The sequence below is a fragment of the Streptomyces changanensis genome (assembly GCF_024600715.1).
GTDB classification, from domain to species: Bacteria; Actinomycetota; Actinomycetes; order Streptomycetales; family Streptomycetaceae; genus Streptomyces; species Streptomyces changanensis.
Genome location: NZ_CP102332.1, coordinates 4621241 through 4678197, shown reverse-complemented (window position 1 = coordinate 4678197; position 56957 = coordinate 4621241). Strand labels below are relative to the sequence as shown.

Sequence of the window (56957 nt, the reverse complement as noted above, 5' to 3'; positions counted from 1 at the left end):
CGCAGTGGCCGACCTCGCCGAGGGAGCGGGGGTCGTCGGAGTCGCGGCCCATGAGCGTCGGCATGTCGAAGGCGACGGAGAGGCCGCCGCCGCCCGCCGCGAGGATCATCTTGTACCGCTCGTTGGTCTGCTCGGCGTTGCCGAAGCCGGCGAACTGGCGGATGGTCCAGGTGCGGCCCCGGTAGCCGGTCGCGTACAGGCCGCGGGTGAAGGGGTACTCACCGGGCCAGCCGATCCGCTCGAAGCCGTCGTAGGTGTCGCCGGGCCGGGGCCCGTACGCGGGCTCCACGGGGTCGCCGGAGAGCGTGGTGAAGTCGGCGTCGCGCTTGCGGGCGGCGTCGTAGCGGGCCTGCCAGCGTCGGCGGCCTTCCTCGATGGCGTCAGCGTCCATACCTCGAATTTACTAGGACGTCCTAGTAAATGTCGATGGCCGACCGCCGGGCGCGCCCCGCGCCCGGCGGTCGGGAGGGTGCGGTTACGCCTTGGCCGTGACCGGCGTGGCGTCGACGACCAGCGGCCGGACCTCGCGCGCGACCTTGCGCTCGACGAAGAAGGCCGCGGTGGGGATCGTGCCGCTCAGCAGGATCCACAGCAGCTTGCCGAACGGCCAGCGGGCCTTGGAGCCCAGGTCGAAGGCGAAGACGAGGTAGATGATGTACAGCACGCCGTGGGTCTGCGAGACCACGAAGGTGACGTCCTCACCCACGCCGAAGCCGTACTTGGCGACCATGCACGTACAGAGCACGAGGAGCATGACGGCCGTGACGTAGGCCATCACCCGGTAACGGGTCAGCACGCTGGATTTCATGGCATCGAGCGTAACCACCCGATCCGGGCGATCTTCGCGCGCCCCCTCACCTCCGCCGACCGCCGCCGGCAGGGCCCCCGCCCCGGCCGCCGGCCCCGCCGGCCGTCCCGGTCGCCCGCCGCCCGGCGGCGCCCCCGGGACCCCGCTCACCCCTCGTCGAAGTCGCCCGCCGCCACCCGCAGCGGCCGCAGCATCGCGAAGATCTCGGCGCACTCCTCCGCGTCGTACGCGCCCAGGCCGAAGTCCATGGCCATCAGGTCGGCCGTGGCGGCCTCGACCACCTCGCGCCCCTTCTCCGTGATCGCGGCGAGGGTGCCGCGGCCGTCGTTCGGATTGGGGCGCTTGCCCACGAGACCGGAGCGGACCAGCCGGTCGACGGTGTTGGTCACGGACGTGGGGTGGACCATGAGCCGCTCGCCGATCTTCGACATGGGCAGCTCGCCCGCCTTGGAGAAGGTGAGCAGCACCAGTGCCTCGTACCGCGCGAAGGTCAGCCCGTACGGCTTGACCACGGCGTCGACCTCGGCCAGCAGGATCTGGTGGGCGCGCATGATCGAGGTGATCGCGCCCATCGAGGGCACCGGGCCCCAGCGCTGCCGCCAGAGCTCGTCGGCGCGGGCGATGGGGTCGAAGGGGAGACTGAGCGGCTTCGGCACGCGGTCGACCTTACCGAGTGGCCACATGGCGGTCAGCCCGGTCTCACGCTTCGGTCGACCCCCGCGCACCCGGGGCCCGCGGTGTCGCACCCCGCCGCCCCTTGCCCGTTATGCCACGATTGCCCGGACTGTTCGCAGCCAGCCAAGGGATCGTGATGTCCGGTCGCCGTTCGTCGTCCCGCGCGCCGCTCCTCCTGACGCTCACCGCCGCCCTCGCCGCCGCGCTCCCCGCCGCAGGCTGCTCGCCCGGCGGCGCGGGGGTCGGCGACAGGGCCGGGGAGCGGCCGTCCGCCGCCTCCGCCGGGCGGGGCGAGGCCGCGGCGCCCCACGCCGACTCCCCCTTCTGGGTCGACCCGCGGAGCGACGCCGCCCGCCAGGCCGCGGCGTACGAGGCGGCCGGCCGGACCGAGGACGCGCGCCTCATGCGGCGCATCGCCGACCGCCCGGCCGCCGTCTGGCCGGCCGGCGACGACCCCGTGCCGGACGTCACCGAGGCGGTGCGCGGCGCCGCCCGCGACGGGCGCACGGTCGTCCTCGTCGCGTACGACATCCCGCAGCGCGACTGCGGCCGGTACTCCGCCGGCGGAGCGCCGGACGCGGACGCCTACCGGGCGTGGATCGACGCCTTCGCCGGGGCCGTCGGCGACGCGCCCGCCGTCGTCGTGCTGGAGCCGGACGCCGTGCCGCACCTGGTGGACGGCTGCGCGGGCGGCTCCGCCGAGGAGCGGTACCGGCTGCTGTCGGAGGCGGTGGACCGGCTGAAGCGGCAACCGCGCACGAAGGTGTACCTGGACGCCGGCAACCCGGCGTGGATCAAGGACCCGGGCAAGCTCGTCGAACCGCTGCGGCGGGCCGGTGCCGAGCGGGCGGACGGCTTCGCGCTGAACGTCTCGAACTTCCAGACCGACGAGGTCGTGGTGGCCTTCGGAAAGCGGCTGTCCGGCCTCCTCGGCGGCCTCCACTTCACCGTCGACAGCAGCCGCAACGGCCTCGGCCCGCTCTCCGGCGCGGAGGGCGGCGAGGAGTCCTGGTGCAACCCGCCCGGCCGCGCCCTGGGCACGCCGCCCACCGTCCGCACCGGCGACCGGCTGGTGGACGCGTACCTGTGGATCAAGCGGCCCGGCGAGTCCGACGGCACCTGCCGGGGCGGCCCCGCGGCGGGCACCTGGTGGCCGGAGTACGCCCTCGGCCTGGCCCGTCGCGCCGCCGACCGACCCGCGCGCGGCGGGCCGGGCGCCGCCGACTGACCCGCGCGGCCGACCCCCGCGCGACGGGCCACCGCGGCCGGCCCGGCCCCGCGCGACCGGCCCGGCCCGCCGCCGGCCGGCCCCGGGAGGCCGGCCGGGGTCCGTCCGGTCGGTCCGCCGCCGGTCAGCCCCGGGCGGGGACCTGGATCCAGCGGGCCACCGACGGGCGGCCCTCGGCGTCCAGGGCGAACAGCATGTACCAGCCGGGCGGCACCAGGCTCGGGTCGAGGGGCGCCTCGACGGTCACCGAGTCCGCGGTGCGCGTCAGGCCCAGCTCGACCGACCGCTGCTCGACGTCCGTGGTGTGGGTGACGGCGCTGGGGCGCAGCAGCCGGGCCTTGGTGATGCGGGCGGCGTCCCGGGTGCGGAAGGTGGCCCGGCCGTCGCGGTCCAGCTCCCGCGGCCCCGCGCCGAGCACCGGGCGCCGGCGCGCGGCGTCGCCCTGGAGGTAGGGCGGGGTGTAGACCTCCACGCGCTGCTCGAAGGTGCCGAGCTTGGTGCCGTCCTTGTTCCCGAAGAGCGGGTCGGAGCCGAAGGTGGCGACGCGCCCGTCCGGCAGCAGCAGCGCCTCGGAGTGGTAGTTGCGGCCGACGGTGGGGTCGGCGGCCGGGCGGAAGGTGCCCGCCGCGGGGTCGTAGAACTGCGCCTTGAGGACGTCGCTGGCGCCGCGCCCGCGGTAGTCGGACGAGCCGCCGGTGGTGAAGACCGTGTCGTCCGGCAGCAGGACGCTGCTGAGGTAGCGGGTGCCCTGCGGGAGGGAGGGGCCGGGGCGGAAGACGGGGCTCTCCTCCTTGAGGTCGATGATCGCCGTGCGCGGGGTGGACAACGGGGACTCGCCGACCCCGCCCCCGCCGAGGACCATCAGCCTCTGGTCCTGGACCGGTGGCAGCAGGAGGGAGGCGGAGGTCTCCAGCTGGTCCGGGTCGTCGATGCCGCGGATCTCCTGGAAGACGTTCCTGCGCAGGTCCCACAGGCCGGGGACGCGACCCTCGTCGGCGGGGCCGTAGCCGGCGTTGGAGCCGGTGTAGAAGAGCTTGCCGCCCTTCGTGAGGAAGAGGGCCGGGTAGGTCGGGAAGTAGCGGGTGGGGCCCTTCGTCCACTTCCCGGTCCTCGGGTCGTAGACCTCGTTGTCGCCGGGGACGACGTCGCCGACGTCGTTGAGCCCTGACACGGCGAGGACCCGGCCGTCCTGGAGGGTGACGAGCGTGGGGTACCAGCGGGCGTCCTTCATGGGCGCGACGGGCACGTACCGCTCGGCGAGCGGGTCGAACTCGTACGCCGACCTGATGCCCTGGAAGTCCTGCTTCCCGGTGGTGAGCTTCTGCGCGAGGCCGTAGACGTTCCGGGCGTCCCGGCCGGTCAGCCCGACGACCCGGTACTGGGCCGCCTGCGTCGTCAGCCCCTCCGGACCCTCCTTCCTGGCCTCGACGAAGACCCGGGCCTCCGCGGCGGTGACCTTGGTCTCCCAGGGCTTCATCCGGCCGCCGCGGTCGTAGGAGACCGCGAACTCGCGCTTCGCCCTGGGCACGGTGACGTCGAAGCGGGAGACGTACTCGACGCCCGAGGGCGAGCGGAAGACGGTCCCCTTGGGGAGGGTGACCGCCTTGTCGGGGCTCTCGTTCTTGACACGCATGGCGCCGCCCGCCCGCTTCACCTCGCCGTCCAGGACCTCGTAGCGGGCCGTGCCGCCGGCCACCAGCAGGCGGCCGTCCGGGAGCTGGCTGTGGCCGGCGCAGAAGAAGTCCTCCGGGGTGTCGACGTCCTCGAAGGCGCCGGCGGCGGGATCCCACAGGACGGTCCTGAACGACCCGGCGTCGAAGTTCTTCTGGTTGTTGCCCGAGCCGGCGATCAGCAGGACCTTGCCGGTGCGCAGGAGCGCCGCGTGGATGGCGTTGAGGCGGTACTCGCCGGGGACCTCCACCGGCGCCCAGGAGCCGTACCGCGCCTTGTAGCCGGGCTGGGCGATCTTGTAGGCGTGGTACTTCTCCTCGGCGAAGGAGAGGGCCGCCGGCGCGTTGAGGCCGGCGAGGACGACGAGGGCGCCGCCGCCGAGCAGCGTCTTCCTGAACTTCCCGGACGGCCGGTGGGCCATGGGTCAGCTCCCTCCCGGTGTGGTGGCGAGGGCGACCCCGGGCTCGTCCCCGAGCTCGGCCGTCCGCCCGGTGACGCGGCGCTCCCGGGCGGTGGTCCACCCCCAGACCGCGACGGGGGCGAGGCAGACGGCGAGGGCCAGGACGGCCCAGGTGCGCATGGCCACGTGCGTGTGGTCGAGGTGCGCGGAGACGACGAGGCCGGCGGCCAGCACGGCCGCCCAGCCCAGATGGATCCGGAAGGTGCCCAGCCGGTCGGGGCTGGCCGCGCCGCCCTTGGGCGTGACGACGAACCGGCCGCCGGTGCGCCGGACCGCGGCGGTCAGCGACAGGAGGTAGACGGGCGCGCAGAGCGCCGACATCGCCATGCCGGCGAGGCCGCCGGAGCCCTCCGGCTCGTGGGGGGAGACGTTGTGGCGCCGGTTCCACAGGTACAGGCCGATCTGGAGGGCCGCGGCGTCGCTGTAGAGCATCAGCCACACGGAGGACGAGACCTGCGTGCCGGAGGCGCCGAGCCACAGGTAGAGGGTGCAGCTGAGGACGCCGAGGAACCAGTTGACGGCGGTCATCGGGTAGTAGACGAGCAGGAGGGTGTAGTTCAGGAGCCGCCCGGGCGGGAACCGGAAGGAAGCCTTCCAGTACTGCTTGACGAGCGTCTCGTACGTCCCCCGCGACCAGCGCATCTGCTGGGTGAAGAAGTCCGTCCAGGAGGCCGGGCCCTCACCGACGGCGAGGACGTCGGGCGTGTAGACGGACCGCCAGTGCCGGCCGGTCCGGGGGTTCCTGCGGCGGTGGATCTCGAAGCCGGTCGCCATGTCCTCGGTGACGGAGTCCTGGAACCCGCCGACCTGGAAGACGGCGCTCAGCCGGACGACGTTGTTGGTCCCGACGAACATCGGGGCGCGGTAGCGGTTGCCGGCGCGCTGGATCAGGGCGTGGAAGAGGAACTGCTGGGACTCGGCGGCCTTCGTGACGGGCGAGGCGTAGTTCCCGTACACCTGCGGGCCGACGACGAACGCGACGTCGGGGTCGCGGAAGTAGCCGAGCATGCGCTCCAGGAAGCCGGGGAGCGGGACGTGGTCGGTGTCGACGGACGCGAGGAACTCGTAGTCGTGGCCGTGCATGGCGATCCACGCGTTGTGGTTGCCGTGCTTGGAGCGCGTCTTGTGCACGCCGGCCGGCCGGTTCCACTCGGGTATGCCCTTGCGGGTGAAGTGGCGGACGCCGAGCTCCGCACACAGGGCCCGTGCCCGGTCGTCGTCGCCCTCGTCGAGCAGCCACACGTCCAGCACGCCCGCGTGGCGCACCCGCACGGCGCCCTCCAGGGTGGCGCGGACCATGGCGAGCGGTTCCTTGCCGGGCACGTACGTGGTGAGGAAGGCGACGCGGGTGCCCTCCACGGGGCGCACGGGCACGGGGTCGCGCGCCACGAGCGTGGCGTGCGCGATCGACACGACGTTGACCAGCATGAACAGGCAGATCAGTGCGATCGAGACGAGCATGACCGCGTCGAAGGCCACCAGCCACCGGTCGCCGCCCTCCCGGCGGGTCCAGTGGCCGGGCCAGACGAGGTAGGCGAGGAGGGCGGCGGAGAGCACGGGGGCGAGCGTCATGAGGAGGACGGCGCGTCCGCGGTGCGGCTGCCGGGCCAGCAGGGAGCGGTAGCGGACGGTGTACGCCGACGGGCCCGGCTCCGTCAGGGGCCCGGCGAGGCGGCTGTGGGCGTCGTAGTCGTAGCCGCCGGGGCCGCCCGCGGCCCCGGCCCGGTCCCCGCCGAGGCGCGGGCTCCTGCTGTCGCTGTCGCCGATGCTCTCCGACCGCAGCACGGGTGCCTCCAGCCTGTCGAGCGGGATCGCTTGTCCCCACAGAAGTGGACACACCAGTACATGTCGAACGGAGGGCATCCGAGTGGGCGTATCGACCGCGTACGGGTTTGACCCCCTGCCCTGACGTCATGTCAGCCCGTCGGGCACGGCGGAACGCGCCCGGGCACGACGGAGCCCGGCCGGCGGACCGCCGGCCGGGCTCACGGCCACTCGGGCGGGGCGGCGCCCCTCGGCGCGGCACCCCTCGGCGCCGCGCGCGGGTGCGGCCACCGCGCGCCCGCGGCGCTCAGGCCAGATGGCGCTCCACGGTGGCGACCTTCGAGGTGAGGCCGTCCGTCACCCCCGGCCGGATGTCGGCCTTGAGGACCAGGGAGACGCGCGGGGCGCGCGCCTCGACGGCCGCGACCGCGCGCCGGACGACGTCCATGACCTCGTCCCACTCGCCCTCGACGGAGGTGAACATGGCGTCCGTGCGGTTCGGCAGACCGGACTCGCGGACGACGCGGACGGCGTCGGCGACGTACTCCCCGACGTCCTCGCCGACCCCGAGCGGGGTGACGGAGAAGGCGACGATCACGCGCCCACCGTGCCCTCGGTGCGGGCGCGGGAGGCGATCACCGCGTCGTCGGCGGCGCGCTTGAGCTTCCGGTCGCCGTAGAAGCCGCCGAGGGGGACGACGGAGAGCACGAAGAACAGCACGCCCGTCTTCACGTCCCACTTCGCGTTCTTCCACGCGTCCAGCCAGAAGACCACGTACAGCAGGAAGAGGAAGCCGTGGACGGCGCCCATGAACGGGACGGCGTTGAACTCCGTCGTGCGCTTGAGGACCGAGCAGACGAGCAGCACGAGGAAGGAGGTGGCCTCGGGACCGGAGACGAGCCGGAGGCGGTGGAGGGCGGATGCGGTCTTGATGTCCACGGGACGAGCACCTTCTGCGCGGGGTCGATCTTGTGAATGGATGCACAAGCGTGCGCCCATTCTGTCAGGTGCGCCCCCCAAGACTCCATCAGGGGCGGCGACCCGCCCGGGGCGCTGTCCCCGGCCCGGCCGCGCCCGTTACGGTCGGTGCGTGGCAACCTTCCGACTCCAGGGCAGCAAAGCGCTCGCCGTCGACCTGGCCGGCGACGCCGTCAAGGCGAAGAACGGCGCGATGGTGGCGTACGAGGGCCAGATGGCCTTCAAGAAGATGAGCGGCGGCGGCGAGGGCCTCCGCGGCATGGTCACCCGGCGGCTGACCGGGGAGCAGATGGAGGTCATGGAGGTGAGGGGGCAGGGCACCTGCTACTTCGCCGACCGGGCCTCGGACGTGACCGTGCTGGGGCTCCAGGGCGACCGGCTGTGGGTCGAGGCGAGCAACCTGCTGTGCGTCGACGCCGGCCTGCGGACCGGTACGACCTTCACCGGGCTGTGCGGTGGCGCGAGCGGCAACGGCCTGTTCACGACGACCGTCGAGGGCTCGGGCCAGGTCGCGATCACCTCCGACGGCCCGGCCGTCGTGCTGCGCGTGACGCCGCAGCACCCGCTCGCCGTGGACCCGGGCGCGTACGTGGCGCACCAGGGCGACCTGCGGCAGACCTTCCAGTCCGGCGTCACCTTCCGCACCCTCGTGGGCGAGGGCGGCGGCGAGGCGTTCCAGATCCGGTTCGAGGGCGACGGGATCGTGTACGTGCAGCCGAGCGAGCGCAACACCGTGGGGGGCGACGTCTGATGCCGTTCCGGGAGGTCAACTCCAAGATGGTCGAGGCCACCGTCGCCCCGGGGCAGCGGCTGTTCAGCCAGCGGGGCGCGATGCTGGCGTACCGCGGGGAGGTCACTTTCACGCCGAACACCGCCGGCGGTCAGGGCGGCGTCATGGCGATGATCGGGCGGCGCGTCGCCGGGGAGGCCGCGCCGCTGATGACGGTGGAGGGCGACGGCACGGTCATGTTCGGGCACGGCGGCCACCACGTGCAGGTGATCCGGCTGACCGGGGACACCCTGTACGTCGAGGCGGACCGGCTGCTGGCCTTCGACGGGACCCTGGAGCAGGGCACGATGTTCATGGGCTCCCAGGGCGGCGTCATGGGCATGGTGCGCGGCCAGGTGACGGGGCAGGGCCTGTTCACCACGACCCTCAAGGGGCACGGCGCCGTCGCCGTCATGGCGCACGGCGGGGTGATCGAGCTGCCGATCACCCCCGGGCGGTCGGTCCACGTGGACCCCCAGGCGTACGTCGCCCACCACGGCGACGTGCGGAACAAGCTCTCCACGGCGCTCGGGTGGCGCGACATGGTGGGGCGCGGCTCGGGCGAGGCGTTCCAGCTGGAGCTGAGCGGCAGTGGCGCGGTGTACGTCCAGGCGTCGGAGGAGAAGCTGTGAGCCCGTCCGCGGTGTTCGACCCGTCGAACCTCCCGAGTGACGACAACGTCAACCCGTACACCTTCTGCGTGGAACTCAAGGGCTCCCGGTGGTTCCTGCAGAAGGGCAAGATGATCGCCTACTACGGCGACATCGCCTTCAACGGCGTCGGGCACGGCGCCCTGGAGCGGCTGGTGCGCACGAGCTTCCACTCGCCGATGCACGCGGGTGACTGGGTCGTGGCGGAGGGCAGTGGCCGGATGCTCCTGGCGGACCGGGCCTTCGACGTGAACTCCTTCGACCTGGAGGACGGCAACCTCACGATCCGGGCCGGCAGCCTCCTGGCCTTCGAGCCGTCGCTGTCGCTGAAGCAGTCGATCGTGCCGGGCTTCCTCACGCTGATCGGCACGGGCAAGTTCGTCGCCGCGTCCAACGGCGAGGTGGTCTTCATGGAGCCGCCGATCCGCGTCGACCCGCAGGCGCTCGTCGGGTGGGCGGACTGCCCCTCGCCGTGCCACCACTATGACCACGGCTACCTACGGGGCGTCCTCGGGGGGGTACGGGCGCTCACCGGGCTCGGTGGGGCGTCCGGCGAGGAGCACCAGTTCGAGTTCGTCGGGGCGGGAACGGTGCTGCTCCAGTCGACGGAGACGCTGGTGCCGGAGCAGGGCACCGGAACCGTCCCGCACGAGCCGGGCGTCCCGGGGGGCGGGGCGCCGCACACCGGACAGGGTTCCGGCCAGGGGTCGCACGGTGCGTCACCGCGCCTTCCCGGCCAGCTGGGGGACCTCCAGCGTCGCTTCGGGCTGTGAGCGGTAGTCTGCGGAGTGTGACGCGCTCGAACGCCTGCGCACGTGCGTGGTCGGTCGAGGACGGGGGACGGGGAGCGAAGCGGCGTCACTACTTCGTCCAATATTCAACATCTTAGGTAGAATCCACATATGGAGACCGAGACGGCCACCTCGTGGCTGAGCGATGGCGAGCAGTGCGCCTGGCGCACCTATCTCGACGTCAACCGACTACTCACCTACCAGCTGGAGAAGGACCTCCAGCCGTTCGGCCTGACCTACAACGACTACGAGATCCTCGTGAACCTCTCGGAGTCGCCCGAGCGGCGCATGCGGATGAGCGACCTCGCCGCGGCGACCCTCCAGTCCAAGAGCCGGCTCTCCCACCAGATCACCCGGATGGAGAACGCCGGCCTGGTCCGACGCGAGAACTGCGAGTCGGACCGGCGCGGACTGTACGCGGTCCTCACCGACCAGGGCATGGAGACCATGCACAAGGTGGCGCCGCACCACGTCGAGTCGGTGCGCAGGCACTTCATCGACCGGCTGGCCCCCGAGGCGCTGACCGACCTCCACGCCTCGCTGCGGCCGATCGCGGAACACCTCCGCGGCCTGCGCGGCAAGCCCTAGCGGCCCCGCGCACCTCCGCACGACCCCGCGCTGCCCCGCGGGGCGCCTCTCCTCCCGGTGGGGGCCACGCCGACCGACCCTCCACGGGACCGTGACACGCGAAGGGCCCCGCCCCCCGATCGGGGGCGGGGCCCTTCGCGTACGCCCGCTCAGCGGCCCGTCAGGCCCGCCACGAGCTCGTCGGCGGCCGCGTACGGGTCGAGCTCGCCCGACACGATCCGCTCCGCCAGCACGCCCAGGCGCCGGTCGCCCCGCAGGTCGCCGATGCGCTCGCGCAGCGCGGTGACCGCGACGGTCTCCACCTCGTGCGAGGCGCGGGCCCTGCGGCGCTCCGCCAGGACGCCGTGCTCCTCCATCCAGGCGCGGTGCTTCTCCAGCGCCTCCACGACCTCGTCGACGCCCTCGCCGCGCGCGGCGACCGTCTTCACGATCGGCGGCCGCCAGTCGCCCGGCGCCCGCGCCTCCCCGAGGCCCAGCATATGGTTGAGCTCGCGTGCCGTGGCGTCCGCGCCGTCCCGGTCGGCCTTGTTCACCACGTACACGTCGCCGATCTCCAGGATGCCGGCCTTCGCCGCCTGGATGCCGTCGCCCATGCCGGGCGCCAGCAGCACCACCGACGTGTCCGCCTGCGAGGCGATCTCCACCTCGGACTGACCCACGCCGACCGTCTCGACGAGCACCACGTCACAGCCGGCCGCGTCCAGGACGCGGATCGCCTGCGGGGCCGACCACGCAAGACCGCCCAGGTGCCCGCGGGTGGCCATGGAGCGGATGTAGACGCCCGGGTCCGAGGCGTGCTCGGACATCCGGACCCGGTCGCCCAGCAGCGCGCCGCCGGAGAACGGCGACGACGGGTCCACGGCGAGGACGCCGACCCGCTTGCCCGCCCTGCGGTACGCGGAGACCAGCGCCGACGTCGACGTGGACTTGCCGACCCCGGGCGAACCCGTCAGGCCGACCACGTACGCGCCGCCCGTGAGCGGGGCGAGGGCCGCCATCACCTCACGGAGCTGCGGGGACGCCCCCTCCACGAGCGAGATCAACCGGGCCACGGCCCGTGGCCTGCCCTCCCGTGCCTGGGCGACCAGTGCGGGGACGTCCACCATCTCGTACAGACTCCTTACTTCGCCGAAGCGCTCGGGACGCGGAGGATCAGCGCGTCGCCCTGGCCGCCGCCGCCGCACAGCGCCGCCGCGCCGGTCCCGCCGCCGCGCCGCCGGAGCTCCAGCGCCAGGTGGAGCACGATACGGGCACCGGACATGCCGATCGGGTGGCCCAGGGCGATCGCGCCACCGTTGACGTTCACCTTTTCAGGGGATACGCCCAGATCCTTCATCGACTGGACGGACACGGCGGCGAACGCCTCGTTGATCTCGATCAGGTCGAGGTCCGCCACATCCATGCCCTCCTTCTTCAGGGCGTGCTGGATCGCGTTGGACGGCTGGGACTGCAGCGCGTTGTCCGGGCCCGCGACGTTGCCGTGCGCGCCGATCTCCGCGATCCACTCCAGGCCCAGCTCCTCGGCCTTGGCCTTGCTCATCACGACGACCGCGGCGGCACCGTCGGAGATCTGCGACGAGGAGCCGGCCGTGATCGTGCCCTCCTTGGAGAACGCCGGGCGCAGCTTGGCCAGCGTCTCGGCCGTGGTCTCCGGCCGGATGCCCTCGTCCTTGGCGAAGAGGACGGGCTCGCCCTTGCGCTGCGGGATCTCCACGGGCGTGATCTCCGCCTCGAACAGCCCGTTCTTCTGGGCGGCCGCCGCGCGCTGGTGCGACAGGGCGGAGATCTCGTCCTGCTCGGGGCGGCGGATGCCGAGGCGGGTGTTGTGCCGCTCGGTGGACGCGCCCATGGCGATGTTGTCGAAGGGGTCGGTGAGGCCGTCGTACGCCATGGCGTCGAGCATCTCGATGGCGCCGTACTTGTAGCCCTCACGGGACTTCGGGAGCAGGTGCGGCGCGTTGGTCATGGACTCCTGGCCGCCGGCGACGATCACGTCGAACTCGCCCGCGCGGATCAGCTGGTCGGCGAGGGCGATGGCGTCGAGGCCGGAGAGGCAGACCTTGTTGATCGTGAGCGCCGGGACGTTCATCGGGATGCCGGCCTTGACGGCGGCCTGACGGGCGGGGATCTGCCCGGCGCCCGCCTGGAGCACCTGCCCCATGATCACGTACTGCACCTGGTCGCCGCCGATGCCCGCCCGGTCGAGGGCGGCCTTGATGGCGAAGCCGCCGAGGTCGACACCGGAGAAGGACTTCAACGAGCCGAGCAGTCGACCCATGGGCGTGCGTGCGCCCGCGACGATGACGGAGGTGGTACCGGTCGTTCCAGACATGAGGACGATCCCCTTCCAGCCTGGGGGGCTGCGGAGTGAACGAGGGTTTACCGCCAATGTACTGAGCGGTACTGCCCCCGGTCACCGGGCGGTCGGTGTGACGGCGCGCACGTTGCGTAACCACCCCGTGGAGCGCTGCACTGGTCGCATGCTCACCAGAATCGACCACATCGGGATCGCCTGTCACGACCTCGACACGACCGTGGAGTTCTACCGCTCCACCTACGGCTTCGAGGTCTTCCACACCGAGGTCAACGAGGAGCAGGGCGTCCGCGAGGCCATGCTGAGGATCAACGGCACCTCGGACGGCGGCGCCTCCTACCTCCAGCTCCTGGAACCCACCCGCGAGGACTCGACCGTCGCGAAGTGGCTCGCCAAGAACGGCGAGGGCGTCCACCACATCGCGTTCGGCACCGCGGACGTCGACGGCGACGCGGCGGACATCCGCGACAAGGGCGTGCGGGTCCTCTACGACGAGCCGCGCCGCGGCTCCATGGGGTCCCGGATCACGTTCCTGCACCCCAAGGACTGCCACGGCGTCCTCACCGAACTGGTCACGTCCGCTGAGCCCGCCTCAGCGGAGCACTGACCTGACGGATTCCCGGCCCGGTAGAGTGGGCGGCTCCGGGCCGGGGCCGGGTCGGTGCCGCGCCACGGCGTCGTCGTCGGAAGCGTCGATCTGAGACCATTCCCCGGGGGTCCGTTCGCCGGCGAACGGTGCCCGTACGAAGAGAGTTCGCGACCAGGGGACGGATGGGACCGCGCAGTGCGGGGCTACGAACGCCAGGAGAGCCACCGGGCTGACGACGACCACCTTTCGCGGTTCGAAGCCGAGATGGACCGGCTGAAGACCGAGCGGGAGAAGGCCGTCCAGCACGCCGAGGACCTCGGTTACCAGGTCGAGGTGTTGCGCGCCAAGCTCCACGAGGCCCGGCGTGCCATCGCCTCCCGGCCTGCCTACGACAGCGCGGACATCGGCTACCAGGCCGAACAGATGCTGCGCAACGCCCAGATGCAGGCCGAGCAGATGCGCACCGACGCGGAGCGCGAGCTGCGCGAGGCCCGCGCCCAGACCCAGCGCATCCTGCAGGAGCACGCCGAGCACCAGGCCCGCCTCCAGGCCGAGTTGCACCACGAGGCCGTGCAGCGGCGCCAGCAGCTCGACCAGGAGCTGGCCGAGCGCCGCCGGACCGTCGAGGCGCACGTCAACGAGAACGTGGCCTGGGCCGAGCAGCTGCGGGCCCGTACCGAGGCCCAGGCGCGGCGCCTGATGGAGGAGTCGCGCGCCGAGGCGGAGCAGGCGCTCGCCGCCGCCCGCGCCGAGGCCGCCCGGGTCGCCGAGGAGGCCCGCCAGCGGCTGGCCGCCGAGTCCGAGGCCGCGCGCGCCGAGGCGGAGGCGACGCTGCTGCGTGCCCGCCGGGACGCCGAGCGGCTGCTCAACGCCGCCTCCGCCCAGGCCCAGGAGGCCACCAGCCACGCCGAGCGGCTGCGTACCGCCACCGCCACCGAGGCCGAGCAGGCCCGGCAGCAGGCCACCGAGCTCAGCCGGGGCGCCGAGCAGCGCATGCAGGAGGCCGAGGAGCGGCTGCGGCTCGCCCGCGCCGAGGCCGACAAGGTCGTCGCCGCCGCCACCGAGGACGCCGCGAAGCGGCTCGCCGCCGCCGAGTCGGCCAACGAGCAGCGCAGCCGTACCGCGAAGACGGAGATCGCGCGCCTGGTCGGCGAGGCCACCAAGGAGGCCGAGGCCCTCAAGGCGGAGGCCGAGCAGGCGCTCGCCGACGCCCGCGCCGAGGCGGAGAAGCTCGTCGCCGAGGCCGCCGAGAAGTCCCGCACCAAGGCGGCCGAGGACTCCGCCGCGCAGCTGGCGAAGGCCGCCCGCGCCGCCGAGGAGATGCTCGGCAAGGCGTCCGAGGACGCCCAGGCCACCACCCGCAAGGCGAGCGAGGAGGCCGAGCGGATCCGTCGCGAGGCCGAGGCCGAGGCCGACCGCCTGGTGGGGGAGGCCGCGGACACCGCCGATCAGCTGCGCGGCGCCGCGAAGGACGACACCAAGGAGTACCGCGCCAAGACGGTCGAGCTCCAGGAGGAGGCCCGCCGACTGCGCGGGGAGGCCGAGCAGCTGCGGTCGGAGGCCGTCGCCGAGGGCGAGCGGATCCGCGCCGAGGCCCGGCGCGAGGCGCTCCAGCAGATCGAGGAGGCGGCCGGGACCGCCGAGGAGCTGCTGACCAAGGCGAAGTCCGACGCCGACGAGCTGCGCACCGCGGCCGCCGCCGACAGCGAGCGGGTCCGCGCCGAGGCCATCGAGCGCGCGACCACCCTGCGCGCCCAGGCCGAGGAGATCCTGGAGCGCACCCGCGCCGAGGCCGACCGGCTGCGCGCCGAAGCCGAGGAGCAGGCCGAGTCCGTACGGGCGGCCGCCGAGACCGCCGCGACCGCGCTGCGCGAGGAGGCCGAGCGCGGGGTCGCGGCGCGGAGCGCGGAGGCCGCCGAGGAGCTGGCCCGGCTCCACGAGGAGGCCGAGTCCCGCCTCACGTCGGCGGAGCAGACCCTCGCCGACGCCCGCGCGCAGGCCGAGGGCCTGCGCCGGGAGGCGGCCGAGGAGACCGAGCGACTGCGCACCGAGGCGGCCGAGCGCCGGCGCGCCCTCCAGGAGCAGGCCGAGCAGGAGGCCGAGCGCCTGCGCACCGAGGCGGCCGCGGACGCGTCGGGCGCCCGCGCCGAGGCGGAGAACGCCGCCGTACGGCTGCGCGCCGAGGCGGCCGCCGAGGCCGAGCGGCTGCGCACGGAGGCGCAGGAGACCGCCGACCGGGTACGCGCCGAGGCCCAGGCCGCGGCCGAGCGGCTCAAGACGGAGGCCGCCGAGGAGCTGGCGGCCGCGCAGGAGGAGGCCAACCGGCGCCGCCGCGAGGCCGAGGAGACCCTCGGCACCGCCCGCGCCGAGGCCGACCAGGAGCGCGACCGGGCCCGGCGGCAGAGCGAGGAGCTGCTGGCGTCGGCCCGCACCCGGGTCGAGGAGGCCCAGGCGGAGGCGCAGCGGCTCGTCGAGGAGGCGGACCAGCGCGCCACGGAGCTGGTCTCCGCGGCCGAGCAGACCGCGCAGCAGGTGCGCGAATCGGTGGCCGGGCTCCAGGAGGCCGCCGAGGAGGAGATCGCCGGGTTGCGGTCGGCCGCCGAGCACGCCGCCGAGCGGACCAGGACCGAGGCGCAGGAGGAGGCGGACCGCGTCCGCGCCGACGCCTACCAGGAGCGGGAGCGCGCGGCCGAGGACGCCGCGCGGGTCCGCGAGCGGGCGCAGGAGGAGACCGAGGCGGCGAAGGCGCTCGCCGACCGGACCGTCCGGGACGCCCTCGCGGAGGCCGAGCGCCTCAAGACCGACAGTTCCGAGTACGCGCAGCGGGTGCGCACCGAGGCGTCGGACTCGCTCGCCGCGGCCGAACAGGACGCGGCGAGGACGCGGGCCGAGGCCCGGGGCGACGCCAACCGCATCCGGTCCGAGGCGGCCACCCAGGCCGACCGGCTCGTCACGGAGGCGTCGAACGAGGCCGACAAGCTCGTCGGCGACGCCACGGCCCGTGCCGAGGTGATCGTCGGCGACGCGACGGGCGAGGCCGAGCGCGTCACCGCCCTGGCGTCCGAGGAGGCCGGCCGGTTGGCGGCCGAGGCGACCGCGGCGCTCGACGGGGCGCGCGCGGAGGCGGCCCGCCTGCGCGCGGAGGCCGAGCGGGTGAAGGCCGACGGCGAGGCGGAGGCCGAGCGGCTGCGCGCCGCGGCGCGCGCGGACGCCCAGCAGCTGCGGGACGAGGCCCGCAAGGCCGCCGACAAGCGGCGCGCCGACGCCGCCGAGCAGGCGGACCAGCTGGTGGCGGAGGCGAGCGGCGAGGCCGAGCGGCTGCGGACGGAGGCCGCCGAGACGGTCGGTTCCGCGCAGCGGGCCGCCGAGCGGCTCCGCGAGGAGGCCGAGCAGCACCTCCGGGAGGCCGAGGAGGTGGCCGAGCAGCTGCGCGCGGAGGCCCGTACGGAGGCGGACCGGCTGCTGGACGAGGCGCGGGAGGCCGCCGACAAGCGGCGCGCCGACGCCGCCGAGCAGGCGGACCAGCTGGTGGCGAAGGCGCAGGAGGAGGCGCTGCGCGCCACGACGGACGCCGAGTCGCAGGCCGACACCATGGTCGGGGCCGCCCGCAAGGAGGCCGAGCGCATCGTGTCCGAGGCGACCATCGAGGGCAACGCCCTGGTGGAGAAGGCCCGTACGGACGCCGACGAGCTGCTGGTCGGCGCGCGCAGCGACGCCAACGCCATAAGGGAGCGCATGGAGGAGCTCCGGACGCGGACCGAGTCGGAGATCGAGGAGCTGCACGAGCGCGCCCGCCGGGAGGGCGCCGAGCAGGTGCGCGTCGCGGGCGAGCGGGCGGACAAGCTGGTGAAGACCGCCGAGCAGCAGCTGGCCGAGGCGGAGGCGAAGGCCGAGGAGCTGCTCTCCGGCGCCAACTCGGAGGCGAGCAAGGTCCGTATCGCCGCGGTGAGGAAGGCCGAGGGCCTGCTGAAGGAGGCCAACCAGAAGAAGGCCGACATGGACCGCGAGGCGCAGCGCATCCGCGAGGAGGCGGAGGCGGAGGCCGCCCGTGTGGTGGCGGACGGACGGCAGGAGTTGGAGGTGCTCGTGCGTCGGCAGGGGGACATCCAGACGGAGATCTCCCGTGTCCAGGCGGTACTGGAGGCGTTGGAGTCCTTCGAGGCACCGACCGGTGGCGCCAAGGACAGCGGCGTGAAGGCCGGAGCGGCAGCCGGGAGTACCCGTTCGAGTGGCAAGTCAAACACCGACTAGGCCACTCAAAAGGCTGGACATTCTCCCAATCAAACGGTCATCCGCTCGATGACACGCCGCCTCGGCCCCTAGGATTCCCTCTAACACCTCACCGGTCTCATTCGACAGGAACCCCATGAGCGACACATCCTCCCCCTTCGGCTTCGAGCTCGTGCGGCGTGGTTACGACCGCGGTCAGGTGGACGACCGCATTACCAAGCTCGTCGCCGACCGTGACAGTGCTCTGGCCCGAATCACCGCTCTGGAAAAGCGCATCGAGGAGCTGCACCTCGAGACGCAGAACGCCCAGGCGCAGGTCAGCGACGCCGAGCCGTCGTACGCCGGCCTCGGCGCCCGCGTCGAGAAGATCCTCCGCCTCGCCGAGGAGGAGGCCAAGGACCTGCGCGAGGAGGCCCGTCGCGCCGCCGAGCAGCACCGCGAGCTCGCCGAGTCGGCGGCCCAGCAGGTGCGCAACGACGCCGAGTCGTTCGCCGCGGACCGCAAGGCGAAGGCGGAGGACGAGGGCGTCCGCATCGTCGAGAAGGCCCAGTCCGAGGCGAACTCGCTGCGCTCCGAGGCGCAGAAGGACGCCCAGTCCAAGCGCGAGGAGGCGGAGGCGCTCTTCGAGGAGACCCGCGCCAAGGCCGCGCAGGCCGCCGCCGACTTCGAGACGAACCTCGCCAAGCGGCGGGAGCAGTCCGAGCGGGACCTGGCCTCGCGTCAGGCGAAGGCGGAGAAGCGGCTCGCGGAGATCGAGCACCGCGCCGAGCAGCTGCGCCTGGAGGCGGAGAAGCTGCGGACGGACGCGGAGCGCCGCGCCCGCCAGACGGTGGAGACCGCGCAGCGCCAGGCCGAGGACATCGTGGCCGACGCGAACGCCAAGGCGGACCGCATCCGCAGCGAATCGGAGCGCGAGCTGGCGGCGCTGACGAACCGCCGCGACTCCATCAACGCCCAGCTGACCAACGTCCGCGAGATGCTGGCGACGCTGACCGGTGCGGCGGTCGCCGCGGCCAACGTGCCGAGCGACGACGAGTCGACGACCCGCGGCGTCCCGGCGCAGCAGTCCCGCTGACACCCCGGCGTACGAGCCGCCGCGCCCCGGCGCGGCCGCCGCGCGACCCGGTCCTGTTCCCCCGTGAGGACCGCCGTGCGCGTACTCCCGATGGCCCTCCGTCATTCAGGTGGCGGGGGGCCATCCGCTTCCGTAGCGTGGGCGCATGATCGAAGCAGAGGGCCTGACGAAGCGTTTCGGTACGAAGACGGCCGTCGATCGACTCTCCTTCACCATCCGTCCCGGAATGGTCACGGGTTTCCTCGGACCCAACGGCGCGGGCAAGTCGACGACGATGCGCATGATGCTCGGTCTGGACGCCCCGACGAGCGGGACGGTGCGGATCGACGGGATGCGGTACCAGCAGCTCCAGGAGCCGCTGAAGTACATCGGCGCCCTGCTGGACGCCAAGGCGATGCACGGCGGACGCAGCGCGTACCACAACCTGCTCTGCCTGGCGCAGGCGAACCGCATCCCCGAGCGGCGGGTCGGGGAGGTGCTCGACATCGTCGGGTTGACGGCGGTGGCGCGCAAGAAGTCCAAGAACTTCTCGATGGGTATGGGACAGCGGCTCGGAATCGCCGCCGCGCTGCTGGGTGATCCACGGATTCTCATGTTCGACGAACCGGTCAACGGGCTGGATCCCGAGGGAATTCACTGGATCCGCAATCTGATGAAACAGCTCGCGGCCGAAGGAAGAACGATCTTCGTGTCGAGCCATCTCATGAGCGAAATGGCGCTGACGGCGGATCACTTGATCGTCATCGGGCAGGGCAGGCTGATGGCCGACACGACGATGGCGGATTTCATCCAGCGGAATTCGCGCGCGTTCGTACGCCTGCGCACGCCGCAGCCGGAACGCGCCCGGGACGTCCTCCAGCGGGAGGGGATGACGCCGGTGGACGGCACCGACGGGGCGCTGGAGATCGACGGGGCGTCGACGGAGCGGGTCGGCGAGCTGGCCGCGCGGCACGGCCTCGTCCTCCACGAGCTGAGCGCCCAGCGGGCCTCGCTGGAGGAGGCCTTCATGCGCATGACCGCCGGAGCGGTCGAGTACCACGCACACACTGCCGCCCAGCCCCAGTGGGGCGCGGGCGTGAAGGGGGCCTGAACGATGGCATCGGTACCGGCGGTACTCCGGTCGGAGTGGACCAAGATCCGCACGGTCGCCTCGACGGTCTGGACGCTGGCGAGCGCCCTGGTCGTGACGGTCGCGGTCGGCGCGGGGCTGAGCGCGCTGACCCGGTCGCTCTTCGACGACCTGCCGGAGGCGGAGCGGCTGACCTTCGACCCCACGGTGGTCAGCTTCTCCGGGATGATGCTCGGCCAGCTGGCCATGGTCGTCTTCGGCGTCCTGGTCGTCGGCACGGAGTACAGCTCCGGCATGATCCGCACGTCGCTGGCGGCGGTGCCGCAGCGGGCGGCGTTCCTCTTCTGCAAGATCGCGGTGGCGGGGCTGCTGGCCCTGGCCGTGGGGCTGGTCACCAGCTTCCTGTCGTTCTTCGTCGGGCAGGCCCTCCTCGGTGAGCACAGCACGACGATCACCGAGGACAACGTGGCGCGCGCGGTGGTCGGCGGCGGCCTCTACATGGGGCTCATCGCGGTCTTCTCGATGGGTGTCGCGGCGATGCTGCGCTCCCCGCTGCTGTCGCTGGGCATCCTCGTGCCGTTCTTCTTCCTGGTGTCCCAGATCCTGGCGGCGGTGCCGAAGGCGAGGGAGGTCGCCCGGTACTTCCCCGACCAGGCGGGCTCCAAGATCATGCAGGTGGTCCCGGACGCCATGGGCCAGGACCCCGCCCCGTACGGGCCGTGGGGCGGGCTCGGGATCATGCTGCTGTGGGTGGTGGCGGCCCTGGTCGGCGGCTACGTGGTGCTGAAGCGGCGCGACGCGTGAGTTGTGGACGCGTAGGTTGTGGGTGGAGGCGGGAACCGCTACGGCCGGATCCCCCTCTTACCTCCTACGGGTGGCCCCCGCGTCCCGTCCGCGGCGGCGCCCCTTGACGAACCGACCTGTGCTGGGGCTGGAGAATGATCGAGGCTGTCCGCCTGACCAAGCGCTACGGCGCCAAGACCGCCGTCGACGACCTCTCGTTCCAGGTCCGGCCCGGCGTCGTCACCGGCTTCCTCGGGCCGAACGGCTCCGGCAAGTCGACGACGATGCGCATGATCCTCGGCCTGGACCGGCCCACCTCCGGGCGGGTCACCATCGGCGGCCACCCGTTCCGGGAGCTGCCGAACGCCCCGCGCCAGGTCGGCGCCCTGCTCGACGCCCGCGCCGTGCACGGCGGCCGCACCGCCCGCAACCACCTCCTCGCCCTCGCCCAGCTCGCCGGGATCCCCGCGGGCCGGGTGGACGAGGTCCTGGGCGTCGTCGGCCTGCAGGACGTGGCCCGCAAGCGGTCCAACGGCTTCTCGCTCGGCATGGGCCAGCGGCTGGGGATCGCCGCGGCGCTCCTGGGCGACCCGCAGGTGCTGCTCTTCGACGAGCCGGTCAACGGCCTGGACCCCGAGGGCATCCTGTGGGTGCGCAACCTCATGAAGGCGCTGGCCGCCGAGGGCCGCACGGTGTTCGTCTCCTCGCACCTGATGAGCGAGATGGCCCTCACCGCCGACCACCTCATCGTCATCGGCCGCGGCCGGCTGCTCGCCGACATGAGCGTCCGTGAGTTCATCGCCGCCAACTCCGCCGGCTTCGCCCGCGTCCGGGTCCCCTCGGACGAGCCGGAGCAGCGCGAGAAGCTGACGGCCGCCCTCACCGGCGCCGGCGGCTTCGTCCTGCCCGAGCGCGACGGGGCGCTGCGCGTGACCGGGCTGGCCCTCTCCCGCATCAGCGACCTGGCGCACGGCGCCGGGGTGCGGCTGTGGGAGCTCTCGCCGCACCAGGCGTCGCTGGAGGAGGCGTACATGCGGCTGACGCAGTCGGCCGTGGACTACCGCTCCACCGACGACCGGCTGGCCGAGCTCGGCCCGCTGCCGGAGCAGGGGCCGGTCGTCCCGGACGTCCCGCTGGAGGGCTGGTACGCGCCACCGCCGCCCGGCACGGCACCGTCCGGCCCCGCCGGCCCGTCCGGTACCCCCGGCCCGTCCGGTGCGCCCGGCCCGGGCGCCGGACGTGGGGGCGGCGCCCGAGAGAGCCGTACGCACGAGAACAGCACCGAGGACACCCGATGACCACCACCCCGTACACCTCCCCCATCCCCGTGCGCCGCGCCCACCTCGGGGACGCCATCGCCTCCGAGTGGACCAAGATCAGGTCACTGCGGTCGACGGTCTGGACGCTCGGCGTCATGGTCGCGGTCGTCGCCGGGATCGGGATCATGCTGGCCGTGGCGATCGGCCGGATCCCGGAGGGCGGCGAGGTCGGCGGCACGGCGCTGGACCTCGGCATGGTCGGGATGCTGCTCGGCACCGTCTGCGTGATCACCCTCGGCGTGCTGACGATCACCTCCGAGTTCGGCACCGGGATGATCCGCACCTCGCTGACGGCCTGCCCCAGCCGCGGCCGGGTCCTCACGGCCAAGTGCGTCGTCTTCTTCGGGCTGGTCTTCACCATCACCACGCTCGTCTCGGCGTTCACCGCCGCCGCGCAGTCCGCGGTCCTCGGCACGACCGGCGGCGCCACCGCCGCGCAGTGGGTGCGCGCGACCGTCGGCGTGGGCCTCTTCATGGCCACCCTCGGCCTGCTGTCGCTCGCCGTGGGCGCCCTGCTGCGCCACTCGGCCGGGGCGATCACGACCGTGATCGGCCTCGTGCTGATGCCGTTCGTCCTGGCGATCGGCCTCTACACCGAGTCCCTGCAGGGCCTGCGCAACGCGCTCGTCGAGTACTCCATCCCGAGCATGCTGGCGGTCATGTACAGCGGCGGCGCGATGGCCGGCGGCCCGGGGCCGACGGGTTGGCAGTCGCTGGGCATCATGCTCGTGGTGACCGCCGTGGCCCTCGGCGGGGCGTACGTCGCCCTCGACCGCCGGGACGTGTAGGCGCCGGAGACGTCCCCTAGTACCGGGGTGCGTTGCGGGACCGCTGCACCCGGGAGGTGCGGCGGTCCTTCGCGTTCCAGCACGCCTTGTGCCAGTGCCGGCGGTCCTCCACGCCCCCGTACTGCGGCCAGGCGACGACGTGGGCGACGGCCGAGGGGATCTCCTGGTCGCAGCCGGGGCAGCGGTAGCGCTTGCCCATCGCGCTCGCCCCGGCGACGTGCCGCACCGACCACTCCTCGCCCTGCCAGGTCTCGGTCCGCTGGAAGCCGCCGTACCGGTCGCCCTCACCCGCGCCCGGGAGGTCGGGGTACTTCGCTCCGCCCCGCTTCGGGGGCTGGTTGCGGCGCGGGGACACGGAACACCTCACGGGGGCGCGGGTACGGGCTGCGGTCTCCGGTCCAGCCTAAGGGCCGCACCGGGGGCGCCCGGCACGGCCCGGCGGGCGCCCCCGGTGCCGTACCGGGCGGAAGGCGCACGTCGCGGGCGGGGGCGCGGGGGCGCCGGCGGGGAGGGGCGGGCGGGGGCGCTCCCGGTGGACGAACGCCCCCCGCGAGGAGGCGGTTAGCGGAAAATCGCAAGAACTCTCCGCACGGCCGTTGCCTTTGGCACGTGTCAGGCGTTGTTGCCCGTGAGGGAAGCCGCGTCGGCCGGCAAGGAGGCATCAGGCGATGCGCGTGGGAACTTTCGTACTGGCGGCCCAGTTTCCCGGTCAGGGACACAGCGAGGCCCTGCACCGGGCCGTGCGGTCCGCCGAGGCCGCCGAGGAGGCCGGGCTGGACTCGGTGTGGCTGGCCGAGCACCACTTCGTGCCGTACGGCGTGTGCCCGTCGGCGATCACCCTGGCGGCGCTGCTGCTCGGCCGCACCCGCCGTATCCGGGTGGGCACGGCGGTCAGCGTGCTGCCGACGGCGCACCCGGTGGCGCTGGGCGAGCAGGCCGCGCTGCTGCACATCACCTCCGGCGGGCGCTTCACCCTCGGGGTGGGGCGCGGCGGCCCGTGGGTCGACCTGGAGGTGTTCGCCGCGGGCCTGGAGGCGTACGAGCGGCACTTCCCCGACTCCCTCGACGTGCTGCTGCGCTGGCTGCGCCGCGACCGCGTCGGGGCGGACGGGCCGCGCCACCGCTTCCGGGAGGTGGCGGTCGTACCGCGGCCCGACGAGCTGATCGACGGGGCCCCGGCCCCGGAGACGGTCCTCGCCTGCACGTCGCCGAGGAGCGTGCGGCTCGCCGCCGAGCGCGGGCTGCCGATGCTGCTCGGCATGCACTGCGGGGACGACGACAAGGCGGAGATGACCGCCCTGTGGCGCCGTGAGGCGCTGGCCGCCGGGCACACGCCGGACGAGGTGGCGCGGATCGCCGAGGGCCACGTCTCGGCGGGCGTCGCGCAGCTCGCCGACCACACGCCGGACGCGGCGGAGGCGCTGCTGAAGGCGATGCCGGGGTGGCTGAAGCAGGGGCTGGACGCCCACGTGACGGTGGACGGCCGACGCCGATCGATGCGCGACCCCGTCGCCTACACGGAGCTGCTCTGCCGACTGCACCCGGTGGGGACGCCCCGGCTGGCGGCGGACCGGCTGGCCGCCACGGCGGAGCGGACGGGCATCCGGCGGTTCGCGCTGCTGGTGGAGGGCTCGGGCGAGGTCGCGGCGACGGAGGAGAACGTACGCCGCCTCGGCGCCGAGGTCCTGCCGCTGCTGGTGTGAGCGGCCCGCCGGCCCCGGCGGTGGACCTGCCCGGTCGCCGACCTGCTGCCGCCCCTGCACCGATCACACCTCCCGGGTGATGCGGAGCGGCAACACGCGTGCGGCGTCAGCAGTCGCGCAGCTCGGCCGACTGGTTCAGCAGCTGGGCCCGGGCCGAGGTGAACCGGGCCAACCGCTCGTCGACCGACGGGTCGAGCGGGAACACCGCGACGCGGTGGCAGTTCTGGAAGGCCAGACGGACACCGAAGTGGCGCTCCAGCGCCCCCCGGATCGCGTCACTCGCGAGCGCACGCAGCAGCTGCCCACGCGCCTGCTCGTCCGGCGGGGGCGTCTGGTTGTCGGCGAACGCACCCCCGTCCACCTTCAGCCGCACCACCAGAGAGCTGATCATCTCCCATGCGAAGGGCAGGGAGGTCCGGACGCAGTCGACGAAGGCCGCTTCGTCGACCTCGCCTCGCTCGGCCTGCTCCAACAGCGCCGGTGAGACGTCGAGCGACATGGGTTCTCCTCTCGCGACCCCGCGGGAGCGGGGTCTTACGGGCAGGGAAGGAGGAGCCCCCGTAGACACGCAGAGTGCACGAGTGACGACCTCCCGCTTCCACGGTATGCGCGCCGCCTTGACCGCACCAGGAGATTGGGACACAACAGGCCAGGGAATCACGGGCGTTTGGCACCGAATCGCGCGGAAGCACATGCGTCGAGTAGCGTTGCCGACCATGCGTCTCGTCATCGCCCGCTGCTCCGTGGACTACGCGGGCCGGCTCACCGCCCACCTGCCCTCCGCTCCCCGTCTGATCCTGGTCAAGGCGGACGGCAGCGTCTCGATCCACGCCGACGACAGGGCCTACAAGCCCCTCAACTGGATGTCCCCGCCGTGCACCCTCAAGGAGGGTGACGGCGAGTCCGCGGGCGTCTGGACGGTCGTCAACAAGGCGGGCGAGAAACTGATCATCACGATGGAGGAGATCCTCCACGACTCGTCCCACGAACTCGGCGTGGACCCCGGTCTGATCAAGGACGGCGTGGAGGCGCACCTCCAGGAGCTGCTCGCCGACCGGATCGAGACACTGGGCGCGGGGTACACACTGATCCGCCGGGAGTACCCGACGGCGATCGGTCCGGTCGACATCCTGTGCCGGAACGCCGACGGCGCCACCGTCGCCGTGGAGATCAAGCGCCGCGGCGAGATCGACGGCGTCGAACAGCTCACCCGCTACCTGGAGCTGCTGAACCGGGACCCGCACCTGGCCCCGGTGCGCGGGGTGTTCGCGGCACAGGAGATCAAGCCGCAGGCCCGCGTCCTGGCGACGGACCGGGGCATCGACTGCGTGGTGCTGGACTACGACGCGCTGCGCGGCATCGAGGACGACAAGCTGCGGCTGTTCTGACGGCCCCGCCCGCGACGGGCGCGTGACGGCCCCCGGGCGGCTCCCGCCACCCGGGGGTCGTCGTGTCACGTCCCGAGCCCCTCCCCCGCCCCGGACGCCCCTACCGCACGAACGGGGGGCGCCGGGCTGCGGCGGAGCACGGCGCCGCGTGCGGCGGGGCGGCCGCCGCACGAACGGCGGGGGGAGATTCAGACCGCGGTGCCCGCTGTGCCCGTCGCCGTGCCGGTGTCCGCGGGCGTGCCGGTGGCGGTGGACGACGCTCCGCCGCCGCTGTCGCCGCCGGAGCTGTCGCCCCCGCCGTCCCCGCCCGTGGTGCCGCCCGCGGCGCCCCCGGTGGTGGCCGGGTCGGTGGCCGTCTCCGTCGGGCCCGGGTCCGTGGCGGTGTCCGTCGGCTCCGGCGTGGTCGTCGTGGACCCGGACGGGCCGGGGCTGGTCGTCGTCGGGCCGCCCGTGGTCGGGGAGCCCGACGTACCGGGCGAGGAGGAGGTGCCGCCGGTCGAGGGGCCGGTGCCGCCGCCGGTGGTGCCGCCGCCGGGCTTCGACGGGTCGGTGCCCGGGGTGGACGGGTCGCCGGTCGAGCCGGTGGCGCCGGTGGCGCCCGGGCGGGCGGAGGAGCTCGGCTCACCGCCGCCGGGGACGGCGGTGGAGCCGCCGCCCGTACCGCCGCCGGAGCCGCCCGTGGTGCCGTCGTCGGGCGTCTGCCCGTCCGAGTCGTCGACGCCGGTGTCGCCGGCGCCGCCGGTGTCGCCGTCGCCCGCCGACTGCTCGGTGGTGACCTTGCCGCCCGGGGAGCCGCCCCCGCCGGTGGCGTCGCCGGAGGTGGCGCCGAGGGTGACGACGGTACCGAGGACGGCCGCGAGGAGGGCGCCCGAGGCGGCCGCGACGAGGTTGCGCCGGGCGCCGCTGAGCAGGGTGCCCCGCAGCCCCTTGCGGACGGGGCGGGCCTGCCGGGGGTACGCGTACGTGCCGGCCGCCCCGGAGTCGGCGACGGCGCCGTGGGCCGACCCGGCGGCTGCCGTACGGCCGGTGCCGGTGCCCAAAGCGGTGCCGGAGCCGGGGCCTTCGCCGAACGCGGCGTCGAAGTCGGCCGCCGCGCTGGTCGCACCACCGCCCGTGCCCGTACCGGAGGCGCCCGAAGCCATACCCGCGGCGCCGAGGCTGCCGGCGCCCGTACCGAAGGGTCGTCCCGCCGCCCCGGCCGCACCGAGACCGGCAGCGCCCGCCGCACCCACCGCGCCCGTGCCGCCGTCGCCGGTGGAGCCGCCCGCCGCACCGGCCGCGGCTCCCGCGCCGGCGGCCGGGCCGGGCCGGCCGGAGCCGGTACCGCCGTCGGCCGCACCCGCACCCCCACCCGCGCCGGGGGCGGTGCGGCCGGGGCCGGGGCCGAAGGCGCCGGCGAACGGCGCGGGCGACTCGCCCTGGCGCGCCGCGGGCGGCTCACCGGCCGCCGTACGGCTTTCGCCGATGCCGCGCTCCCGGTCGGCGACCAGGGCGAGGGCCCGCCGCCCGGCGACCGTGCCGCGCTTGTCGGCGAGGGCGCCGCGCAGGCCGATGGAGGCCTCCAGCGCGGCGCGCGCCCGGTCGAGGTTGCCCTGGCACAGGGCGAGGACGCCCAGCTCGTGGTGGAAGTACGCCTCTTCGGCGACCTCGCCCGCGAGGCGGGCCGCGGCCTGGCCGGAGCGCAGCGCCCGTTCCCAGGCGCCCCAGTGGAGCGCGGCGGCGAGGGCCGGCGCCGCGCTGCGGGCGAGGAGCACGGCGGCGCTCGCGTGGCCGGCCTCCTGGCTGGAGGAGAGCACGTGCAGCACGGCCAGTACGGCGTCGGCCTCGGCGGCCACCCGCTCGGGGGCGACCGACGGGTGGCCCGCCCACCAGGCGTAGTGCTGCGCCGCGGTGTGGGCCCGGGTCAGGGCGCCCTCGCCGTAGCCGTGTTCCAGGAGCTGCTCGGTGATGCCGGCGGCCAGCCGGTGGCGCGGGCCCACCGGGGTGAGCAGCCCGCAGCGGACGAGCTCCCCCAGCGCGGCGTCGGCGTGGGTGTCGCCGACGAGGGCCGGCAAGTGCGCCTGGTGGGGCAGCTCGCCGCCCAGGGCGACGGCGAACCGCAGGGTGTCACGGGCGGCCTCGGAGAGCCGGGAGGCGAGCAGCGCGGCGGGAGCGGCCGCTTCGGCGAGGCTGGGCAGGGGGTGGTCGTGCAGGTCGGTGAAGACGCTGTCGCCGGCGTCGTCCGCGTCCCCGGACGGCGGGGTGCGCAGGGTGTCGCGCTGCCGCAGCAGGGCGGCGGCCTGGACGAAGCGCAGCGGCAGCCCCTCGGACTCGAACCAGAGGTCGCCGGCCCAGTTCGCCTCGTCGTCGGTGAGGGGCCGGTCCACGACGTGCTCGAGGAGTTCGAGGGTGGTGCTCCGGTCGAGGCCGGTGAGGAAGACCTCCTCGACGGCCGCGTCGGGGGACGGGGCGGGCGTGTCAGGCGTCGCGGCGAGGAGGAAGGCGCACTCGGGCGCGGCGTCGAGGAGGTCGTCGAGCGCGGCGCCGCCGAACTCCAGGTCGTCGACGAGGACGACGGCGCCGATCTCGCGGACGAGGGCCAGCAGCCCGGCGCGGTCGGGCCGGTGGCCGGGCGTGTGGTGGACGGCCGCGAAGAGGTCGTACAGCACGTCGGCGGAGGTACGGCGGTGGCCGGACAGGCGTATGACCCCGTCGGGGGCGAGGTCGGTGCAGTCGGCCGCGACCGCGTCGAGGAGGCGGCTGCGACCGGAGCCGGCCGGGCCGGTGAGGCGTACGGAACGGCCGCGGGAGAGCAGCCGGACGAGCCGCTCGCGCTGCTCGTCGCGTTCCAGCAGGGGCGGGAGGGGGTCGGCGGGGCCCGCCGGCACGGGCGGGGCGGCGGCGCGGTCGCGTTCGGCGCGCTCTTCGGGGGTGCGCCGGGCGGGCGGCTCCGGCCGGCGGCCGGGCGGGCAGCGCTCGATCTCGCTGCCGTCGACGGGGTTCACGGTGAGCAGCAGGTCGCCGGCGACGAGCTGGGCGGTGCGGGCGGGGGCGGGTCCCTTCCCGGCGGCGAGCGGGGCGGGGAGGTCGTCGCGGGAGGCGCGCGGGCGGGCGGTGTCGCCGCCCTTGCGGTCCCCGTCGTCGGCGGGATCGTGGTCGTCCGGCAGCGGGTTCATCGGGTCCATGGTGAAGCCCCCAAAAGCGTGGTGCGGCGAAGCCCCTCCCGGCCGGTGTGCACGCGCGGCGTCGCTTCTGGTCCGGTGCCCGCCGTGTGGGTCCGTCGATGGGCAGACGTCCGAAACCCTAGACGCTGGCCCGGCCGCCCGGAACAGCCGGGGTGCCGGCCGCCCAAGACGTCACGGTCTCATGAGGATTGGGCAGCTGGATCCGGCTGGGGTGGTTTGCTCCGGCATGTACCTGTACGTGTACGGGCCGGACGGCGGGTGGTGGACCCGTACGGCGGGCCCGGCGGGCGGTCCGCGCGGCGGTCCGGGCGGACGTCAGACGCGGGGCAACGATTCGGCGGCGAGCCCGCCCTCGATGGCGAGGATGCGGTGCAGCCGGGTCGCGACGAGGAGGCGCTGCATCTGGGGCGGTACGCCCCGCAGGACCAGGCGGCGGCCGCAGCGGCCCGCCCTGCGGTGCGCGCCCATGATGACCCCGAGTCCCGTGGCGTCCCAGGAGTCGAGGCCGGTCAGGTCGAGCACCAGGTCACCGGCCCCGTCGTCGACGGCCGAGTGCAGGATCGTACGGGCGTCCGCCGCGCTGCGGACATCGAGGCGGCCCCCGACGACCAGCTCGGTGTGGTCGCCCCTGATGTGCATATGCGCTCCCCGAGAGTGCTGTGCTTGTCCGTCACGTCTTTCTGTTGCAAGAACTGACTCCGACGTCAGCCGAGCAGTTGCGCCTTGTAAGCGAACCGAGACCGAATTCACCCCGACGGGTGAGGGCGGGTGGTGCGGCGCGGTCAGTACTTGTAGAAGCCCTGCCCGCTCTTGCGGCCGATGTCACCGGCGTCCACCATCCGGCGCATCAGCTCCGGCGGGGCGAACTTCTCGTCCTGGGACTCCGTGTAGATGTTGCCGGTGGCGTGCAGCAGGATGTCGACGCCGGTGAGGTCCGCGGTGGCGAGCGGTCCCATGGCGTGGCCGAAGCCCAGCTTGCACGCGATGTCGATGTCCTCGGCGGAGGCCACGCCGGACTCGTGCAGCTTGGCCGCCTCGACGACGAGCGCGGAGATGAGCCGCGTGGTGACGAAGCCGGCGACGTCGCGGTTGACGACGATGCAGGTCTTGCCGACGGACTCGGCGAACGCGCGGGCGGTGGCGAGGGTTTCGTCGCTCGTCTTGTAGCCGCGGACCAGCTCGCAGAGCTGCATCATCGGGACGGGCGAGAAGAAGTGGGCGCCGACGACCCGCTCGGGGCGCTCGGTGACCGCCGCGATCTTCGTGATCGGGATGGCGGAGGTGTTGGAGGCGAGGACCGCGTCGTCCCGGACGAGCTTGTCCAGGGCGCGGAAGATCTCGTGCTTGACCTCGAGCTTCTCGAAGACGGCCTCGACCACGATGTCGGCGTCGGCGACGGCGTCGAGGTCGGTGGTCGTGGTGATGCGCGCCAGGGCGGCCTCGGCGTCGGCGGCGTCCAGCCGGCCCTTGGCGACGAACTTGTCGTACGACGCCTTGATGCCGTCCGTGCCGCGGGTGAGGGCGGCGTCCGTGACGTCGCGCAGCACGACGTCCCAGCCCGCCTGGGCGGAGACCTGAGCGATGCCGGACCCCATGAGTCCGGCGCCGATGACGGCGAGCTTCCTGGCCACGATTCGTCCCCTTAACACGCGTTCACTTTTCGTTTCTCCGGCGGGAGATTACTGCCCGGGAGGGGTGCTGTGGGCGGTGAAGAGATGCGCGTCACGTCTCGGATGACGGACATCACACCGGAACGGGCCGTCGCGTGAGCGTACCGCGCGCGGACCCAACCTACCGGGCGGTAGCCCCCTGTCGTACACGGACCGGTACCGGTCGTGACGCACGGCACACACGTCTGCCGCGGTGGGCGCCGCGTCACTAGGCTGAACGCATGGTCAACCTGACGCGCATCTACACCCGCACCGGCGACAAGGGCACGACGGCGCTGGGCGACATGAGCCGCACCGCCAAGACGGACCTGCGGATCGCCGCGTACGCCGACGCCAACGAGGCCAACGCCGTCATCGGCACGGCCATCGCCCTCGGCGAGCTGCCCGAGGAGGTCGTCAAGGTCCTCGTCCGGGTGCAGAACGACCTGTTCGACGTGGGCGCGGACCTGGCGACCCCGGTGGTCGAGGACCCGGAGTACCCGCCGCTGCGGGTGGAGCAGTCGTACGTCGACAAGCTGGAGGCGGACTGCGACCGGTTCCTGGAGGACCTGGAGAAGCTGCGCTCCTTCATCCTCCCGGGCGGCACTCCGGGCGCGGCGCTCCTGCACCAGGCGTGCACGGTCGTCCGCCGCGCCGAGCGTTCGACGTGGGCGGCGCTGGAGGTGCACGGCGGGACGATGAACGCCCTCACGGCGACGTACCTCAACCGCCTGTCCGACCTGCTGTTCATCCTGGCCCGGACGGCCAACAAGGAGCTGGGCGACGTCCTGTGGGTCCCCGGCGGAGAACGCTGACCAACCGACCCCGCCCCCAACGCCCACCACCGGCACACGGTCACCCCGCCCCGGCCGGGGGTCCGGGGGTCGCCCCCCGGGAAGACACGGCATCCTGGCCCGGACGGCCGACAAGGAGCCGGGCGACGTCCTGTGGGTCCCCGGCGGAGAACGCCGACCGCCGCCCCCGCCCCCAACGCCCACCACCGGGACACGGTCACCCCGCCCCGGCCGCAGGGCCGGGGCGGGGGTCAGCGGCGTTCCGTCGGGACCGGGTCCTGCCTGTCGGGCTCGGGCTCGGGCGCCTTCCGCGGCCAGACCACGTACGACAGCGCGATCAGGCCGTGGATGCCGGCCGCCCGCCACGCCGCGCCCATCCAGCCCTGGAGGGGGCCGGTGCGGCTCGGGTCGCCGACGTACAGGATCGCCAGCCACAGCAGGAGGGTCGCGACCGCCGCGCCCAGGAGGGTGCCGAACCAGAGCCGGCCCTCGTAGCGGGCGCGGGCCGTGCCGTAGCGCGGGGGGCCGGCCGGGCGGGGGGCGCCGCCGAAGCGGTGGGCGGCGTGGCCGTCGAGCCACTTCACCGTGCGGTGGCCGTGGCCGACGGTGTACCCGATGTACAGCGCGGCCAGCCCGTGCCGCCAGCTCGGCTCCGCGCCGCTCCTGAGGTCCATCGCGGTCACGACCAGCAGGACGACCTCCAGCAGCGGCTCGCAGAGCAGCAGCGCGGCGCCCGCGCGCGGCATCCTCAGCAGGTAGCGGGTGGCGAGTCCGGCGGCCAGCAGCACCCAGAAGCCGACTTCGCAGACCACGATCAGTGTGACGACCATGCCCTCCAGCCTGCCGCCCCCGCGCGCGCCGGGCGTCGTCGCCGATGAGGAGTCCGGGCTGCATCCTTCGATGTAGTCACGGCTCACCCGGGGCGCCGACGCCCCGGGGCCGCGGGGGTGTGTTGGATGGGACCGTGACACCGCCCCGCCCCCACCGCGACGACGTCTTCCTGGCCTCGACGGGCCTGGGCGGCGGCCTGCTCCTCTGGTCGCTCGGCGTGTTCAACCAGGGGCCGGATCACGCCATCCTGGACGCGTCGTGGGTCGTCCTGCTGCCGCTGCTGGTGATGACGTCGCTGGAGTTCCTCCGGCGCAGCCGGCCGCGCACGGTCCTGCTGGTCGGGACGGTCGCGGTCGTCGCGGACCAGTTCACGCGCGGCAGCATCGCGACGATCCTGATGTTCACGGACCTCGTGTACGCGGCCGTCGTGTACGGCCCGCCCGCCTCCGCCCGGCGGCTGCCGGTGACGACGGGGCTGATCACCGTCGCGGTCTCGATCGCGTCGCTCGCCTGGTACCGGGAGCCGTGGGCGCTGCTGCTCGGCGTGCTCACCGGCATGGTGTCGTTCGTGCCCGCCACCACCGGCGCGGTGGTCCGCAACCACCGGCAGGCCGCCGACGCGGCCCGGCTGCGGGCCGAGCAGACGGCGCTGCTGGCCGAGATGGACCGCCGGGAGGCGGTCGTGGCGGAGCGGGCCCGGATGGCCCGGGAACTGCACGACATGGTGGCCGGGCACCTCTCCGCGATCGCCATCCACTCGACCGCCGCGCTCTCCCTGGACGACCCGGGGACGAGCCGTGAGGCGCTCGGCGTGATCCGGGAGAACAGCGTCGAGGGCCTGGCCGAAATGCGTCGCCTCATCTCACTGCTCCGGGACAGCGGCGGAGGGGACGAGCCCGCGCCCGCGCCGACCCTCGCCGGGCTCGCCGCGCTGGTACGGCAGACGGCGGCGCACGGCATGGCGAGCGGGCTGACGTTCACGCTGACCGCCCCGCCGCCGGACGGTCGTCTGCCGGCGCCGGTGGAGCTCGCCGCGTACCGCATCGTGCAGGAGTCGCTGACGAACGCGCTCAAGCACGCCGACGCGGGCGAGGTGACCGTCGTGGTGGAGCGGGCCGACCACGCGCTGACGGTCGCGGTGACCAGCCCGTTCGACCGCCCGGCGGCCGGACCGCGTGCGTCCGGGCCCCGGGCGCCCGGATCGGGGGCCGGCCTGGTGGGGATGCGGGAGCGGGTGGCGCTGCTGGGCGGTGAGTTCGAGGCGGGCCCGGTGGACGGGGCGGCCGGGGCCGGGGGCAGGACGTGGCGGGTACGGGCGGTGCTGCCCGTGGCGAAGGACGACGAGGAGCCGGCGGCATGAACACGGGTACGGGACCGGACGGTACGGACGCGGGCGGTACGGACGCCGGCGCGGGCGGTATGGGCGGGGGCGCGGGCGGTATGGGCGGGGGACCCGGCACGGCCCCAGGACCCGACACGGGGACGACAGGCCCTACCGCGGCCACGGGCCCTACCGCGGCCACGGGCCGTACCGGGGCCACGGGCCGTACCGGGACCGCGGGCCGTACCGGGACCGCGGGCCGTACCGGGACCGGGGGCGGCACCGGGACGACGGGCCGGGCTGGGGCGGTGGGTGGCACCGGGACGACGGGCCGGGCCGGGGCGGTGGGCGGCACCGGGACGACGGGCCGGGCCGGGGCGGTGGGCCGTCCTGTCCGGGTGCTGGTCGCGGAGGACCAGCGGGCCGTACGCGCCGGCCTCGTCCTCATCCTGCGCAGCGCCCCCGACATCGAGGTCGTGGGCGAGGCGGGCGACGGCGAGGAGGCGGTGCGGCTGGCGCGAGAGCTGCGGCCCGACCTCGTCCTGATGGACATTCAGATGCCGCTGCTCGACGGAGTCTCGGCGACGCGCCAGGTGGTCGCCGAGGGGATCGCGGACGTCCTGGTGCTGACCACCTTCGACCTGGACGAGTACGTCTTCGGCGCGCTGCGCGCCGGCGCGGCCGGGTTCCTGCTGAAGAACACCGAGGCGCGGGACCTGATCGAGGGCGTGCGGACGGTGGCGCGCGGCGAGGGGCTCATCGCGCCGGCGGTGACCCGGCGGCTGATCGCCGAGTTCGCGGCCCCCCAAAGGCCCGCCGCGCGCGGCGCGGCGCCGGACCCGGCGGTGCTGGAGCCACTGACCCGACGGGAGCGCGAAGTGCTGTCGTGCCTCGGCGAGGGGCTGTCGAACGCGGAGATCGCGGTGCGCCTGGACATGGCGGAGGCGACGGTGAAGACGCACGTCAGCCGCATGCTGGGGAAGCTGGGGCTGCGCAGCCGGGTGCAGGCGGCGGTGCTGGCGCAGGAGTTGGGCGTCTGACGGGGCGGCTCCCCGACCCACACTCAAGTGGTCTGGACCTATTGACGATTGGTCCAGACCTTCCTACGCTCACGGCGCGCACATTTCACGGACGCACGGACCCCCACGTTGTCCGTCCGCACCTTGAGGAGCACCGTTGAGTACGAGCACTCAAGCACTTCCGCGCAGAACGGGACTCCTGGCCAGAGCCACGGCCGGAGCCACCGCACTGCTGCTGCCCCTGGCCGCGATGGTCGGCCTCGCGACCCCCGCGCAGGCCGCCACCTCGGCGACCGCCACCTACGCCAAGGTCTCCGACTGGGGATCCGGCTTCGAGGGCAAGTGGACGGTGAAGAACACCGGTACCACCACTCTCGACTCCTGGACCGTCGAGTGGGACTTCCCCTCCGGCACGTCGGTCTCCTCCGCCTGGGACGCCTCCGTCACCAACAGCGGGACCCACTGGACCGCCAAGAACATCAGCTGGAACGGAACCCTCGCCCCCGGGGCCTCCGTCTCCTTCGGGTTCAACGGCTCCGGCACCGGCTCCCCGACCGGGTGCAAGCTGAACGGCGGCTCCTGCGACGGGACCCCGGACCAGCCCGGCGACGCGAAGCCGTCCGCGCCCGGCACCCCGACCGCCTCGGACGTCACCGACACCTCGGTGAAGCTCGCCTGGACCGCGGCGACCGACGACAAGGGCGTCAAGAACTACGACGTCCTGCGCGACGGCGCCAAGGTCGCCACGGTCACCGGCCTGTCGTTCTCCGACACCGGCCTGACCGCCGGCACCGACTACTCCTACAGCGTCCAGGCCCGTGACACCGCCGACCAGACCGGACCGGCCAGCGGCTCGGTCGCGGTCCGCACCACGGGCGGCGGCACCGACCCCGGCCCGGGCCCCGGCCCGACGGACAAGGTCAAGCTGGGCTACTTCACCAACTGGGGCGTCTACGGCCGCAACTACCACGTCAAGAACCTCGTGACGTCCGGCTCGGCCGCCAAGATCACCCACATCAACTACGCGTTCGGCAACGTCCAGGGTGGCAAGTGCACCATCGGTGACGCCTACGCCGACTACGACAAGGCGTACACCGCCGACCAGTCCGTCGACGGCAAGGCCGACACCTGGGACCAGCCGCTGCGCGGCAACTTCAACCAGCTGCGCAAGCTGAAGGCCCAGTACCCGCACATCAAGGTGCTGTGGTCGTTCGGCGGCTGGACCTGGTCCGGCGGCTTCGGCCAGGCCGTGCAGAACCCGGCCGCGTTCGCCCAGTCCTGCTACGACCTGGTGGAGGACCCGCGCTGGGCCGACGTCTTCGACGGCATCGACCTGGACTGGGAGTACCCCAACGCCTGCGGCCTGACCTGCGACACCAGCGGCCCGGCCGCCTTCACCAACATGATGAAGGCCATGCGGGCCAAGTTCGGCGCGAAGAACCTGGTCACCGCCGCCATCACCGCGGACGCCTCCCCCGGCGGCAAGATCGACGCCGCGGACTACGGTCCGGCCGCCGCGTACACCGACTGGTACAACGTGATGACGTACGACTTCTTCGGCGCCTGGGCGGCGAAGGGTCCGACGGCCCCGCACTCCCCGCTCACCTCGTACCCGGGCATCCCGCAGGCCGGCTTCAACTCCGCCGAGGCCATCGCCAAGCTGAAGGCGAAGGGCGTGCCGTCCGCGAAGCTGCTGCTCGGCATCGGCTTCTACGGCCGCGGCTGGACCGGCGTCACCCAGAAGGAGCCGGGCGGCACGGCGACGGGCCCGGCGGCCGGCACCTACGAGCAGGGCATCGAGGACTACAAGGTCCTGAAGAACACCTGCCCGGCGAACGGCACCGTGGCCGGCACGGCGTACGCCCACTGCGGCACCAACTGGTGGAGCTACGACACCCCGGCGACCGTCCAGTCCAAGATGAGCTGGGCCAAGGGCCAGGGGCTCGGTGGAGCGTTCTTCTGGGAGTTCAGCGGCGACACCGCCAACGGTGAGCTGGCGAACGCCATCCACACCGGCCTCCGGTAACACCACCGCACCACCGGCACCACCCCGCACGAAAACGGTCGAGCCGCACCCGAGGGTGCGGCTCGACCCGTGTGTACGGGGTGGGTGCCACGCGGCGGTACGGACGGTACGGGCGTCCCGCACGGCGGTACGGGCGGGCCGCTACGCCACGTTCACCCGTTGGCCCGGGGGCGCCGCCTCCAGCCAGGCGAGGAAGCCGGTGAGGGCGTCCTCGCTCATGGCGAGCTCCAGGCGCGTGTCCCGGTGCAGACAGCCGAGGACGACGGAGTCCGACAGGAGCGCCAGCTCCTCCTCGCCCTCCGGCAGGCGTCGGTGCAGGACCTCGATGGCGGCCCGCTCCAGGACGCGGCGGGGACGGGGGGCGTAGGAGAAGACGCGGAACCAGGCGATCCGGTCGCCGCTGTACCGGGCGACCCCGTACACCCACCCCTTGCCGGAGGTGTCGGTCTCCTCGGGGACGTTCCAGCGCAGGCTGCAGTCGAAGGTGCCGCCGGAGCGCTGGATGAGCCGCCGGCGCAGGCCGAAGACGAAGAGCCCGATCACCACCAGTGCGACGACCAGTGCGCTCACCAGCAGAGCGAGGAACATCTCCACCGACCTCCTCGCCTCGTCCTGTAACCGAATACGACCTGCATCCGCATCGCCTCAGCCGCGGCCCGGTCTGGATGGTCCAGCCGGGGCCGCGGCTGAGGGGCCGGGCCACCCCCTGGAGGGCGCCCGGCGAGGTACATCAGTGGCGGTGCGCTAGCGCGCCGCCACCGCGCGCAGCCGGATCTCGGCGCGCCGCTCGGCAGCGGCGTCCGACTCCGCCTTCGCACGCTCCAGCGCACGCTCGGCACGCTGGGTGTCGATCTCGTCCGCCAGCTCGGCGATCTCCGCGAGCAGCGACAGCTTGTTGTCCGCGAACGACAGGAAACCGCCGTGCACCGCGGCGACGACCGTTCCACCATCACTCGTACGGATGGTCACCGGGCCCGACTCCAGCACACCGAGCAGCGGCTGGTGGCCGGGCATGACGCCGATGTCGCCGGAGGTGGTGCGCGCGATGACCAGGGTGGCCCCGCCGGACCAGACATTCCGGTCAGCGGCGACCAGCTCGACGTGCAGCTCAGCAGCCAAGGGTGGCTCCTCGGGTCACCACCCGGCGGGTTCTGCCGGGTGTTGGGTCATAAGTCTAGTAGGGGTGCCGGCGCGAAACGCCGGGGACCCGCGCCCGGCCGGGGACGGCCGGGGATGTCCGGGGGTCTCCCCCCGGGGCTGTGCAGCGGGAGGGGGCGGGACGCGCCCACCCCCTCCCACGGCCACGAGGGTCAGGAGACGCCGAGTTCCTTGGCGTTCTTCTTGAGGTCCTCGAGGCCACCGCACATGAAGAAGGCCTGCTCGGGGAAGTGGTCGTACTCACCGTCGCAGATCGCGTTGAACGCGGCGATCGACTCGTCGAGCGGCACGTCCGAACCGTCCACGCCGGTGAACTGCTTCGCCGCGTGGGTGTTCTGGGACAGGAAGCGCTCGACGCGACGGGCACGGTGGACGACCAGCTTGTCCTCCTCGCCCAGCTCGTCGATACCGAGGATCGCGATGATGTCCTGGAGGTCCTTGTACTTCTGCAGGATGCCCTTGACGCGCATGGCGGCGTCGTAGTGCTCCTGCGCGATGTAGCGCGGGTCCAGGATCCGGGACGTGGAGTCCAGCGGGTCCACGGCCGGGTAGATGCCCTTCTCGGAGATCGGACGGGAGAGAACCGTCGTCGCGTCGAGGTGGGCGAAGGTGGTGGCCGGCGCCGGGTCGGTCAGGTCGTCCGCGGGGACGTAGATCGCCTGCATCGAGGTGATCGAGTGACCGCGGGTCGACGTGATGCGCTCCTGGAGGAGACCCATCTCGTCGGCCAGGTTCGGCTGGTAACCCACCGCGGACGGCATGCGGCCGAGCAGGGTGGACACCTCGGAACCGGCCTGGGTGAACCGGAAGATGTTGTCGATGAAGAAGAGCACGTCCTGCTTCTGGACGTCGCGGAAGTACTCCGCCATCGTCAGACCGGCCAGGGCGACGCGCAGACGGGTGCCCGGGGGCTCGTCCATCTGTCCGAAGACCAGGGCGGTCTTGTCCAGGACGCCGGACTCCTCCATCTCCGCGATGAGGTCGTTGCCCTCGCGGGTGCGCTCACCGACGCCCGCGAAGACGGAGACGCCCTCGTGGAGGTTGGCGACACGCATGATCATTTCCTGGATCAGCACGGTCTTGCCGACACCGGCACCACCGAACAGACCGATCTTTCCACCCTTGACGTACGGGGTGAGGAGGTCGACGACCTTCAGACCGGTCTCGAACATCTCCGTCTTCGACTCGAGCTGGTCGAAGGCGGGGGCCTTGCGGTGGATCGGCCAGCGCTCACCGACGTTGGCGTTCTCCTCGGGGTGGTTCAGCACCTCGCCGAGGGTGTTGAACACCTTGCCCTTGGTGAAGTCGCCGACCGGCACGGAGATGCCCGCGCCCGTGTCGGTGACCGCGGCCTGGCGGACCAGGCCGTCGGTCGGCTGCATCGAGATGGTGCGGACCAGGCCGTCACCCAGGTGCTGGGCGACCTCCAGGGTCAGCGTCTTCTTCGCGCCGTCCTGGGCCGGGTCGGCCACCTCGACGTGCAGCGCGTTGTAGATCTCCGGCATCGCGTCGACGGGGAACTCCACGTCGACGACCGGGCCGATGACCCGGGCGACGCGGCCCGTGGCGGCGGCCGTCTCAACAGTGGTCGTCATTACTTGTCACTCCCCGCGGTCGCGTCGGCCAGGGCGCTGGCGCCACCGACGATCTCGCTGATTTCCTGGGTGATTTCGGCCTGGCGGGCCGCGTTGGCAAGGCGCGAGAGCGAGTTGATCAGGTCTCCCGCGTTGTCGGTGGCCGACTTCATCGCCCGGCGGCGGGCCGCGTGCTCGGAAGCGGCGGCCTGCAGCAGGGCGTTGTAGACCCGGCTCTCGACGTAGCGCGGCAGCAGGGCGTCGAGGACGTCCTCCGCCGACGGCTCGAAGTCGAACAGGGGAAGGATCTCGCCCTTGCCCCCGGTCTCCTCCGCGGCCTTCTCGAGGCTGAGCGGCAGCATCCGGTTGTCCACCGGCGTCTGCGTCATCATCGACACGAACTCCGTGAAGACGATGTGCAGCTCGTCGACACCGCCCTGCGCGGTGTCCTGCTGGACCGCCGCGATGAGCGGGGCGGCCACCGACTTGGCGTCCGCGTAGGTGGGATTGTCGGTAAAGCCGGTCCAGGATTCCGCGACCTTGCGCTCACGGAAGCCGTAGTAGGCGACACCCTTGCGGCCGACGATGTAGGCGTCGACCTCCTTGCCCTCGCCGCGCAGCCGCTCGGTGAGCCGGTCGGCCTGCTTGATGGCGTTGGAGGAGTAGCCGCCGGCCAGACCGCGGTCGCTCGTGATGAGCAGGACCGCGGCACGGGTCGGGGTGTCCGCCTCCGTGGTGAGGGGGTGGTTGGTGTTCGACCCGGTCGCCACCGCCGTGACCGCGCGGGTGAGCTCGGTCGCGTACGGCGTGGAGGCCGCCACCTTGCGCTGCGCCTTGACGATGCGCGAGGCGGCGATCATCTCCATCGCCTTGGTGATCTTCTTCGTCGCGGTGACGGACCGGATGCGACGCTTGTAGACCCGGAGCTGCGCTCCCATGGATCAGGTCCCTTCCGTCGTCACTTGGAAACGTTGACGGCGGCCGGGGCGTCCTCGCCGAGCAGCTTGCCGTCGAAGGTCTCGAACTGCTTCTTGAAGTCGGTGATGCACTCCGCGACCTTGTCGAGCGTGTCGTCGGACATCTTCCCGCCCTCGCGGATCGACGTCATGAGCGACTTGTGCTCGCGGTGCAGGAAGTCCAGCAGCTCCGTCTCGAAGCGGCGGATGTCCTGGACCGGGACGTCGTCCATCTTGCCGGTGGTGCCGGCCCAGACGGAGACGACCTGGTTCTCGGTCGACATCGGCTGGTACTGCGGCTGCTTCAGCAGCTCGACCATGCGCTTGCCGCGCTCCAGGGCCGACTTCGACGCGGCGTCCAGGTCGGAACCGAAGGCGGCGAACGCCTCCAGCTCACGGAACTGGGCCAGGTCGACGCGGAGGCGCCCGGAGACCTGCTTCATGGCCTTGTGCTGGGCGGAGCCACCGACACGCGACACGGAGATACCGACGTTCAGGGCCGGGCGCTGACCGGCGTTGAACAGGTCGGACTCCAGGAAGCACTGGCCGTCGGTGATGGAGATGACGTTGGTCGGGATGAACGCCGAGACGTCGTTGGCCTTGGTCTCGACGATCGGCAGACCGGTCATCGAACCGGCACCCATCTCGTCGGAGAGCTTGGCGCAGCGCTCCAGGAGGCGGGAGTGCAGGTAGAAGACGTCACCCGGGTAGGCCTCGCGGCCCGGCGGGCGGCGCAGCAGCAGCGACACGGCGCGGTAGGCGTCGGCCTGCTTCGACAGGTCGTCGAAGATGATGAGGACGTGCTTGCCCTCGTACATCCACTGCTGACCGATGGCGGAGCCGGTGTAGGGCGCCAGGTACTTGAAGCCGGCCGGGTCGGACGCCGGGGCGGCGACGATGGTCGTGTACTCCAGGGCACCGGCCTCCTCCAGCGCGCCGCGGACGGACGCGATGGTGGAGCCCTTCTGGCCGATGGCGACGTAGATGCAGCGGACCTGCTTCTTCGGGTCGCCCGTGCGCCAGTTGTCACGCTGGTTGATGATCGTGTCGACGGCCAGGGCGGTCTTGCCCGTCTGGCGGTCGCCGATGATCAGCTGACGCTGACCACGGCCGATCGGGGTCATGGCGTCGACGGCCTTGTACCCGGTCTCCATCGGCTCGTGCACCGACTTGCGCTGCATGACCGTGGGGGCCTGCAGCTCGAGGGCGCGGCGGCCGGACGTCTCGATCTCGCCGAGGCCGTCGATCGGGTTGCCGAGCGGGTCGACGACGCGACCCAGGTAGCCCTCGCCGACGGCGACGGACAGGACCTCGCCCGTGCGCTGGACCGACTGGCCCTCCTCGATGCCGCTGAACTCGCCGAGGACAATGGCACCGATCTCGCGCTCCTCGAGGTTGAGGGCGAGGCCGAGGGTGCCGTCCTCGAACTTCAGCAGTTCGTTGGCCATGGTCGAGGGCAGGCCCTCCACCTTCGCGATGCCGTCGCCGGCAACGCTGACCGTACCGACCTCCTCGCGCGAGGCCGCGTCCGGCTTGTACGACTGGACAAAGTTCTCCAGCGCGTCCCGGATCTCCTCCGGCCGGATCGTGAGCTCCGCCATCTGGGTTCCCTGCTCTCCTTGTTGGGCCCGAAGTCTTTTGGGGGATCTGGGGGCTCCCCCCAGAACTTCTGCATCCTGTGCACGGCCCAACCGGGCCGTAGGTAACGCTTCTTCTCTGTGGTGACCTGGTCGGTCGGTCAGCCGGCCAGCCGCCGCGACGCCTCGTCGAGGCGGGTGGCGACCGTGCCGTTGATGAGCTCGTCACCGATCCGCACCGAGATCCCGCCGAGGACCGTGGGGTCCACGTCGAGGTTCAGGTGCATCTGCCGGCCGTACAGCTGCGCCAGCGCGGCGCCGAGGCGCAGCTTCTGCTGGTCGGTGAGCGGTACCGCCGAGGTGACGACAGCGACCATCCGGTCCCGCCGCGCCGCGGCGAGCTTGGACAGGGACTCCAGTCCCCCCTCCAGGCTACGTCCCCGCGGCAGCGTGACCAGGCGGACGACCAGCCGCTCGGTCGTCGCGCTGGCCCGGCCGCCGAGGAGGCGGGCCAGCAGCTCGCCCTTCGCGGTGGCCGTGGCGCTCCGGTCGGTGAGGGCCGAGCGCAGCGCCGGGCTGGCCGCGGTGATGCGGCCGAACCGGAACAGCTCGTCCTCGACGCCGTCGAGGGCACCGGCCTTCTGCGCGGCGATGAGGTCCGCCGTGTTCGCCAGCTCCTCGATCGCGTCGACCAGGTCGCGCGACCGGGACCAGCGGGAGCGGACCATGCCGGCCACCAGGTCCGTGACCTCGCCGCCCACCTGACCGCCGAGCAGTCGGGTCGCCAGGTCGGCCTTGGCCTCGCCGGACTGCGCCGGGTCGGTCAGGACCCGACGCAGCGACACCTCGCGGTCGAGCAGCGCGGTGACGGCGGCCAGCTCGTCGGCGAGCTTCGTCGCGTCGACCGACGTGCTGTCGGTCAGCGCGTCGAGACGCTCACGCGCGGCAGCCAGCGCCTCGCGGCTCGCTCCGTGCGGCGACGTCATCGGGCTGCCTCGGCCTTCTCCTCGAGCTCGTCGAGGAAGCGGTCGATGGTGCGGCTCTGGCGGGCGACGTCCTCGAGGGACTCGCCGACCAGCTTGCCGGCCAGGTCGGTCGCGAGCTTGCCGACGTCCTGGCGCAGGGCGGAAGCCGCCGCCTTGCGGTCGGCCTCGATCTGCGCGTGGCCGGTGGCGACGATCTCCTCGCGCTGGCGCTGGCCTTCCGCCTTCATCTCGGCGATGATCGCGGCGCCCTGCTCCTGTGCCTCCTGGCGCAGACGCGCGGCCTCGTGACGGGCCTCGGCGAGCTGAGCCTTGTACTGCTCAAGCACACTCTGGGCCTCGATCTGGGCCGACTCGGCCTTCTCGATCCCGCCCTCGATCGCCTCGCGGCGCTCTTCCAGAACCTTGTTGATGTTCGGGAGGAGCTTCTTGGCGAGGAAGCCGAAGACGACGGCGAAGGCGATCAGGCCGATGACGAGCTCGTCGAGATGCGGCAGAAGAGGATTCTGAGGCTCCTCCGCTGCTGCAAGGAACAGAGCGTTCACATCAGTGCCTTCCGTGAAAGGGGTCTGGGCGTTCGGTCCGGCTTACTTGTAGACGAAGCCCATGACGATGCCGATGAGGGCGAGCGCCTCACAGAAGGCGAAACCCATGATCTGGTTGGTACGGATCAGGCCGGCAGCCTCGGGCTGGCGGGCGAGGGCCTGGGTGCCGTTACCGAAGATGATGCCGACGCCGACGCCGGGGCCGATCGCGGCCAGGCCGTAGCCGATGGCGGAGACGTTTCCGGAGACAGCGTTCTCGGCGGCGAGCTGCTGGAGAGCGGACATGCCGGTTCTTCCTTCTCTTTCAATGACCCGGTGGGGGTTGGCCACCGGATGGCAGGGGGCGTGAGAGTGGACGGCTCAGTGGTGCTCGGAGAGCGCGCCCTGGATGTAGCTGGAGGCCAGGAGCACGAAGACGTACGCCTGGACGGCCTGGATGAAGAGCTCGAAGGCGGTCATCACGACGACCATGACGAACGAGGCGCCGGCGTAGACGAAGCCGAGGCCGTTCATCAGGTACCAGGTGGCCAGGGAGAACATGACGATCAGCAGGTGGCCGGCGAACATGTTCGCGAACAGTCGCACCGCGTGGGTGAAGGGCCGGATGATCAGGTTCGAGAAGAACTCGAGCAGCATGATCAGCGGCAGGATCGCGCCGAGGGACTTGTCGTAGCCGAGGATGTTCTTCCAGCCGCCGACGAAGCCGTGCTTCTTGAAGGTGAGGCCCACCCACAGCACGTACACCATCAGGGCGAGGCCGGCGGGGAACGCGATCAGCGAGGTGACCGGGAACTGCGCGAGCGGGATGATGGACCAGAGGTTCATGATCCACACGAAGAAGAACAGCGACACCATCAGCGGGACGTACTTCTCGCCGTCCTTCTTGCCGATGATCTCGTAGACGATGCCGCGGCGCACGAAGTCGTACCCGGCCTCACCGATCATCTGCATCTTGCCCGGCACGAGCTTCGGCTTGGCGAAGGCGGCCCAGAAGAACCCGATGACGACGATGGAGCTCAGGAAGGCGAGCAGCATCGGCTTGGTGAACTCGAAGCTGCCGACGGTGGCGATGGGCTCGTACAGGAAGGTGTGCAGGCCCGGCGCCGGGAAGCCACACGGTGTGAACAGGTGGCAATCGGGGTCGAAGGCAAGCGTCTGGTCAGCACTCACCGCGGGCTCCTTCAGCGTGGCGCATGGGTACGGCAACCTCGTTGTGTCGGCGCGGCACGCAGCCGCGGTTCGGCACTGGACTGGTCTTACGGATAAGGGGGCGGCGGCTGGGCGTCGAGCGTCGCGCTGGGACAGGCGTCAACTCGGATGGCCGCGCCCGCAGTGCCGCATGTGGCATCGGACGATAGCAGCATCCCGAACGGCCCTTTATCCCGGCCCTACCTCTCACGCCGCGGACCCGCTCTTCGCGGCTCCGGCGGTGTCGCCCGACGCGGGGTCGACGTAGAGGATCTTCGCCTTCATGTAGTGACGCGCCTGCGCGGTGACCCAGACGATCGTGGCTGCGAGCAGCGTGAAACCGAAGGCCTTGAAGTCGAACAGCGTGGTGTTCTTCAGCAGCGACATGACGAAGAAGAGGAGCAGCAGCTGCGCCGTGTAGAGCATCAGGCCCATGGCCTGGAACAGGTGCGGCAGGGACTTCGCGGTGCGCTGCAGGACGAGCATGCCGAGCCCCATGAAGAGCACGACCACGACCGCGCCGAGGACCGCGCCGATGACCCCCTTGCCGCCGGCCACCACACCGCTGACCACGGCGCCGACGGCACCGGTGGCGAGCGTGGGCACGGCGGCGTGCAGGAGGGTGCGTGCGTCGTTGGACGGCATGGCGGCATCTCCGCTTCACGGTGGGGGCAGTGGTGTCGTCATGGACGAGCGTAGGCCCGGTCCGAGTCGGATCTCGGCGCCACTGGGCCGTCGCACTACGGCCCTTCGGCTCTGTCGCCGGGTCTCGTGAACGGTATCACAAACTATTTGGCGAGGTCTTTACCCGATCGTGTGCTGACTCTCACACATGAGGGTGACACTGCGCGTGTGTGCACGACAAGGCGGCGGTCTGTCTGCTATTGCCCCCTCCTGGGTGTTTCGTCAACCCGGCGTTCCGGCCTTCCGCCGTTCGAGGAGGTGCGACCGGGCACCGATGGCGGTCGCGCCGTTGACCCCGGCCGGGACGCGCACGGGCTCACCCGTACCCCCCTCCCCGGGCCCGTCCGCACCGCCGGCGCCCTCGGCCGCGGCGGACGCCGGGTCCGGGTCGGAGTGCGGGGTGGTCTTGCGGCGCCGGTACCGCGGCGGGACGAACGACTCCGCCCAGCGCGGCGCCCGCGGCCTGAACCGCGGCAGGAGCAGCAGCACCAGGCCGACGGCGCTCAGCGTCACGATCGGCAGCATGATCCACATGGATGCGGAGTGCACCGAGTACGTCAGGGCGCCGAAGCCGATCAGCGCGGACCAGAAGTACATGATGAAGACGGCGCGGCTGTGGGAGTGGCCGATCTCCAGCAGCCGGTGGTGCAGGTGGCCGCGGTCGGCGGCGAACGGCGACTGGCCGTTCCACGTGCGCCGCACGATCGCCAGGACCAGGTCGGCCATCGGGATCGCGATGACCGTCAGCGGCAGCAGCAGCGGGATGAAGACCGGCAGCGCCGCGTGGGTCGCCTGCCGGGTGGAACCCTCGAAGATCTTCAGCGCGTCCGGGTCGACCTGCCCCGTGATGGAGATGGCCGACGCGGCCAGCACCAGGCCGATCAGCATCGAGCCGGAGTCGCCCATGAAGATGCGCGCCGGGTGCATGTTGTGCGGCAGGAAGCCCAGGCACATGCCCATCAGCACCGCCGCGAAGAGCGTCGCCGGGGCGGCGGCCTCGATGCCGTAGCCGAACCAGATCCGGTACGCGTAGAGGAAGAACGCCGCGGAGGCGATGCACACCATGCCGGCGGCGAGGCCGTCGAGGCCGTCGACGAAGTTCACGGCGTTGATGGTGAGCACGACCAGGGCGACCGTGAGGAGCGTGCCCTGCCACTGCGTGAGTCCGACCGTGCCGATGCCCGGGATGGGCAGCCACAGGATCGTCAGGCCCTGCATGACCATCACGCCGGCGGCGATCATCTGCCCGCCCAGCTTGATCAACGCGTCGATCTCGAACTTGTCGTCGAGGACGCCGATCAGCCAGATCAGCGCCGCGCCGGAGAGCAGGGCGCGCGGCTCGTTGGAGAGCGCGAAGACGCTGTTCAGCCGGTCCAGGTGGTCCGCGACCAGCAGGCCGGCGCACAGCCCGAAGAACATGGCGATGCCGCCGAGTCTCGGCGTCGGCTCGCGGTGCACGTCACGGGCGCGGATCTCCGGCATCGCACCGGCCGCGATGGCGAACTTCCGCACCGGACCGGTGAGGAGGTAGGTCACCGCGGCCGTGATGCAGAGCGTCAGCAGGTAATCACGCACGGGCTGCCCCACAGGAATCGCTGGCCATCTCAGCCCCACACCCTAGTCGCGCCGCCCATGTGCTGGAGGACACGTGGGGGCCGCGCACGGTTCCCGGAGCCCGCGTCTACCCCCGATACGGTGGAAAACGCCCGGCGAGTTCACGCGTCCGGGGACGTACGGCACGGGCCGCGGCGTCCGAGCCGAGGGCCTCGGCGAAGAGCGTGGCGACCGTCTCCATCTCGGCGGCGCCCATCCCCTGCGTCGTCACCGCGGCCGTGCCCAGGCGCAGGCCGCGGCCCGCGCCGTACGGCAGCGCGCACGTGTCCAGGACGATCCCGGCCACCGCGAGCCGGGTGCGCGCGGTACGGCCGTCGACGCCGAGCGGCCCCGGGTCCGCGGTCACCAGGTGCGTGTCCGTCCCCCCGGTGGTCACCGGCAGCCCGCGCAGGGCCAACTCCCCCGCCAGCACGCGGGCGTTGGCCACCACCTGGTGCGCGTACGCGGCGAAGGCCGGGGTGGCCGCCTCCCCGAAGGCGACCGCCTTGGCGGCGATGGTGTGCATCTGCGCGCCGCCCTGCGTGAACGGGAACACCGCCCGGTCGATCCGCTCGGCGAGCTCCGCCCCGCACAGCAGCATGCCGCCGCGCGGGCCCCGCAGCACCTTGTGCGTGGTGGCGCAGACGACGTCGGCGTACGGGACGGGGTTCGGCGCCGCTCCCCCCGCGACCAGCCCCATCGGGTGGGAGGCGTCCACGATGAGCGCCGCGCCGACCTCGTCGGCGATGGCGCGGAACGCGGCGTGGTCGAGGTGGCGGGGGTAGGAGATCGAGCCGCACACGACGGCCTTGGGCCGGTGGCGGCGGGCGAGGGCGCGCACCTCGTCGAGGTCGACGAGCCCGCTCTCCGCGTGGACGCCGTACGGGACGAAGTCGAACCAGCGGCCGGAGAAGTTCGTCGGCGACCCGTGCGTCAGGTGGCCGCCGTGGCCGAGCCCCATGGCGAGGACGGTGTCGCCGGGGCGCAGGAGGGCCGCGTACGCCGCGAGGACGGCGGAGGATCCCGAGTGCGGCTGCACGTTGGCGTGGTCGGCGCCGAACAGCGCCCTGGCCCGCTCGACGGCGATCCGCTCGGCGGCGTCGGCGTACTCGCACCCGCCGTGGTAGCGCCTGCCCGGGTAGCCCTCGGCGTACTTGTTGGCGAGCCGCGAGCCCAGGGCGGCGAGCACGGCGGGCGAGGTGAAGTTCTCCGCGGCGATCAGCTGGAGGCAGTCGCCCTGCCGGCGGGCCTCCCCGTCCAGGACGTCGGCGATCTGCGGGTCCTGCCGCCGCAGCGCCTCGGCGTCCGGCACCGGGGCGTCCCGCAGCGCGTCGTCGGCTCCGGCGGTGAGCGGCATCAGTGGCTCCAGGCGCTTACGGCGCTCCAGGCGCGGACGGGCCCCGTGTCCCCTCCACTGTAGGCCCGGCCGCCGCGCCCCGCCCGTGGACGGCGCGCGCCTCAGCGACGGGCCGGGACGCCCGTCAGCGCGGTGACCACCGGGTCCAGCGCCTGGTTGATCTCGTCGCCGACCGAGCGGAAGAACGTGATCGGCGCGCCGTACGGGTCGTTCACCTCGTCCGCCTCGGCGCTGGGTGCCAGCAGCCAGCCGCGCAGCGCGGCCGCCGCCTGGACCAGCGCGTGGGCGCGCGCGACCACCCCGTCGGACTCCGGGTCCGGCAGGGTCGTGGCGTCTATGGCCCGGACGAGGCGGGTGAACTCCTTCAGGGTGAAGGTGCGCAGTCCCGCGCTGTGGCCCATCGAGATGACCTGGGCGCGGTGGTCGCGCGTCGCCGTGAGGACCAGGTCGGCGCGGATGACGTGCTCGTCGATCAGCTCGCGGCCCACGAAGCCGCTCGCGTCGGCGCCGAAGTCGGCGAGGACCGTCTCGGCGTTCGCCTCCATCGGGGCGCCCTCGTGCCCCCACGTACCCGCGCTCTCCACGAGGAGCCCGCCGCCCAGGGGGTCGCCCAGGCGGTCGCACAGGGCATGCCGGGTCAGCCGCTCGGTGATCGGCGAGCGGCACACGTTGCCGGTGCTGACGTGGAGGATGCGGAACGTACTCGCCGTGCCTATGCCACGCCCCTCAGGGGCCGTCAATTGGCCACCTCGAGGTCGGGCACGACCTTGCGCAGCTCGTCCGCGGAGAGGGCGCCGGCGCGCAGCAGGACGGGCACGTCCCGCGTGACGTCGACGATGGAGGACGGGACGATGCCGGGGGTCGGGCCGCCGTCCAGGTAGACCGAGACGGAGTCGCCGAGCATGCCCTGCGCGGCGTCGCAGTCCTCGGGGGCCGGGTGGCCGGTGAGGTTGGCGGAGGAGACGGCCATGGGGCCGACCTCGGTGAGCAGCTCGATGGCCACCGGGTGCAGCGGCATCCGGATGGCGACCGTGCCGCGCGTGTCGCCGAGGTCCCACTGGAGGGACGGCTGGTGCCGGGCGACCAGCGTCAGGGCGCCCGGCCAGAACGCGTCGACGAGCTCCCACGCCTGCTCGGAGAAGTCGGTGACCAGGCCGTGCAGGGTGTTCGGCGAGCCGATGAGGACGGGCGTGGGCATGTTCCTGCCGCGGCCCTTGGCGTCCAGCAGGTCCGCGACCGCCTCCGGGCTGAAGGCGTCCGCGCCGATGCCGTAGACGGTGTCCGTCGGCAGCACGACGAGCTCGCCGCGGCGGACGGCGGACGCGGCCTCGCGCAGGCCCGTCGTGCGGTCGGTCGCGTCGTTGCAGTCGTATCGCCGTGCCATCAGCGGGCCTCCCTGTTCATGGTCACTCGGTTGTTCCCCGGCCCCGCGGTCCGCGCGGTCACGGCAGCGCCTTGCGGGCGGTCGCGAAACGGGGGCGGTTGTTGAGGTCGGGGTGGTCGGCGGCATCCGACCAGCCGGCCTCCTCGTTGAAGATCCACGGCACCTGGCCGCCCTGCGTGTCGGCGTGCTCGATGACGACGAGACCGCCCGGCCGCAGCAGCCGGTGCGCGGTGCGCTCGATCCCGCGGATGACGTCGAGGCCGTCCTCGCCGGAGAACAGGGCCATGTCGGGGTCGTGGTCGCGGGCCTCGGGCGCCACGTACTCCCACTCGGTGAGCGGGATGTACGGCGGGTTGGAGATGACCAGGTCGACCTGGCCGTCCAGCTCCGGGAGGGCCGTCAGCGCGTCGCCGTGGTGCACGGTGACCCTGCTGCCCTCGGCGTTGCGCCGGGTCCACACCAGGGCGTCCTCCGACAGCTCCACGGCGTGCACGCGGGAGCGCGGCACCTCCTGGGCCATGGCGAGCGCGATGGCGCCGGAGCCGGAGCACAGGTCGACGATGAGCGGCTCGACGACGTCCATGGCCCGTACGGCGTCTATCGCCCAGCCGACGACGGACTCGGTCTCCGGGCGCGGCACGAAGACGCCCGGGCCGACCTGGAGCTCCAGGTACCGGAAGAACGCGCGCCCGGTGATGTGCTGGAGCGGCTCGCGGGCCTCGCGGCGGGCGACGGTCTCCCAGTAGCGGGCGTCGAAGTCGGCGTCCTTGACGTTGTGGAGCTCCCCCCGCTTGACGCCGTGGACGAACGCGGCGAGCTCCTCGGCGTCGAAGCGCGGTGAGGGCACGCCGGCGTCGGCCAGCCGCTGGGTGGCCTGGGCCACCTCGGCAAGCAGCACACTGCGGGGGCTTGGGGGTCGCCCCCCAAAATGTTGCTGCACGCTGGTCCTCCGGGCTGAGCGGGTGTGCGGGTGTGGGGTTACTGGGCGGCGGCGAGCTTCGCGGCGGAGTCGGCGTCGACACACGCCTGGATCACCGCGTCGAGCTCCCCGTCGAGCACCTGGTCCAAGTTGTACGCCTTGAAGCCGACCCGGTGGTCCGAGATCCGGTTTTCCGGGAAGTTGTACGTCCGGATCTTCTCGGAACGGTCGACGGTGCGCACCTGGCTGCGGCGCGCGTCGGCGGCGTTCTTCTCGGCCTCCTCCTGCGCGGCGGCGAGCAGCCGGGACCGCAGGATGCGCATGGCCTGCTCCTTGTTCTGGAGCTGGCTCTTCTCGTTCTGGCAGGAGGCGACGATGCCGGTCGGCAGGTGTGTGATGCGGACGGCGGAGTCGGTGGTGTTGACGGACTGGCCGCCGGGCCCGGAGGACCGGTAGACGTCGATGCGCAGGTCGTTGGCGTGGATCTCGACCTCGATCTCCTCGGCCTCGGGCGTCACGAGGACGCCGGCGGCGGAGGTGTGGATGCGACCCTGCGACTCGGTGGCGGGCACGCGCTGCACGCGGTGCACCCCGCCCTCGTACTTCAGCCGCGCCCAGACGCCCTGGCCGGGCTCGGTGGCGCCGTTGCCGCCCTTGGTCTTCACGGCGACCTGGACGTCCTTGTAGCCGCCCAGCTCGGACTCGGTCGCGTCGATGATCTCGGTCTTCCAGCCGACGCGCTCGGCGTACCGCAGGTACATGCGCAGCAGGTCGCCGGCGAAGAGGGCGGACTCGTCGCCGCCCGCGCCCGCCTTGATCTCCAGGATGACGTCCTTGTCGTCGCTGGGGTCGCGCGGGACGAGCAGCAGCCGCAGCCTCTCGGTCAGCTCCTCGCGCTGCTTCTCCAGCTCCTTGACCTCGGCGACGAAGTCGGGGTCGGCGGCGGCGTACTCGCGCGCGGTCTCGATGTCCTCGCCGGTCTGCTTCCAGGAGCGGTACGTGCCGACGATCGGGGTGAGCTCGGCGTAGCGCTTGTTGAGCTTGCGGGCGTTGGCCTGGTCGGCGTGGACCGAAGGGTCGGCAAGCTTCTTCTCCAGGTCGGCGTGCTCGCCGACCAGTTCCTCGACCGCCTCGAACATCGGGTGCTCCTGGTATCGCTGAAGGGCTGCTGTGGAAGACGGCAAAGCGCCGGTCCCGGCCGCCCCGGGACGCGGGGCGGACGGAGACCGGCGCTGTGGCTCGCTACTTGGTGGAGCCGGCAGCCTTCTTGCCGAAGCGGGCCTCGAAGCGGGCCACGCGGCCACCGGTGTCGAGGATCTTCTGCTTGCCCGTGTAGAACGGGTGGCACTCGGAGCAGACCTCGGCACGGATGGCGCCGCCGTCGATCGTGCTGCGGGTGGTGAACGACGCGCCACAGGTGCAGCTGACCTGGGTCTCGACGTACTCGGGGTGGATGTCGCGCTTCAAGGTGTCTCCTAGTTTCGGGAGGGCTCCGGGTCGCAGGCGCGGGATGCGGATGCGTGAACCGGGGCCGACGTACCAGTCTGCCAGGACCGGCCGTATCTCCCAAAACCGGGGTGGGGGGCCAGGTATTCCCCGGGGCCGGCGCACCGGCCCCGACCGCCGGGACACCCCCCGGGACACCCCCTGCGGGCGGGCCCCGGCGCAGCGGCGGGCGGGCCCGGCGGAGCCACGGGCGGGCCCGGCGGAGCCACGGGCGGGCCCGGCGGAGCTACGGGCGGGCCTGGCGGACGACGTCCGCCGCCTGGCCGGTGGCGGTGTCCGCGGTGGCAGTGGCCGGGACGGGCTCGTCCTCGCGCAGGGCGTTCCACACCTGCTGGGCCTGTGCGTCGAGGGGGACGACGCGGTTGGGGTCGACCGGGTCGTACCGCACCGGAAGCGTGATCATGTGGACGTCCTCGGCGCCGAGACCGGCCAGGCCGCCCGCGAAGTCGGCGAGCTCCCTGACGGAGTCGAGCTCGCTGTCGGGGGTGATCGCGCGGGTGGCGGTGTCGGCGACGCTCCACAGCTTCTGCGGGCTGGTGAGCACGCCGACGCGCTTGACCTGCTCGATGAAGGCCTTGATGAAGGACTGCTGGAGCTGGATGCGGCCGAGGTCGCTCTGGTCGCCGACGCCCTTGCGGGTGCGGACCAGGCCGAGGGCCTGCTCGCCGTCGAGGGTGTGGGTGCCGGCGGCGAGGTCGAGGTGGCTGCTGCCGTCCCTGATGGGCCGCGTGGTGGTGACGCGGACGCCGCCGAGTTCGTCGATGAGCTCCTTGAAGCCGGTGAAGTCGACCTCGACGTAGTGGTCCATGCGGATGCCGGACAGCCGCTCGACGGTCTTCACGGCGCAGGCGGGGCCGCCGACCTCGTAGGCGGTGTTGAACATCGCGCGGTACTGGGCGGGCAGCTCGCGGCCGTCGCGGGCGGTGCACTCGGGGCGGGTGACGAGCGTGTCGCGCGGGATGGAGACGACGCTCGCCTTCTCGTGGCCCTCGTAGAGGTGGACGATCATCGCCGTGTCGGAGCGGGCGGCGCCCTCGTCGCGGCCGTACGCGGCGTTCGCGCCGGAGCGGGAGTCGGAGCCGAGGACCAGGATGTCCATGGAGCCGTCGTCGACGTCCTTCGGCCGGTCGCCGCCGAGCTGGGTGTTGATGTCGACGCTCTCGATGTTGCCGTCGAGCTGGGCGTAGGCCAGTGCGAAGCCGCCCCCGCCGAGCACCACCAGTCCCGCGAGCGACCACGCGAGCACGGTCAGCCCGCGTCTCGCTCGGGGCTCCCCGCGCCCGCGTGCGCCGTCCGGTATTCGACCGTCCGTGTCCTGCTCGCCCATGGTCTCCTCAGCTCTCCCTCGGGCCCGTCCGGCCCCCGAGGGTCGTCCTGACGGGTGACGGGCACCCGGTCAGACGGCGGAGGGCCGGAAAGGGTTGCACAGGCTCGCGTCGGCCGTCCGGGGACGCGTGTGCCCGCCGTGCGGGGGCACGGCGGGCACGGGGCGCTCCGGGCCGGTCACGGCCGCCCCGGCGGCCCGTGGGGCGCCGGGGCGGCCGTGACGGGCGGCTGCGGTCAGCCGAAGAGGTTGAACGCGTTCCAGCCGGAGCCGACCTTCACGCGGGTGCCGAACGGCGCCGTCGCGGAGCCGCGGCCGGGGTAGAACCACAGCACGCCCGCCGAGTCGCGGACCAGCAGGTCGGCCCTGCCGTCGCCGCTCATGTCGCCGGTGCCGACGTACGCGGTGAAGTTCCAGCCGCTCGTGCCGGCGAGGACGCGGGCGGTGAACGGCGCCGAGGCGGTGCCGCGACCCGGGTACAGCCACAGACGGCCGGAGGTGTCGCGGGCCAGCATGTCGGCCTTGCCGTCACCGGTGTAGTCGCCCTTGCCGGTGATCGTCATGACGCCCCAGCCGGAGCCCACGCTGACGCGGGCGCCGAACCGGCCGTTGCCCAGGCCCGGGTAGAGCCACAGGTAGCCCTGGGTGTCCTGCGCGACCAGGTCGGGCAGGCCGTCACCGGAGAGGTCCCCGGGGAGGAGGACGTTCTTCATCGCGCCCCAGCCGGAGCCGATGGTGTACTCGGTGTAGCCGTCGTCGCCGTTGAAGTCGATGCCCTTCAGGACGCCGCCCGTGGTGCGGTACAGGTAGCCCTGGTAGCCGTCCCGGTTGAGGTCGGCCTGGCGGACCAGATTGTAGGCGCTGAAGTCGCCGAGGGAGACCCGGCCTCCCAGGGTGGTGCCGCGGGAGTAGTACTGCCACCCCTCGCCGCCGCTGGTGCGGGCGAAGAGGTCGGCGCGGCCGTCGAAGTCGAGGTCCGTGTCGTCGATCCGCGCGTTGACCTGGCCGACGTACGTGCTGGACTTCGCGTAGACGCTGTAGGCGCCCGACGCGACGCAGTCCTGGACGCCCCACGAGACGACGCCGGCCACGCGGCCGCCGACGACGAGCGGGCCGCCGGAGTCGCCGTTGCACGGGGAGACCGTGCCGGCGTCCTGGCCGGTGGCGGGGTTGCCCGCGCAGGCCATCTGGCCCGCGACGAACTCGCCGCCGTAGTACGACGTGCAGGAGGCGTCGGACCGCATCGGGACGACGGCCTTCTTCAGCGTCTGCGAGCCGTCCTGGCTGGTGGAGCTGGTGCGGCCCCAGCCGTAGACGGTGGCGGAGGTGCCTTCCTTGTACGACGCCGTGTCGCCGCTCTGCGTGAGCTGGAGCGTCTTGTACGGCATCGCCTCGAAGAGGGTGAGCACGGCGACGTCGCCGCCGGTCAGGGAGGCGTCGTCGTACGTGGGGCTCATCCACTGGCGCTCGACGCCCGTGATGCGGCCGCCGTGCAGGTCCAGGCCGTCGGCCGTGGCCGTGGCCATCTCGCCGGTGCCGGCGATGACCGCGCCGTTCGTCGCCCAGTCCAGGCCGTACACGCAGTGCGCGGCGGTGAGGACCTTGTTGGGGGCGACCAGGGAGCCGCCGCAGAAGAAGCCCTCGTCGTCGTCCTCGGTCGCCGTGCCCTTGTCGTCGAAGTAGTGCAGCTGCACCATCCACGGGGCCTCGGTGATGGTGGCCTGGCTGCCACCGATGATGTACGACTCCTTGACGCCGGAGCCGCCGTCCTGCGCGGGCTCCTGCTTCCGCTCGGGGGCGGTGTCGGCCTCGCCGTCCTTGAGGTCGGCGATCGAGCCCTCGACGCGACCCAGCAGGTCGGCCTCGGAGGGGCCCTCGGCGCTCCGGGCGGTCGGCTTGGCCGGCCGGGGGGTCACGTCGGACGCCTGGGCGGGCGCGGCACCGAGCAGCGCGCCGCCGAGGGCGAGCGCGGCGGCGGCCGCGGGGAGGGCGGTACGCGCCCTCCGCTGGGCAGATGTCACTCAGAACTCCTCTCGAGTGTGCAGGGAGGAGCCGAGTCACCGAAAACGCGTCGGCGGTGGGTACCGGCCGGCCACACGACGGTGCGGAGCCGCCCGGCGCTTCAGGGCAAGGCTCCGCCTACTCAGTGGGCGTATTCGCCAATACGTTCCCCCCCACTACGACGCGCTGATCGTACAACGCGCAACCGCCCTCCGGTCACCGAGGTGACCGGAGGGCGGTTGCGGGGATCCGGGCGGTGCCGGCGTCAGTCGTTGTTGCCCGACGACGGCGTCGTCTTCTGGATCTGCAGCAGGAACTCGGCGTTCGACTTCGTCTGCTTCATCTTGTCCAGCAGCAGCTCGATCGCCTGCTGCTGGTCGAGCGCGTGCAGCACCCGGCGCAGCTTCCAGACGATGGCGAGCTCCTCGCTGCCGAGCAGGATCTCCTCCTTGCGCGTACCGGACGCGTCGACGTCGACGGCCGGGAAGATGCGCTTGTCGGCGAGCTTCCGGTCGAGCTTGAGCTCCATGTTGCCGGTGCCCTTGAACTCCTCGAAGATCACCTCGTCCATGCGCGAGCCGGTGTCGACCAGCGCGGTGGCCAGGATGGTCAGCGAGCCGCCGTCCTCGATGTTGCGCGCCGCGCCGAAGAAGCGCTTCGGCGGGTAGAGCGCGGTCGAGTCGACACCACCGGACAGGATGCGGCCGGAGGCCGGCGCCGCGAGGTTGTACGCGCGGCCCAGGCGGGTGATCGAGTCGAGCAGGACGACCACGTCGTGGCCCAGCTCCACCAGGCGCTTGGCGCGCTCGATGGCGAGCTCCGCGACGGTGGTGTGGTCCTCGGCGGGGCGGTCGAAGGTCGAGGAGATGACCTCGCCCTTCACCGACCGCTGCATGTCGGTGACCTCTTCCGGACGCTCGTCGACCAGGACGACCATCAGGTGGCACTCGGGGTTGTTCACGGTGATCGCGTTGGCGATCGCCTGCATGATCATGGTCTTGCCGGTCTTCGGCGGGGCCACGATCAGGCCGCGCTGGCCCTTGCCGATCGGCGACACGAGGTCGATGATCCGCGTGGTCAGCACGCCCGGGTCGGTCTCCAGGCGCAGGCGGTCCTGCGGGTACAGCGGCGTCAGCTTGTTGAACTCGGGACGGCCGCGGCCGGAGTCGGCGGCCATGCCGTTGGCCGAGTCGAGGCGGACCAGCGCGTTGAACTTCTCGCGGCGCTCGCCCTCCTTCGGCTGGCGCACGGCACCCGTGACGTGGTCGCCCTTGCGCAGGCCGTTCTTGCGGACCTGGGCGAGGGAGACGTACACGTCGTTCGGACCCGGCAGGTAGCCGGAGGTCCGGATGAACGCGTAGTTGTCGAGGATGTCGAGGATGCCCGCGACGGGGATCAGGACGTCGTCGTCGGAGACCTGCGGCTCGCCGGTCGCGAAGTCCTCGCGGCCGCGACGGCCACGGCGGTCGCGGTACCGGCCCCGGCGGCCGCGGCGGCCGCCCTCGTCGTCGAAGTCGTCCTGCGGGCCGGCCTGGCCCTGCTGGCCGCCCTGGCGCTGCTGGCGCTGGCCGCCGCCCTGCTGGTCGTCGCCCTTGCCGCCGCGGTCGCGGCGGTCGCGCTGCCGGTCGCCCCGCTCGCCGCGCTCGCCGCGGTCACGGTCGCGGCGGTCGCGCCGGTCACGGCGGCCGCCCTCGGCGGTGTCGGCGGCGGACTCGGCCGTACGGGCCTCCTGGCCCTCGGGGCGGACCTCGGTGCGGACGTCCG

At 72.8% G+C, this 56957-nt stretch carries 53 protein-coding genes (2 of these 53 running past the window's edge); 18 read left to right on the top strand and 35 right to left on the bottom strand.

All coding sequences use genetic code 11. The annotated features are described in order from the left end of the window. The 3 genes from NRO40_RS20865 to NRO40_RS20855 all read right to left on the bottom strand — a co-directional run. A protein-coding gene (locus tag NRO40_RS20865) for an acyl-CoA mutase large subunit family protein (RefSeq protein WP_058943647.1) crosses the window boundary here: on the bottom strand, positions 1 to 391 show its start. It extends 1310 nt beyond the left edge of the window; only the first 391 of its 1701 coding nucleotides appear in the window; it begins with the start codon at positions 389 to 391; the stop codon falls past the left edge of the window. An 84-nt stretch (positions 392 to 475) separates the two neighbouring features. After that, entirely contained in the window at positions 476 to 808 is a 333-nt protein-coding gene (locus NRO40_RS20860; RefSeq protein ID WP_079047288.1) for a DUF3817 domain-containing protein, read from the bottom strand. 146 nt (positions 809 to 954) lie between these two features. Next, entirely contained in the window at positions 955 to 1464 is a 510-nt protein-coding gene (locus NRO40_RS20855) for a MarR family winged helix-turn-helix transcriptional regulator (protein ID WP_257375470.1), read from the bottom strand. Positions 1465 to 1619: 155 nt separating this feature from the next. Between NRO40_RS20855 and NRO40_RS20850 the strand changes: the two genes are divergently transcribed. Further along, positions 1620 to 2711 (top strand): glycoside hydrolase family 6 protein, encoded by a 1092-nt coding sequence (locus NRO40_RS20850; protein ID WP_058943644.1) that lies wholly within the window; start codon positions 1620 to 1622, stop codon positions 2709 to 2711. A gap of 124 nt (positions 2712 to 2835) precedes the next feature. On the opposite strand, the gene glxA is transcribed toward NRO40_RS20850, so the two are convergent. The 4 genes from glxA to NRO40_RS20830 form a co-directional block, all read right to left on the bottom strand. Continuing rightward, positions 2836 to 4803: a radical copper oxidase GlxA gene (glxA, locus tag NRO40_RS20845; RefSeq protein ID WP_257375469.1), complete on the bottom strand. Its 1968-nt coding sequence runs from the start codon at positions 4801 to 4803 to the stop codon at positions 2836 to 2838. A 3-nt stretch (positions 4804 to 4806) separates the two neighbouring features. Beyond that, positions 4807 to 6501, bottom strand: a complete 1695-nt coding sequence (locus tag NRO40_RS20840; protein ID WP_232791234.1) for a glycosyltransferase family 2 protein — start codon at positions 6499 to 6501, stop codon at positions 4807 to 4809. Between the two features lie 412 nt (positions 6502 to 6913). Then, positions 6914 to 7204, bottom strand: coding sequence for an MTH1187 family thiamine-binding protein (locus NRO40_RS20835; RefSeq protein WP_058944557.1), 291 nt, complete (start codon positions 7202 to 7204; stop codon positions 6914 to 6916). Then, positions 7201 to 7545, bottom strand: a complete 345-nt coding sequence (locus tag NRO40_RS20830) for a DUF3817 domain-containing protein (protein WP_058944556.1) — start codon at positions 7543 to 7545, stop codon at positions 7201 to 7203. The genes NRO40_RS20835 and NRO40_RS20830 overlap by 4 nt, the downstream gene beginning before the upstream one ends. Before the next feature lie 151 nt (positions 7546 to 7696). Between NRO40_RS20830 and NRO40_RS20825 the strand changes: the two genes are divergently transcribed. The 4 genes from NRO40_RS20825 (at position 7697) to NRO40_RS20810 (ending at position 10382) form a co-directional block, all read left to right on the top strand. After that, positions 7697 to 8335: an AIM24 family protein gene (locus tag NRO40_RS20825; protein ID WP_058944555.1), complete on the top strand. Its 639-nt coding sequence runs from the start codon at positions 7697 to 7699 to the stop codon at positions 8333 to 8335. Then, positions 8335 to 8985 carry an AIM24 family protein gene (locus NRO40_RS20820; protein WP_058944554.1) on the top strand — a complete coding sequence of 217 codons (651 nt, stop codon included), beginning with the start codon at positions 8335 to 8337 and terminating at the stop codon, positions 8983 to 8985. Before NRO40_RS20825 ends, NRO40_RS20820 begins: the two co-directional genes overlap by 1 nt. Continuing rightward, positions 8982 to 9776, top strand: coding sequence for an AIM24 family protein (locus NRO40_RS20815; protein WP_058944553.1), 795 nt, complete (start codon positions 8982 to 8984; stop codon positions 9774 to 9776). Before NRO40_RS20820 ends, NRO40_RS20815 begins: the two co-directional genes overlap by 4 nt. A gap of 129 nt (positions 9777 to 9905) precedes the next feature. Further along, the gene (locus NRO40_RS20810; protein ID WP_058944552.1) at positions 9906 to 10382 is read left to right on the top strand and encodes a MarR family winged helix-turn-helix transcriptional regulator; all 477 of its coding nucleotides are present in this window, start codon (positions 9906 to 9908) and stop codon (positions 10380 to 10382) included. 149 nt (positions 10383 to 10531) lie between these two features. Here NRO40_RS20810 and meaB read toward each other — a convergent pair whose 3' ends face one another. Both meaB and NRO40_RS20800 read right to left on the bottom strand, forming a co-directional pair. Then, positions 10532 to 11488, bottom strand: a complete 957-nt coding sequence (gene meaB / locus NRO40_RS20805; protein WP_058944551.1) for a methylmalonyl Co-A mutase-associated GTPase MeaB — start codon at positions 11486 to 11488, stop codon at positions 10532 to 10534. A gap of 14 nt (positions 11489 to 11502) precedes the next feature. Next, the gene (locus tag NRO40_RS20800) at positions 11503 to 12714 is read right to left on the bottom strand and encodes an acetyl-CoA C-acetyltransferase (protein ID WP_058944550.1); all 1212 of its coding nucleotides are present in this window, start codon (positions 12712 to 12714) and stop codon (positions 11503 to 11505) included. 148 nt (positions 12715 to 12862) lie between these two features. On the opposite strand from NRO40_RS20800, the gene mce reads away from it, so the two are divergent. From mce to NRO40_RS20765, 7 genes are all read left to right on the top strand, one after another. After that, a complete protein-coding gene (mce, locus tag NRO40_RS20795) occupies positions 12863 to 13303 on the top strand; it encodes a methylmalonyl-CoA epimerase (RefSeq protein ID WP_058944549.1) in 441 nt (146 codons plus the stop codon). A 177-nt stretch (positions 13304 to 13480) separates the two neighbouring features. Then, positions 13481 to 17536 (top strand): polarized growth protein Scy, encoded by a 4056-nt coding sequence (gene scy / locus NRO40_RS20790; protein ID WP_058944548.1) that lies wholly within the window; start codon positions 13481 to 13483, stop codon positions 17534 to 17536. Between the two features lie 115 nt (positions 17537 to 17651). Continuing rightward, positions 17652 to 18590, top strand: coding sequence for a coiled-coil domain-containing protein (locus tag NRO40_RS20785; RefSeq protein WP_058944547.1), 939 nt, complete (start codon positions 17652 to 17654; stop codon positions 18588 to 18590). Positions 18591 to 18735: 145 nt separating this feature from the next. After that, positions 18736 to 19680 carry an ABC transporter ATP-binding protein gene (locus NRO40_RS20780; protein ID WP_058944546.1) on the top strand — a complete coding sequence of 315 codons (945 nt, stop codon included), beginning with the start codon at positions 18736 to 18738 and terminating at the stop codon, positions 19678 to 19680. A 3-nt stretch (positions 19681 to 19683) separates the two neighbouring features. Further along, the gene (locus NRO40_RS20775) at positions 19684 to 20463 is read left to right on the top strand and encodes an ABC transporter permease (RefSeq protein ID WP_058944545.1); all 780 of its coding nucleotides are present in this window, start codon (positions 19684 to 19686) and stop codon (positions 20461 to 20463) included. 134 nt (positions 20464 to 20597) lie between these two features. Continuing rightward, positions 20598 to 21740 carry an ABC transporter ATP-binding protein gene (locus NRO40_RS20770; RefSeq protein WP_058944544.1) on the top strand — a complete coding sequence of 381 codons (1143 nt, stop codon included), beginning with the start codon at positions 20598 to 20600 and terminating at the stop codon, positions 21738 to 21740. Further along, positions 21737 to 22549: an ABC transporter permease subunit gene (locus NRO40_RS20765; protein WP_058944543.1), complete on the top strand. Its 813-nt coding sequence runs from the start codon at positions 21737 to 21739 to the stop codon at positions 22547 to 22549. The genes NRO40_RS20770 and NRO40_RS20765 overlap by 4 nt, the downstream gene beginning before the upstream one ends. A 16-nt stretch (positions 22550 to 22565) precedes the next feature. On the opposite strand, the gene NRO40_RS20760 is transcribed toward NRO40_RS20765, so the two are convergent. After that, positions 22566 to 22904: a hypothetical protein gene (locus NRO40_RS20760; RefSeq protein ID WP_058944542.1), complete on the bottom strand. Its 339-nt coding sequence runs from the start codon at positions 22902 to 22904 to the stop codon at positions 22566 to 22568. A gap of 313 nt (positions 22905 to 23217) precedes the next feature. Here NRO40_RS20760 and NRO40_RS20755 point away from each other — a divergent pair, with 313 nt between their 5' ends. Further along, the gene (locus NRO40_RS20755; RefSeq protein ID WP_058944541.1) at positions 23218 to 24252 is read left to right on the top strand and encodes an LLM class flavin-dependent oxidoreductase; all 1035 of its coding nucleotides are present in this window, start codon (positions 23218 to 23220) and stop codon (positions 24250 to 24252) included. A 106-nt stretch (positions 24253 to 24358) separates the two neighbouring features. On the opposite strand, the gene NRO40_RS20750 is transcribed toward NRO40_RS20755, so the two are convergent. Then, on the bottom strand, positions 24359 to 24751 hold the full coding sequence (locus tag NRO40_RS20750) for an SCO5389 family protein (protein WP_058944540.1): 393 nt from the start codon (positions 24749 to 24751) through the stop codon (positions 24359 to 24361). A gap of 217 nt (positions 24752 to 24968) precedes the next feature. On the opposite strand from NRO40_RS20750, the gene nucS reads away from it, so the two are divergent. Continuing rightward, positions 24969 to 25640 (top strand): endonuclease NucS, encoded by a 672-nt coding sequence (nucS, locus tag NRO40_RS20745; RefSeq protein WP_058944539.1) that lies wholly within the window; start codon positions 24969 to 24971, stop codon positions 25638 to 25640. A gap of 188 nt (positions 25641 to 25828) precedes the next feature. Here the strand turns inward: nucS and NRO40_RS20740 are convergent, their stop codons facing one another. From NRO40_RS20740 to NRO40_RS20730, 3 genes are all read right to left on the bottom strand, one after another. Next, positions 25829 to 28804, bottom strand: a complete 2976-nt coding sequence (locus NRO40_RS20740; RefSeq protein ID WP_257375468.1) for an ATP-binding protein — start codon at positions 28802 to 28804, stop codon at positions 25829 to 25831. Positions 28805 to 29119: 315 nt separating this feature from the next. Next, positions 29120 to 29443: an STAS domain-containing protein gene (locus NRO40_RS20735; RefSeq protein ID WP_028963801.1), complete on the bottom strand. Its 324-nt coding sequence runs from the start codon at positions 29441 to 29443 to the stop codon at positions 29120 to 29122. Between the two features lie 143 nt (positions 29444 to 29586). Then, positions 29587 to 30435 (bottom strand): 3-hydroxyacyl-CoA dehydrogenase family protein, encoded by an 849-nt coding sequence (locus NRO40_RS20730; protein ID WP_058943733.1) that lies wholly within the window; start codon positions 30433 to 30435, stop codon positions 29587 to 29589. 260 nt (positions 30436 to 30695) lie between these two features. Between NRO40_RS20730 and NRO40_RS20725 the strand changes: the two genes are divergently transcribed. Continuing rightward, positions 30696 to 31268 (top strand): cob(I)yrinic acid a,c-diamide adenosyltransferase, encoded by a 573-nt coding sequence (locus NRO40_RS20725; RefSeq protein WP_058943732.1) that lies wholly within the window; start codon positions 30696 to 30698, stop codon positions 31266 to 31268. Between the two features lie 230 nt (positions 31269 to 31498). Here the strand turns inward: NRO40_RS20725 and NRO40_RS20720 are convergent, their stop codons facing one another. Then, positions 31499 to 32077, bottom strand: a complete 579-nt coding sequence (locus tag NRO40_RS20720) for a hypothetical protein (protein WP_058943731.1) — start codon at positions 32075 to 32077, stop codon at positions 31499 to 31501. Between the two features lie 134 nt (positions 32078 to 32211). Here NRO40_RS20720 and NRO40_RS20715 point away from each other — a divergent pair, with 134 nt between their 5' ends. From NRO40_RS20715 to NRO40_RS20705, 3 genes are all read left to right on the top strand, one after another. Continuing rightward, the gene (locus NRO40_RS20715; protein ID WP_257375467.1) at positions 32212 to 33438 is read left to right on the top strand and encodes a sensor histidine kinase; all 1227 of its coding nucleotides are present in this window, start codon (positions 32212 to 32214) and stop codon (positions 33436 to 33438) included. Between the two features lie 341 nt (positions 33439 to 33779). Beyond that, the gene (locus NRO40_RS20710; protein ID WP_058943738.1) at positions 33780 to 34439 is read left to right on the top strand and encodes a response regulator; all 660 of its coding nucleotides are present in this window, start codon (positions 33780 to 33782) and stop codon (positions 34437 to 34439) included. A gap of 136 nt (positions 34440 to 34575) precedes the next feature. Then, entirely contained in the window at positions 34576 to 36444 is a 1869-nt protein-coding gene (locus tag NRO40_RS20705) for a glycoside hydrolase family 18 chitinase (RefSeq protein WP_058943730.1), read from the top strand. 141 nt (positions 36445 to 36585) lie between these two features. On the opposite strand, the gene NRO40_RS20700 is transcribed toward NRO40_RS20705, so the two are convergent. From NRO40_RS20700 to rho, 20 genes are all read right to left on the bottom strand, one after another. After that, a complete protein-coding gene (locus NRO40_RS20700) occupies positions 36586 to 37032 on the bottom strand; it encodes a DUF2550 domain-containing protein (protein WP_198549413.1) in 447 nt (148 codons plus the stop codon). A 156-nt stretch (positions 37033 to 37188) separates the two neighbouring features. After that, positions 37189 to 37563, bottom strand: a complete 375-nt coding sequence (locus NRO40_RS20695) for a F0F1 ATP synthase subunit epsilon (RefSeq protein ID WP_058943728.1) — start codon at positions 37561 to 37563, stop codon at positions 37189 to 37191. Positions 37564 to 37754: 191 nt separating this feature from the next. After that, on the bottom strand, positions 37755 to 39197 hold the full coding sequence (gene atpD / locus NRO40_RS20690; RefSeq protein WP_058943727.1) for a F0F1 ATP synthase subunit beta: 1443 nt from the start codon (positions 39195 to 39197) through the stop codon (positions 37755 to 37757). Then, a complete protein-coding gene (locus tag NRO40_RS20685; protein WP_058943726.1) occupies positions 39197 to 40114 on the bottom strand; it encodes a F0F1 ATP synthase subunit gamma in 918 nt (305 codons plus the stop codon). Before NRO40_RS20685 ends, atpD begins: the two co-directional genes overlap by 1 nt. Positions 40115 to 40134: 20 nt before the next feature. Continuing rightward, positions 40135 to 41733 (bottom strand): F0F1 ATP synthase subunit alpha, encoded by a 1599-nt coding sequence (atpA, locus tag NRO40_RS20680; protein WP_058943725.1) that lies wholly within the window; start codon positions 41731 to 41733, stop codon positions 40135 to 40137. Between the two features lie 137 nt (positions 41734 to 41870). Beyond that, positions 41871 to 42695 (bottom strand): F0F1 ATP synthase subunit delta, encoded by an 825-nt coding sequence (locus NRO40_RS20675; protein WP_058943724.1) that lies wholly within the window; start codon positions 42693 to 42695, stop codon positions 41871 to 41873. Further along, complete coding sequence (locus NRO40_RS20670) at positions 42692 to 43237, bottom strand: F0F1 ATP synthase subunit B (protein WP_058943723.1); 546 nt, start codon at positions 43235 to 43237, stop codon at positions 42692 to 42694. The genes NRO40_RS20675 and NRO40_RS20670 overlap by 4 nt, the downstream gene beginning before the upstream one ends. A gap of 42 nt (positions 43238 to 43279) precedes the next feature. After that, positions 43280 to 43522: an ATP synthase F0 subunit C gene (gene atpE, locus NRO40_RS20665; protein WP_058943722.1), complete on the bottom strand. Its 243-nt coding sequence runs from the start codon at positions 43520 to 43522 to the stop codon at positions 43280 to 43282. 75 nt (positions 43523 to 43597) lie between these two features. Then, the gene (gene atpB, locus NRO40_RS20660) at positions 43598 to 44407 is read right to left on the bottom strand and encodes a F0F1 ATP synthase subunit A (protein ID WP_058943721.1); all 810 of its coding nucleotides are present in this window, start codon (positions 44405 to 44407) and stop codon (positions 43598 to 43600) included. 225 nt (positions 44408 to 44632) lie between these two features. Further along, positions 44633 to 45070: a hypothetical protein gene (locus NRO40_RS20655; protein WP_058943720.1), complete on the bottom strand. Its 438-nt coding sequence runs from the start codon at positions 45068 to 45070 to the stop codon at positions 44633 to 44635. Positions 45071 to 45331: 261 nt separating this feature from the next. Then, positions 45332 to 46684, bottom strand: coding sequence for an MraY family glycosyltransferase (locus tag NRO40_RS20650; protein WP_058943737.1), 1353 nt, complete (start codon positions 46682 to 46684; stop codon positions 45332 to 45334). A 106-nt stretch (positions 46685 to 46790) separates the two neighbouring features. Beyond that, the gene (locus tag NRO40_RS20645; RefSeq protein WP_058943719.1) at positions 46791 to 48059 is read right to left on the bottom strand and encodes a serine hydroxymethyltransferase; all 1269 of its coding nucleotides are present in this window, start codon (positions 48057 to 48059) and stop codon (positions 46791 to 46793) included. 101 nt (positions 48060 to 48160) lie between these two features. Beyond that, positions 48161 to 48799 carry an arsenate reductase/protein-tyrosine-phosphatase family protein gene (locus tag NRO40_RS20640; protein WP_058943718.1) on the bottom strand — a complete coding sequence of 213 codons (639 nt, stop codon included), beginning with the start codon at positions 48797 to 48799 and terminating at the stop codon, positions 48161 to 48163. Next, complete coding sequence (locus tag NRO40_RS20635; RefSeq protein ID WP_058943717.1) at positions 48796 to 49443, bottom strand: L-threonylcarbamoyladenylate synthase; 648 nt, start codon at positions 49441 to 49443, stop codon at positions 48796 to 48798. The genes NRO40_RS20640 and NRO40_RS20635 overlap by 4 nt, the downstream gene beginning before the upstream one ends. Positions 49444 to 49501: 58 nt before the next feature. Beyond that, a complete protein-coding gene (gene prmC / locus NRO40_RS20630; protein WP_198549412.1) occupies positions 49502 to 50383 on the bottom strand; it encodes a peptide chain release factor N(5)-glutamine methyltransferase in 882 nt (293 codons plus the stop codon). A gap of 38 nt (positions 50384 to 50421) precedes the next feature. Next, positions 50422 to 51501: a peptide chain release factor 1 gene (gene prfA, locus NRO40_RS20625; protein ID WP_058943715.1), complete on the bottom strand. Its 1080-nt coding sequence runs from the start codon at positions 51499 to 51501 to the stop codon at positions 50422 to 50424. Between the two features lie 103 nt (positions 51502 to 51604). After that, positions 51605 to 51829 carry a 50S ribosomal protein L31 gene (gene rpmE / locus NRO40_RS20620; protein ID WP_058943714.1) on the bottom strand — a complete coding sequence of 75 codons (225 nt, stop codon included), beginning with the start codon at positions 51827 to 51829 and terminating at the stop codon, positions 51605 to 51607. Between the two features lie 265 nt (positions 51830 to 52094). Then, positions 52095 to 53195: an LCP family protein gene (locus tag NRO40_RS20615; RefSeq protein ID WP_079047300.1), complete on the bottom strand. Its 1101-nt coding sequence runs from the start codon at positions 53193 to 53195 to the stop codon at positions 52095 to 52097. A gap of 233 nt (positions 53196 to 53428) precedes the next feature. Further along, complete coding sequence (locus NRO40_RS20610) at positions 53429 to 55213, bottom strand: trypsin-like serine protease (protein ID WP_058943713.1); 1785 nt, start codon at positions 55211 to 55213, stop codon at positions 53429 to 53431. A gap of 245 nt (positions 55214 to 55458) precedes the next feature. Beyond that, positions 55459 to 56957, bottom strand: the 3' portion of a protein-coding gene (rho, locus tag NRO40_RS20605; protein WP_058943735.1) for a transcription termination factor Rho. The gene runs 610 nt beyond the window's last position; the window shows 1499 of its 2109 coding nt (coding positions 611-2109); the start codon falls outside the window, past its right edge; the stop codon is at positions 55459 to 55461.

Coding starts and splice junctions, on each gene's coding strand:
- NRO40_RS20775 (WP_058944545.1), top strand. CDS start 19,684: ATGGCATCGGTACCGGCGGTACTCCGGTCGGAGTGGACCAAGATCCGC.
- NRO40_RS20720 (WP_058943731.1), bottom strand. CDS start 32,077: ATGGTCGTCACACTGATCGTGGTCTGCGAAGTCGGCTTCTGGGTGCTG.
- NRO40_RS20645 (WP_058943719.1), bottom strand. CDS start 48,059: ATGCCGCTCACCGCCGGAGCCGACGACGCGCTGCGGGACGCCCCGGTG.
- mce (WP_058944549.1), top strand. CDS start 12,863: ATGCTCACCAGAATCGACCACATCGGGATCGCCTGTCACGACCTCGAC.
- NRO40_RS20750 (WP_058944540.1), bottom strand. CDS start 24,751: ATGTCGCTCGACGTCTCACCGGCGCTGTTGGAGCAGGCCGAGCGAGGC.
- atpA (WP_058943725.1), bottom strand. CDS start 41,733: ATGGCGGAGCTCACGATCCGGCCGGAGGAGATCCGGGACGCGCTGGAG.
- NRO40_RS20685 (WP_058943726.1), bottom strand. CDS start 40,114: ATGGGAGCGCAGCTCCGGGTCTACAAGCGTCGCATCCGGTCCGTCACC.
- NRO40_RS20810 (WP_058944552.1), top strand. CDS start 9,906: ATGGAGACCGAGACGGCCACCTCGTGGCTGAGCGATGGCGAGCAGTGC.
- NRO40_RS20785 (WP_058944547.1), top strand. CDS start 17,652: ATGAGCGACACATCCTCCCCCTTCGGCTTCGAGCTCGTGCGGCGTGGT.
- atpE (WP_058943722.1), bottom strand. CDS start 43,522: ATGTCCGCTCTCCAGCAGCTCGCCGCCGAGAACGCTGTCTCCGGAAAC.
- NRO40_RS20820 (WP_058944554.1), top strand. CDS start 8,335: ATGCCGTTCCGGGAGGTCAACTCCAAGATGGTCGAGGCCACCGTCGCC.
- nucS (WP_058944539.1), top strand. CDS start 24,969: ATGCGTCTCGTCATCGCCCGCTGCTCCGTGGACTACGCGGGCCGGCTC.
- NRO40_RS20725 (WP_058943732.1), top strand. CDS start 30,696: ATGGTCAACCTGACGCGCATCTACACCCGCACCGGCGACAAGGGCACG.
- NRO40_RS20655 (WP_058943720.1), bottom strand. CDS start 45,070: ATGCCGTCCAACGACGCACGCACCCTCCTGCACGCCGCCGTGCCCACG.
- NRO40_RS20635 (WP_058943717.1), bottom strand. CDS start 49,443: ATGGCACGGCGATACGACTGCAACGACGCGACCGACCGCACGACGGGC.
- NRO40_RS20735 (WP_028963801.1), bottom strand. CDS start 29,443: ATGCACATCAGGGGCGACCACACCGAGCTGGTCGTCGGGGGCCGCCTC.
- NRO40_RS20765 (WP_058944543.1), top strand. CDS start 21,737: ATGACCACCACCCCGTACACCTCCCCCATCCCCGTGCGCCGCGCCCAC.
- NRO40_RS20740 (WP_257375468.1), bottom strand. CDS start 28,804: ATGGACCCGATGAACCCGCTGCCGGACGACCACGATCCCGCCGACGAC.
- NRO40_RS20850 (WP_058943644.1), top strand. CDS start 1,620: ATGTCCGGTCGCCGTTCGTCGTCCCGCGCGCCGCTCCTCCTGACGCTC.
- atpD (WP_058943727.1), bottom strand. CDS start 39,197: ATGACGACCACTGTTGAGACGGCCGCCGCCACGGGCCGCGTCGCCCGG.
- glxA (WP_257375469.1), bottom strand. CDS start 4,803: ATGGCCCACCGGCCGTCCGGGAAGTTCAGGAAGACGCTGCTCGGCGGC.
- NRO40_RS20800 (WP_058944550.1), bottom strand. CDS start 12,714: ATGTCTGGAACGACCGGTACCACCTCCGTCATCGTCGCGGGCGCACGC.
- NRO40_RS20615 (WP_079047300.1), bottom strand. CDS start 53,195: ATGGGCGAGCAGGACACGGACGGTCGAATACCGGACGGCGCACGCGGG.
- meaB (WP_058944551.1), bottom strand. CDS start 11,488: ATGGTGGACGTCCCCGCACTGGTCGCCCAGGCACGGGAGGGCAGGCCA.
- prfA (WP_058943715.1), bottom strand. CDS start 51,501: ATGTTCGAGGCGGTCGAGGAACTGGTCGGCGAGCACGCCGACCTGGAG.
- NRO40_RS20780 (WP_058944546.1), top strand. CDS start 18,736: ATGATCGAAGCAGAGGGCCTGACGAAGCGTTTCGGTACGAAGACGGCC.
- NRO40_RS20860 (WP_079047288.1), bottom strand. CDS start 808: ATGAAATCCAGCGTGCTGACCCGTTACCGGGTGATGGCCTACGTCACG.
- NRO40_RS20675 (WP_058943724.1), bottom strand. CDS start 42,695: ATGACGTCGCCGCACGGAGCGAGCCGCGAGGCGCTGGCTGCCGCGCGT.
- NRO40_RS20770 (WP_058944544.1), top strand. CDS start 20,598: ATGATCGAGGCTGTCCGCCTGACCAAGCGCTACGGCGCCAAGACCGCC.
- NRO40_RS20755 (WP_058944541.1), top strand. CDS start 23,218: ATGCGCGTGGGAACTTTCGTACTGGCGGCCCAGTTTCCCGGTCAGGGA.
- NRO40_RS20700 (WP_198549413.1), bottom strand. CDS start 37,032: ATGTTCCTCGCTCTGCTGGTGAGCGCACTGGTCGTCGCACTGGTGGTG.